Here is a 51,669-nt window from a genome sequence, read left to right as displayed (position 1 = left end):
CTGCAACATCTTCAACGACGGCGCCTTCGAGGTCCTCAAGGAGCCCGGCACCCGGGACGAGGCGCTGATCCGGCTGGAGCACGGGCAGCCGATCCTGGCCGGCGCGGACCACCACGTGGTGCGGGACGCGGACGGCGAACTGCGCACCGCGCCGCGCGGCGAGGGCAGCGCGCTGGTCCACGACGCGCACACCGCCAGCCCGCTCACCGCCTTCGCGCTGACCCGCCTCGCGGACGCCGACACCCTGCACCACACCCCGATCGGGGTGCTCCGGGACGTCCGGCGGCCGGTGTACGACACCCTCATGGCCGACCAACTGGCCCGGGCCGCCGCCGAGAAGGGCCCCGGCGACCTCGCCGCGCTGCTCGCCGGCACCGACACCTGGACCGTGGCCTGACCCTGCGCCTCGGCCTCGGCCCGGGCCCCCGGCCCTGGTTCAGGATCCGCCGCGCCCTTCGGACCCCCGCCACGCCCTTCGGACCCCGGTCGCCCGACCCGGCGACCTTCTCGCAGAGGAGTCATCATGTCCGTGAACGCCCCCGAGGCCGCCGCCCCCTGGGAATCCGTCCGTGCCGACGTGTGCGTGATCGGTTCGGGCATGGTGGGCCTGATCAACGCGATCGCGTACGCGAAGCGCGGGCTGTCGGTGGTCTGCATCGACCAGCCGACCGAGAAGCAGCTGGCCAGCTACAAGGTCGGTGAGTCGCTGCTGATCTACTCCAACTCCTTCCTGCGCGTGCTGGGCGAGTTGGACGAGTCGTTCCAGAAGTCCTTCCACAAGGCGGGCTTCTGGATGGCCCACGGGATGGAGGGGCGGACCGAGTTCGACGAGTCCGTCTCCGAGTGGGGCTTCGAGAGCGGGCTGCCGCAGCACTGGATCGACAAGGCCGTCAACCCGCTGTTCCCGCGCGTGATGTTCGAGGACTCGCAGATCGTCCGCCCCGAGATCGAGGCCGAACTGCGGGAGAAGGCACGGAAGATGGAGGGCATCACCTTCCTGGACCGCGGTCTCGTCCGCGAGGTGGACCTCTCCCCGGAAGGCGGCGACCACCTCGTCACCTGGCAGTCCCGCAACCGCAAGGAGAAGGGCCGGATCGACGCCCGCTGGATCGTCGACTGCTCCGGCCGCACCCGGCTGCTGGCGCGGCGCTTCGGCCACGACCTGCCGCTGGACTCCGGCTTCGAGACCACCGCGGCCTGGGGCCAGTTCTCCCACTGCACCGACGACCTGTTCGACGAGCGCTGGACGTACCACTTCCCGGACGGCGACACCGCCCGCCGCGACCGCAACACCCTCCACCTGTGGGGCGCGGGCTACTGGATCTGGATCATCCGCCTGAACGGCGACCGGGTCAGCGTCGGCGTGACGTACGACCGCAACCGGCCGCCGGAGGAGGGCAACGCCCGCGAGGTGTTCTGGAAGATCCTGCGCCGGTACCCCGTCCTGGACTGGCTGGACGAGAAGAACCTGCTGGAGTTCAGCGCCTACAAGGACGTCCAGCACTGCACCGACACCTTCGTCTCCCCGCAGCGGTACGCCATGGTCGGCGACGCCTCGTCGATCATCGACGCGTACTACAGCCAGGGCCTGTCGCTCTCCATGACCACGTCCTGGCACATCGCCAACATCGCCGAACAGGACATCCGCGACGGCGGGTTGGACATCGACTACCTCAACCACGTCAACCGCGCGGTCACCGCCGACTGGCGGATCATGCGGTCCATGGTGCGGTCCAAGTACAGCGAGGCGATCGCGGACAGCCGGTTCTTCATCCTCGACCACCTGCTCGACCTGACCGTCTTCGGCGCCGCGATGCTGGGCCGCTTCCGGGCCACCCGCTGGCTGATCGAGACCGAGGGGCGCACCGCCGACGAGACCCCGGAGCACGTGCGGCTGCGGACCGGACTGAGCCGGCGCATGTACCTCTCGCAGTCCGCGCCCTGGCACCACCTCGACCCGCAGCGGGTCGCCGACCTGGTCGAGGCGTGGCACCGCGGGCTGGAGCGGCGCGCCAAGTGGCGCCTGGAGAACGGCGTCGACCTCCCCGCCACCAAGGCCGCCATGCGCGCCTACGCCGCTCTGCCGGGCATCTGGCGCCTGCCGTTCATCGACCGGATGCCGAAGGCGGACCTCACCCTCAAGGCGGTCAAGGAGCCCGGCTTCACCTCCGTCACCGGCACCGAGTACCGCCCGCCGGTGATGGCCGTCTCCGGCAGCCTGGTGCTCGCCCTGGCCGGCCTGGGGACGCTGTTCGACATCGCCGACACCAACGCCCGCAAGCTCCGCAAGCTCGTCCGAAGCCTCCGCCGCCGCCGGTAGGGCCGTACTCCAGGTGACGGGGCTGTCGGCCGTGCCGGAGACCGGCCCCGTCCACGGTTGCAGGCAGTACCTGCGGTGGGACTCGCGCTCGTCGAATCCTGCCGCTGCTACGCGTTGAGGTAGCTCCCCAGTTCGGCGTACATCTCGGTCGCTGCCTTGTTCACCGCCTGGGACTTGGTATCGAAGCTGATGAAGCCGTGGATCAGGCCGGGGTACATGTGCTTGTGCACCGGCACCCCGGCGGCGGCCAGGGCGTCGGCGTACGCCAGGCCCTCGTCGCGCAGCGGGTCGCACTCCCCGCAGCCGATGATCGCCGGGGCCAGGCCGGCAAGGTTGTCGGCCAGCAGCGGCGAGGCCGGGGCGCGCTCGGCGGCGGACGGGTCGGCGGTGAAGTAGGGCCGCATGTCGTTCTCCACCTCGGCGGTGGTCAGCAGGAACCCGGTCGCGTTCTCCACCCTGGACGGATACCGGTCCCCGGGCCGCAGGTCGGTGGCCGGGTAGGCGAGCAGCTGCGCGGCCAGCGGGCGTCCCTCGTCGCGGAAGGCCAGTGCCACCCCGGCGGCCAGGTTCGCCCCCGCGCTGTCGCCGGCCACCGCGAGCTTGCCGCCGCCGAACTCGCCGATGTGGTCGGACACGTACGTGGACACCGCGATGCAGTCGTCGTACCCGGCCGGGAACGGGAACTCCGGGGCGAGCCGGTAGCCCACGCTGACCACGACCGCGCCCAGGTCGTGGCACAGTCGGCGGCACACCCCGTCGTGGGTGTCCAGATCCCCGACGATGAACCCGCCGCCGTGGAAGAACAGGATCGCCGGCACGGTGCCCCCGCCCTCGGGCCGGTAGATGCGCACCGGGACTCCGACCACGGACCTCTTGGCGAGGACGGCCTGGCTTGGTGCCGGGTCGTCGAGGGCGGATGAGTGCGGCATCGACGACCACGCGTGCCCGGGGTGCCGACCACCGTCATTGGTCGGCACCCCGGGCGTCGCTGCGTCAGGTCGGGGTCAGGGCAGGCGCCAGATCTGGTTGGCGGCGGCGGAGCAGTCCCACAGGATCAGCCCGGTGCCGGCGGGGCCGGCGCCCGAGTCGTCCAGGCACTTGTTGCTCTGCGGGTTCTTGAGGGTGCCGTCGGCCTGGGGCTGCCAGACCTGGTTTCCGGCGCCGCTCACGCAGCCGTACAGCTGGATGGGGGTGTTGTTGCCGGGGTTGGTGCCGGGGGCGGTCATGCATTTGCCGAGGGTGCGCAGGGTGCCGTCGGTGCCGACGGTCCACTGCTGGTTGGCGGCGGTGCCGCTGCAGGCCCAGACGACGATCGGGTTGCCGTCGGCGGTGCCGGCTCCGGAGTCGTCGACGCACAGGCCGTTGATGCCGGTGATGTGGCCGGTGCCGGTGGTCCTGTCCAGGCCGATCTGGACGGTGCCCAGGTGGCTGGCCGCTGTCGCCGGTGTGCCGGAGAGCCGGCTGAACGTCATGCCGGAGACCGGGGCCGACACCTGCTGGACCAGGTAGGACTTGCCGGCCGTGGTCGGGATGGTGAACTGTCCGGCCCTGGTGGGGCGGACGATGACGGTCGACCGGTCGGTGCCGTCGACGACCGACACGCTCTGGCCGGGCCAGGGGTTGCGGATGTTGATGGTGCCGGTGGAGCCGGCGTGGATGCCGACGGTGCCGATGACGCCGCCGTGGACCTGGACGGAGACGGTGCTGCCGCCGTGGATGTACTGGGTGCCGTCGGCGTCCCAGCCCCGGGGCAGGGCCGGGGCGATCCGCAGCAGGCCGTCGTAGTCCTGGACCAGCGACTCGTTGATCGCGAGCGCGACGTTGGCGGCCTGCTCGATGTAGGGCTCGGTGCCGCCGGACTGGCCCCACAGGTTGGCCAGGCCGGTGGGATAGGTCTGGTACTTCTGGGTCAGGGCGGTCAGGTCGGCGGCGACCCGCGTGCCGAGGCCGAGGCGGGCGGCGTGGACGGCGTCGAAGCTCCAGTCGTTCTGCTGGACGTTGACCCGGCTGTTGTAGGTGCGCTGCGCCAGGGACAGCACCGGCGAGTTGTCGCCGATCAGGCCGTAGGGCCAGACGGCTTCGAGGTCGTCGTTCTCGGTGTTGTGGACCGGCGCGGTGGGCTGCGAGGACTGGCCGAGCACGTCGGTGCCGGAGGCGTCGGCGGCGGCGGTGAGGCTCTGCCGGTGGGTCGCGGCGTCGGTGCGCGGGTAGTCGGGGATCTGCGGGATCGCGGCGCGCAGTTGGGAGATCAGCGAGGCGTCGGTGTTCAGGATCTCGGCGGCGGAGATCGTGGCGGGGAAGAGGCCCTTCATCGCGTCGATCATGTTGACCGGGTCCTGCACGTTCCACTGGTTCTCGTGGACGTTGGCCACCGCGTGCCGCTTGCCGTCGGCGCCGACCGTGGTGAAGGCCAGCAGGAACTGGGCGGACTGCTGCAGGAGCGGGTAGTTCGCCGCCAGGAAGGCCTTGTCACCGGTGGTCAGGTACTGCTGCCAGACCCAGAGTCCGATTTCGGCGCCGGTGGAGACCGTGGCACCGTTCCAGGTGGTCAGCGCCTGGTCGCAGGAGGCGTCGCCGAACGGGTCGCCGTCGTTCTGGAAGCCGTTGCCGTTGAAGCGCATGGTCTCCGGCACGCAGATCCCGGGCCGGTTGCCCATGTGGGTCCTGGTCCAGGCCTGGATGTCGGCCAGGTTGGAGGTGTAGAGGTTGTAGAGGCCGGTGTTGAGCTCGAAGGCGCCGGCGCCGAGGTTGGCGGCCACCTGTCCGCGGATGTTCCAGAACCAGTAGCCGGCCGGGTACCAGTTCTGGGTGTCCTGGGAGAAGTTGAAGAGGTCGGCGACTCCGGCCTGGGAGCCGGGCAGCGGCCCGCGGGACTCCTCGGCGGTGTAGAAGTAGTACAGGGTGCGCAGCTTCTCCAGGTAGGCGGCGGCGCCGTCCGCCGAGGAGAGCTTCACCAGGCCGAGCCTGCCCCAGTAGTCGTGCCACCAGGCCAGGTGTGGTGCCTGCAGGGCGTCGGAGCTCGCGGTCGCGTCCGAACCCAGCAGCGAGGCGGCGGTGGCGGCGGCGTTGCCGCCGGTCCAGCTCGGGCTGCCGACCAGGATCCGGAAGCTGCCGTCGGCGTTGGGGGTGAGGTTCACCTGCACGGTCTGTGCGTCGGCGACCGTGGCGGTGACGTTGCGCCCGCCGGCGGTGAGCGCGGCCAGCGAGCCGAAGGTCCGGCCGGAGCCGGTGGTGGCGTTGCTGTCGACCCAGGTCTCGGCGAGCGTCGCGACGCCGCCGGAGGCCGCCGCGGCCGGGGTGCGCCCGGACCACAGGTTGACGGTGGCGGACTGGGCGGTGTTCGGGTCGGCGCCGGTCACGTCCACGACCAGCTCGTCCTTGTCGGCGCGGACGTAGATCGTCGCGCTCATCCCGTTGCCGGACTCGCGCAGCACGCCGTCGTACGGGTCGACGGTGGCGGTGAAGTCGGCGGCGTTGGTGATCCGCGACAGGCCGGGGATCTGCAGCCGGCCGGGGGACTTGCGGCCGGGCAGGGTGTCGGCGCGGTTGAGCTGGGCGGTGAAGCCGTTGGCGGCCCAGACCGCGGTGCCGAGGGTGCCGTTGCCCAGCGGCATCGACTGGGTCGCCGCGGTGTTCGGGCTGCCCAGGACGATGTTCGCCTCGCGGACGAGGTTCGCGGTGTCGACGGAGAACGCGCCGTTGGACCAGGCGGTGGTCGTGGTCGAGGAGGAGGCGGTCGCCGTGGTGGGTGACCAGGCGGCGGCGGTGGTACCAAGGGTCAGGGCGACTATCGCCCTGACCACCGGTGCACTTCGCATGGTGCGGCCCTTCGGTGGGGGTGGGTGGGGGAGCCATCAGTGGTCGTGCACAGACCGGAGTCCCGTCGTCCCGTTCTCGCGGTGGCTGCCGGTCAGTCATCGGATGTCCTGTGGGTCACGAGGACCATACGAGCCTGACATCTGACTGACAAGAGGGAGCCCCGGGTCATTCCCAACCGTGACGTCAGGTTTCCGCTCCACATCACGGGCGGCGCGTGATATCCGGTCTGAGCCGCGCAATTGATGACTCGTCGGAGGGTGCGCGATCCGATGTGGCCGACAGTCGTCGGAGGACTTCTTGCGGCGGTTCGACCGAGGCTCGTATGGTCGGGCTTCGCAGATTCATCCGATGTGTTTGGCCGGGCTACACCGACGGCAGGAGCGCCAGCGCCTCCTTCGCGTTGTACTCGGCGATCTCCTGCATGAACGCCCGGTCGGGGAAGTCCCCATCGAGGAGACGCAGCGGACCGGCCACCAGCGACAGGCGCATCGCGAGCATGTAGAGGTCGAGCCGCCGCGGATCGAGACCGGGCCGGGCCAGTGCGACGTACCGCTCTCCGAAGCGGATCCGGAGGAACACGTGCTCCCACTCGACGTCGAAGTACATCAGCCCCTCGATGTCGATCAGGACGGGGCGCCCGTCGGCATCAACCAGGACGTGGTCGGGTCCGAGTTCTCCGTGGATCAGCCCGTATGCGGTGCGAGGACTCACCTGATCGGCCAGCTCCTGCAGACGGTCGCGCAGTGCGGCGTCGGCCGCCGCGATGCGACCGTCGCGCCCCGCCGCCTCCTCAAGGTCCCGCAGGGCACGGTCGAGGACCCGTCGCTCGCACGAGACCTCGGACACGGATCCGCCCCGCTCCAGCAGGTCCACCCTGCCGTAGCGCTCGTCCTGGTGTCGGTGCATCACCTCAAGCAGCTCGGCGAGGTCGCCCAGGGTTGCCGCAGCGCGCGTCGGATCGGTTTCGAAGAGTGCTTCGAGCGTGCCGCCGGAGACGTCCTCGACCACGGCGACGTCCGCCGGATAGTGGCGCCGGCTGTCATCCGCCAGGAGTACTTGCGGAACCCGTGCCCCGAGGCTGTCCAAGCTCCGCTGCGCGGTAAGGAACGGGACCAGTCCGGAGGCGGGCGCGAACGGGTCAGCCGGATCGGCCTCTCGCGCGCCTGGCCAGAAGTTCTCGGCATCGGCCCAGCTGTAGACGATCACACTCGCCGTGCGGGTTCCGTCAAGGCGGACCCGGTACACCCCTTTCTTGCTCCCCCCGCGCAACCGGTCCACCGCGACGACGCGGCATCCCGATCCGAGCGCGTCACGCACAAGCCCCGACAGGTCTTCGATCTCCGCGAATTGCCGCATCCGCGGAACCTACTGGAGGCGGCGCCGCGCGTGCCACGGGATATCTCCCGCACCTCCGACTGCCGACGAACGAACGACGCACGTCCAAGCTGCCGCCCAACCGCACCGAGGCGATAACGCCTGCCCTCGACGCACGACTTGCACGGACGGTCTCCGGAGCCCGGAAGTCCACGTCGGCGTTGGGGAGGCGCTGGCCCCGGTCGGCCGGATCGGGTGGTGGTGCCCGATCCGGCGGCCGGCGGTTCCACTGCGGAGTCAGCCGGTCAGGAGTGGGCGAGCACGTCGAGGAACCGGGACAGCGGATCGATGTGCACGGCCCTGCCTCGTCAGGCGTTGAGCGTGGTGATGTTCCACCAGCGTTCGTCACCGAGGTCGAGTGTGATCGGCGTGGGGGCCGCCTTGCCGCGGTGGAGCATGGCCGGGTAGCTGCCGTCGGGCAGCGGCCTGGTGGTCCACGGCTGGCCGTCGTGCCCGTTGTCGGGCACCGAGGGGATGGTGATCTCGACGGCGTTCGCCAGATCGTCGGCCTTGACGCCGTCGGGCACCTGCCGGAGGGTGAAGATCTGCTCGAAGTGGGGGCGCTGGACCAGGCGGTGGGCGATGTGAGCCTCCTTGCCCCGGCCGTAGAGCAGGTAGGTGAGGTGCGCGGGGAAGGGCTCCTCGCTGAACCGGCGGAAGTTCAGCACCCGCTTGACCCGCGCGGTGAAGCCGCCCGAGATGGGCTCCCAGACCCGGTCCTCGCCGTTGCCGGTCTGGGTGACCCGGTCGAGCCGGGCCGGGTACTCGGTGACCGAGCCGTCGCCGATCGGGGGCAGCACCATGTCCTCGGTGTTGCGCACCGCGTGCCAGCTGGCCGGGCGGTCCGCCTGGTCCTTGAGGTAGATGTCGACGATGTCGGTGGGCAGGTCGTACTCGACCACGACCTGGTAGCGGTGCTCGGCCATGCCGAACATGGCCAGGTGGTAGCCGAAGACCGTGTCCCGGCCGGACAGGATGAAGGAGTGGACCGAAGGGTCCTCGTGATCGTGGTCGTGACGGGTGGTCATGCGAGCTCCTTCTGGACGCTGTGCTGTGGTGCGGAGGGATGCGGTAGGGACGTGTGCCGGCGCTGCCAGAAGACCCGGTCGCTCCAGCGGCCTTCCAGGCTGTACACCGCGTGGTGGTTGCGCCGGTAGGCGGTGAGGATCGCGGCGACCTGGGCGCGGTAGGACTCCAGCGCCCGGTCGTCGCCGTCGAGGTGGGCGGCCAGGGCCGAGGCTCCGGTCAAACCGGTGTGCAGGGCGGTGAGGATGCCCTGGGAGGAGATCGGGTCGAAGGCGGCGGCGGCGTCACCGACGGCGATCCAGCCGTCGCCGGTGGGAGTGTCGAGGTGCGAGGAGTGGGCGGGGGCCCGCCGAGGAGTCGCGTCGGTGGGCAGCGGGTGGGCGCCGGCCCGGACCGCGACGTGCCGGGTCTGCCGCAGCAGCCGGGCGAAGTCCGAGCGGGTGCGCGGTGCGGGCGGGGCGAGGTCGGCGTCGGTGAAGTAGGCCACCAGGCGGCGGCCGGTGGGCAGCAGCGCGGTGTACCACCAGCCGTCCTGGGCGGATTCGACCAGCGAGCAGGTCTCGCCCGCTCGTCCCGTGGGGTCGGGTGCCAGGTCCAGGCAGGTGGCGACCAGGCCGTCCATGCGGTGAGCGGCGGCCCGGCCGACGGAGGCTACCGCCCGACGGCGGCCGCTGGCGTCCACCAGCCAGGTGCACCGGACCATCCGCTGCTCGCTTGGTCCGCGCAGTGCGACTGCCCAACTTCCTTCTGCGGAACGGGACCTCGGGCGCGCTGTGGTGCGCTCCGCCACTTCGGCGCCGGCCGAGCCGGCCGCTTCGCGCAGGCACCGGTCGAATCGAGCCCGGTCCAGGTGCCAGCCGGGACCGTTCGGGTCGTTGATGAAGTCCGTGCGACGCAGGGCGGTCGATCCCCAGGCGGAGAGGTTGGCGTAGCAGGTCAGGTGGCCGGCCAGGACGGGCCGTTGACCGGCGCCCAGGTCGCCGAGCAGGACCTTGGCCACCGAGGGCAGGGCCTCGCCGAGCTTGGGCGGGCCGTTCCCGGCGTCCGTGAGCAGGACGGTCCGGCCCGCGAGCGCCAGGGTCAGGGCGGCGGCGGCGCCCGCCGGGCCGCCGCCGGCGACCACCACGTCGTAGTGGTCGCCCACGGCGGTGCGCCGACCGGTCATCAGGCGTTGTCGCGGAAGGGCGCGACCTTGTCGATGAAGCCGGCCGTCACCTCTTCGGCGGTGTAACCGCTGACCGAGATCGCCTGGTTGACCGCCACCGACGCGAGGGCCGGGTCTGCGGCCTGGGGCACGTGCAGCGTCACCAGGTTCTGGGTGAGCGGAACGCCTTCGAGGTCGATGGAGGGCTTGGACTCCACCTGGATCCGGTCGGGGAAGTCCTTGGCGCCCTCGCGCACTTCGACGATGCCGAGCCGGTACCAGTCGTCGATCATCTGGTTGAGCTGCTCGGTGTTCTGCCCGCGCAGCCCACGCAGCCACACGGCCCGCCGCTCGAACGCCTCGGTGCGTTCGGCCAGCGGCCGGGTCTCGTCCACGACCACCTGGTAGTCGTCCTCGGTGAGGACGTGGTTGGGGACCCGGGCCGGCCAGAACGTCGGCAGGTACGGGTCGTGGCGCGGACCGAGGGACAGCTCGTAGCCGGAACGGCAGCTGGCGGTGTCGCTCTGCCACGGGACGGCCATCCACCGGGAGAGGTCACCCGGCGCCTGGGTGTACAGCGGTCCGTTCACCGACAGCGCGGTCTCGGGAGTGAGGACCGTGCCGTACGAGGGCTCGGGCTGGTCGGCCGGGCGGTGGCGGATCCGGAACGCCGCCGTGTACATCGAGGGGTGCCGGATCGGCCAGGTGACCTCGCAGCCGGGGTGGAAGGCGTCGGCGAGGCAGAAGTCCAGTGCGGCTCGGTCGAGCGCGGCCGGCTGCTCGGCGAGGCGCACCTCGGCAAGTGTCCGGGGCGGCGGAGTGGCCCCGAGGGTGCCCCAGTCGTCCTCGAAGTCACCGTCGGCCCAGTACTGGAACATCCGGTACTGGGTCGGGGAGAACGCCATGTGGTGCAGCGGCGAGCGCGGCGGGATGGCCATCGCATCCCCGTACAGCCAGGGCCAGGGGACGGGCGAGGCGTCGTCGCGCCCGAAGTCGCGCAGCGCGTTGAACACCTGCCGGCGCAGCGCGCGCCGGGTGGGGGCGTTGCTGCTGAGCCGGGCCAGCATCTGCGGGGTGGTGAACTGGCCGAGACCGTCGTGCCCGTAGTACCCGGCGAAGCCGTGGTTGACCCACTGATGATCGGTGAAGCGCTGGAGCACCGGCGCGATGTGGCGGGTGAAGGAGACCCTGTCCGGGAACGGCAGCGATCCGGCGGAGACGAACACGTCGTACAGCAGGTCGTAGAGGGTGCGGATGCCCTTCAGCGCGGGGGCGTAGTTGGGCGGGGCGACCAGGACCCAGGCGGGGTCGACCGGCAGAACGCGGCCGCCGACGGTGACGGTCGCCGTGACCGGGCCGTCGCCGATGTCGTCGTGCCAGCCGTCGTTGTTGGCGTAGGTGGTGATCGGCTTGCCGTTGTAGGAGGCTGACTGGCCGAAGCCGCCGAGCACCAGCAGGTGCCCGTCCTCGTCGGTGCGCAGTTCCCCGAGATAGACCTCCTTCCCCATGAACTTGCCCTCGCGGAAGTGGAAGTCGGGGCCTGAGAGGTTTCTCCCGCTGATGCTGATCGGGCCCGGGTCGATGATCAGGTCTTTTCGGAGGTCGCCGGTGATCTCCTTGTTGCGCAGCTCGGACGCTTTGGCGCTCGCCGCGTCGGGAATGTCGAGAGCGAGCTGGAACTGGTACCAGGCGGCCTTCTTGTTCGCCAGGTGCGCGCTCCAGCGGATGTCGGCGTTGTCCGCCGTCAGCTCGGTCACCACCTCGCCCAGGGCGTTGTACCCGTAGACCCGAAAGCGCGCCGCCTCGCGTTTGATCGCGCCGGCGGAGTCCTTGTAGAAGCCCGGGTCCTGCGGCGCGGGGTCGGGTACCTCGGGTGCGATGTAGTACTCATCGAGTGAGTTTCCGACTCTGGCGATTCCGATGGCGGGGTGAATCGCAGCACGGACGATCTCGTCGGTCATCTGGCTCGGTGCCTCCAATTCCGGGGATGCGGCTACGAGCTGACAGTTCGTTTGCAGAACACTATGGGGGGAGGCTCTGCTCCGATTGGAGGGACACGCATGGCCACTCGGGAGGGTGAGGCGGGAATCCGGTGCCGTCCGGAAACCGGTCGCTAGGCGGGTTGCCCTCGCGGAGGCTCCGGGCGGGCGGGGCGACGGTCAGCGGGAACAGGCCGACAGCAATACCGGAATCCCCGGACGACCCGCCGCCCCGAAGGCCCGTTCAGAGCAGCGTGGGCGCGTGGAAGGCGCCGAGGGCGCCGGAGGCGAGGTCCCGGTCCAGCCAGTAGCGGCGCGGTTCGGCGAGCATCACGTAGACGCTGACCGCGAGGATGCCCGGGATCTCGGCGAGCTCCTCGTCGATGAAGGCCGCCAGGGCGGAGCGGTCGGTGACCAGGCCGGTGCACAGGACGGACAGGTCGCTGGCGACGTGGACGGCGAGGCGGGTCTGGGGCAGCTGGTCGAGGCGCCGCATGACCTCGGGGGTCCCGCCGGGGGCGACCCGCAGGCGGAGCATGAACGGGGTCCGGAAGCCGAGCCGTTCCGACACGATCTCCAGGCGCGGTTTGACCCAGCGCTCGTCCAGGACCCGGCGCACCACCCGGTGTGCGGTGGAGGTGGGCAGGGCGGCGGCGCGGGCGATGCTCGCGGCGGAGGCCCGGCCGTCCTGGATCAGTTGCGTGACGACGCTGCGCTCGGCATCACTGAGGGGCTTGGCGGGCGGGTTGGCCGTCGCGGTGCCCTCCGGGCCGACCCCGGCGAGTTCCAGCAGGCCGGCGCGCTCGGCGTCGGTGAGGAACTGTGGGTCCCAGCTGGCGCCCCGGCGCAGGGTGCTGAGCGCGGGCAGGGCGTTGACGCGGCGGACACCGGGGATCGAGAAGAGCCGGTCGATCGCCTCGCTGGTGGCCGCCTCGGACGGGGCGTGGATCACGGCGTAGAGCGGGTAGTCGCCGGAGATCTGCGCCAGCCGCTGGACGTGGGGAAGGTCACGCAGCCGCTCCAGGACCGCCAGCGGGGTCTCGCCGGTGGTGTCCAGGAAGACGTGGACCGGCATCGCGGTGGAGTGCAGGCCCCAGTCCGCCTGCCCGACCACGCGCACCGTGCGGGCCTTGTGCAGCCGGTCGTAGCGGCGTTTGAGGGTGCCCGCGTCGGCGGACAGGATCGCGCCGATGTCGTCCCAGGTGGCCCGGGGGGCTACGTGCAGCGCCCCGATCAGGCGCCGGTCGAGCTCGTCGAGGAGAGGCCCAGTCATGTTTCCGTACCTTAGACTGCCAGTTGATCCCATCGTGACATGGAAGATCTAGAAAATCTCTCACTTGGATGCCATTGTGTGCGAAAACATCCCTCAGTAGTGCCGAAAGGGTAGCCATGAGTGCCACCACGACCGAGTCGCGGGAGACCGAGCCCGGCTCGAGATCCATGCGCGCCATGAACCGCGCGATGGCGGCGATCGAGAAGGCCGGCAACCGGCTGCCCGACCCGTTCTGGCTGTTCTGGGGCCTCGCGGCCCTCGTCGCCGTACTCAGCGCCGTACTGGCCGCCGAGCACGTCAGCGCCGTGCTCCCGGGGACGCAGAAGACCATCGAGGTGCAGAGCCTGCTCAGCACGGACGGGTTCAACCTCGTCGTCGGACACGCCGTCGAGAACTTCGCGAGCTTCCCGCCGCTGTCGACGGTCCTCATCGTGATGTTCGGCATCGTCGTCGCCGAGAAGAGCGGTCTGTTCGAGACACTTCTACGGCGCCTGGTCGCGCGGGCCTCGGGCCGTTACCTGACCTTCGCGCTGGCGCTGACCGCGATGGTCAGCCACGTCGCCGGCGACGCCGCGTACGTGACCCTGATCCCGCTCGGCGCGGCGCTCTACCGGGCCGCCGGCCGCAGTCCGGTCCTCGGCTGCGTCGTCGCGTACGTGTCGGTCTCCGCGGGCTTCAACGCCTCCCCGGTCCTCACCACGACCGATGTGCTGCTGTCGTCGATGTCCACGGCCGCCACCCACGTCATCGACCCGCACGCGGTGGTGACCCCGGTGTCGAACTACTGGTTCGGGCTCGCGTCGTCGGTCCTCATGGCGTTCGTGATCACGGTCGTCGTCGAGACGGTCCTCGTGCGGCGCTCGGACCTGGAGCCCGACGAGCCGGTGGCCGCCGCGCCGATCGCCGAGAAGGCGGAGGCGCAGCAGATCGAGGCGACCGCGCGGCAGCGCAGCGCGCTGCGCGGGGCCGGAGTGGTCGCGTTGGGCCTCGCCGCGCTCCTGGTCGCGGCGATGATCCCGACGCACTCGCCGCTGCGCGGCGACCACGGCGGCATCCTCAACTCGCCGGTGTTCAGCGGCATGGCGGTGGTCCTCGGGGTGTTCTTCGCCGTGATCGGCTGGATCTACGGCCGACTCGCCGGCACCTTCCGCGGCGCCCCCGACGTGATGGCCGCGATGGCCGACGGTACCAAGTCGATGGCACCGACCATCGTCCTGTTCTTCGCGATGTCCCAGTTCCTCGCCTACTTCAAGTGGACGAAGCTGGGCGACATCCTCGCCGTCAAGGGCGCCGAGACCCTGCGCGACCTGCATCTCAGCGGCTGGCTCGTGCTGCTCGGTGTGGCCGTGCTGATCGCGGTGATGAACCTGCTGGTCACCAGCGGCTCCGCCCTGTGGGCGCTGGTCGCTCCGGTCCTGGTGCCGATGCTGATGCTGGTCGGCGTCCACCCGGAGGCCACCCAGGCCATGTACCGGGTCGCCGACTCGGTCACCAAGTGCATCACGCCGATGAGCCCGTTCTTCATGATGGCCGTCGCCTACCTGCGGCAGTACCGCAAGGACGCCGGCATCGGCACCCTCGCCTCCTTCACCCTCCCGGTGGCCGCCGTCGCCTGGGTCGCCTGGGTCGCCTTCTTCCTCGCCTGGTACCTGCTCGGCATCCCCTTCGGCATCGGCTGAGCCGCCCGTCCACCGTTTCGACCCGATCCGTCCGCACGAGAAAGTCGATCATGAACCCCGCCACAGTCACCCTCACCGACCGCGCCCATGAGGTCTCCTCGGAGATCGTCACCGACATCATGACCCTCGTCGGCCAGGAGACCAGCAGCTACGACCTGGCAGGCCTGGCGGCAGGTCGGGACCTCCTGCACGATCTGGCCGTCCACCGGCTCGGGCAGCCCGGCGAGGAGCACCGCCACCGCGGTGGCGAGCGTGGTGACACCCTCACCCTGACCTACCCCGGCACCGGCCCCGGGCACGTCGCACTGGTCGGCCACTACGACACCGTGTGGCCCACCGGCACCCTCGCCGGCTGGGCGCCGTCCGAGTCGGACGGCCGGGAGAGGCTCAGCGGACCGGGCATCTTCGACATGAAGACCGGCCTGGCCCAGGGCATCTGGGCCCTCAAGCTCGCCCGGGAGTACGGCCTCCCGGTGCCCACGGTCACCTTCGTCTTCAACGGCGACGAGGAGGTCGGCTCCCGGTCCTCGCGCCCGGTGATCGAGGAGATCGCGCACCACGCCGACGCGACACTGGTACTGGAACCGAGTGCGCACGGCGGCGCGGTCAAGACCGCCCGCAAGGGCAACGGCACCTTCCGCGTCACCGCCAGCGGCGTCGAGGCGCACGCCGGGCTCGCCCCCGAGGACGGGGCCAGCGCCATCACCGCGCTGTCCGAGTTCGTGGTCGCCGCCGCAGCCGTCGCCGCCCCCGAGTTGGGCACCACGATCAACCCCGGGCTCATCACCGGCGGTTCCGCCGCCAACGTCGTCGCCGGGCAGGCCACCGCGAGCGTCGACATCCGGGTCAGCAGCGAGGCCGAACGGGAGCGCGTGGACACGGAGCTGGAGGCCATCAAGGTCAGTGACCCGCGCGTCCGGATCGACATCGACCACGCCTGGAACCGGCCCCCGATGACCCTCAACGCCGCCTCCGCCCCGCTCCTCGGCCTCGCCCGCGAAGTCGCCCGCGAGCAGGGCCGCGACGGACTGCCCGCCGCCGCCGTCGGCGGCGCCAGCGACGCCAACTTCGTCGCCGCCCTCGGCCTGCCGGTGCTGTGCGGCATGGGCGCGGTCGGCGACGGCGCCCACGCCCAGGGCGAGTTCATCTACCCCGACACCGTCCCCGCGCAGACCGCCCTGGTCGCGGGCCTGCTCGGACGACTGGCCGAACCCCTGCACGGTCAGTCGGTGACTTCGCACGTGGGGTTCTAGGTCTCCAGCCAGCGGGGTCGGGTTTCGTCGATGCCGAGGAGTTCGAGCAGGTGTGATCCTGGCCGGCGCTGCTTCAACTCCTCGGCCGATGAGGACGGTGGGTGGGCCGGTGGCGGTGCCGTACGGGAGCAGCGCCAGCTCGCGGGCTCAGTGCGGGTCGGAAGGTTCAGGCGACGGGGTCGAGCAGGTCCTCGAAGGCGTCCGGCATGGCTTTCCAACCGGGCTCTCCGGCCGCGAGTTCGGCGTCGGTGAGCAGGCAGGAGTCGAGCAGTTCGGTGATTCCGTCCACGTCCAACCCCTCGGCGGTGAAGCTCACTTGCTGGATCCGGTCGCCGTGGACGTAGTCCCAGTCCAGGGCGGCGGCGGCCCGGCGCGCGGGCGGGTAGAGCTCCCACACCGCGTCCGGCAGCGAGACCAGCCACGGCCCGCACTCCTCCACGGCGAGGTTGGCCCCGGCCGCGTCCCAGCCGAGCATCAGGTCGGGGCGGTTGGCGAGCCAGAACCGGCCCCGGCTGCGCTGCGCGGCCGGGACGAGCTGCTCCAGCGCCTCGTGCAACCGGGCCGGATGCAGCGGCCGGCGCCGCTCCCACACCAGCGTGGCCACCCCGGCTTCGTCGGCCTCCTGCGGCAGCAGGGCCAGCGCCGGGTTGACCCGGTCACGCGCGGCGGCCACGTCGAAGCCCGCGAGCGCCGCGCGGACGAGTGCGCCGGTGCCCAGCCGTACGGCGCGGGCGGTCGGGTGGAGCTGGCGCAGCATCGCGATGCCGGCGTGCAACTCGGGCGTCCCGGCGGCCCGGGCGGCGTGGGAGACGGCCAGCACGTCGGCGTACTCGATCTGGTGGGCGAGCGCCTCGGCGACCGTGCGGTCGTCGTCGGCGCAGGTGTGCAGGTGGTGCTCGGAGAGTTCGTCCGAGACAGAGAGTTCCGGGACGACCCTGAGCGGGTCCACGGCGGTGACCACGCCGACGATCTCCACCGCATCGTGCATGCAGCGGTCGCCGACCTCGCCGCCCGCGATGACCTCGACCAGCGGGTGCGGCTCGCTGCCGCCCCACAGCTCCACCACGGCGAGCCGGTGACGTCCGGCATCGGCGATCCTCAGCAGTTCGGGCAGCAGGTCCTCGCGCAGCGCGCAGCACGGACAGTTGTTGGTGAGCGGAAGCTGGGCCTCGCCGAGCGGCCCGGAGGTGTCCCGGACCCGTCGGCGCACGCGACCGTCCCCGGCCTCGGTCAGGTCGTGGTGCAGGACCACTGCGTCCTGGCAGCCGTCGAGCAGTTCCAGGACGGCCTGGCGGCGCGCGGCCTCGTGGAGTCCTCCGACCACCACGACGGGCAGCAGCTTGGATCGGGACACCGGTTTCTTCCTCCTGGGGGCTTCGCGCCGGAGTGGTCCGGGCGGGACGAACGTGGGGCGGAGGTCGCGTCCCGGGTCGTGTGGACCGGGAGGACTGGTACGACGCGGGACGCGACCGGCTTGTGCGGGTTGCTACCAGCTGGCCTTGCGGACACCTGGCAGGAACCCGGCGTGCGCCTGCTGGCGTACGCCGATCCGGGAGAGGCCGAAGGCGCGCAGGTAGCCGCGCGGCCGGCCGTCGACGGCGTCGCGGTTGCGGACCCGGGTGGCGCTGGCGTCGCGCGGCTGGCGCTGCAGCTCGGCCTGCGCGGCCAGGCGGTCCTCGGGCGAAGTCGCGGGGCTCGCGGGGTCGAAGCGGCGCCGGGTGCGGCGGTGCGAGCGCGAGATGGCATTGCCGAAGCCGGGCCTGCGGCCGGTGAGTTGGCAGTGAGCGGACATGGCGACTCCGAGTAACGGGAGAGGAGCGGCTACCGACGGGGACCGCGGCACGGGAATGCCCGCGGCACCGTGCTGGTCGACCTGACACTACCCTAAATGAAAACGAAAACCATTAAGCTATGGTGGTTGGCCGGTGCACACAGGAGAGGTGAGATGACCCCGCAGGGCAAACCGCAGCCGCTGCCCGTCACCGTGCTCGGCGGCCCCGCCGCCGGCGTACGCGACTGCGTCGCCGACCTGGCCCGCATCGAGCTCCCGGGCGTGGCGGTGCTCGCCGTGCGGGTCAGTTCGGACGGCCGGACAGTCTGCTGGCAGCTGTCCGACCGCTCCGGACCGGTGGACGGCGACGTACTGACACCGTCGCGTCCCTGCTTTCCTCACCTGCTGCCGCCGGGCGTGCTCGCCGTCCTGCTTCGCCTGGCACGCGCCGGCCACTACCGGCACCTGCTGTTGGCCCTCCCGCCGGGCATGGCGGCCGACCTGGTCGCCCTCGATGTCGCGCACGGCCACGTCTGCGGGCAGTCGCTCGCCGACCACCTGCGGATCGACACGGTCGCCATCGCCGTGAACCTCTCCCGCCTGGAGGACGATCTCGGCTGTGGCGACCGGCTCCTGGACCACGGGCTGGCCGTCGGCCCCGACGACCGGCGAACCGTCGCCGAGACCACCGCCCGGCATCTGGAAGGCGCCGACGTGGTGGTGACCTCGAACACGAACGACCCCGGCCCCGCCGCCTCCGCGCGCGCCGTCGCGCTGGCGCTCCATCTCTGCGACGGCCACGAGCTGACCCACATCTGCCACGATCGGCTGACCGGCGGCTTCTGGATGCCCAATCCTTCGACACTGGTGGGTGGGAACCACTTCGACGCCGACGAAGTGCGGGAACGGCACGGGCCCCTACCGTTCCCCAGGCAGCCGCGCGCAGCGGAATTCGGCGTCACCACCACGCTCTGGTCCTCCCGCCGGCCGCTCCACGCGCAGCGTCTGCACGACGCGCTCGGGCAGATCTGCGCCGGAATCGTCCGCGGCCGCGGCCACCTGTGGCTGGCCAACCGGCCCCACTCCATCCACCGATGGGACTTCGCCGGCGAGCACCTCGCCATCCAGAACACCGGCTCCTGGCTCCCCGAGCACGACGGCAAGGCATGGCACGCCGCCTCGTCACAGCGCCGCACCCTCGCCTCGCTGCTCTGGGACCCCTACTACGGCGAGCGCCGCTGCGAGTTGACGTTCACCGGCATCGACCTCGACGTCCCAGAACTGCACCGGCAATTGAACGAGTGCCTGCTCACCGACGCCGAACTCTCCCTCGGCGCGGAACACTGGGGGCTGTCCGACGACCCCTTCGCCACCACCCTCGGCGCCGATCCGCCGCCACACTGACATCGCCGCGCCTCGCCGAGGGGAGGCCGAGCAAGGGTGTCCAGGTTCGTCCTCACAGACTAACCAGCGGGCACCCTTCGTCATGGTCGCGGCCGGCCCAGCAATCGGCCTCATTCATCTGGACCCGCGGTGCGGGCGGTGCGGTGGAGAGAGGCTTGCCCACCCTATCGAGATTCGATAGATTCCCATCGCAACTCGATGGAAGGATGAGTCTTGGGGAAGCTGACAGTGCGCGCGCTGCGCGCCGTGCTCGCGGTGGTGCTCACCGGCAGCGTGCTCGTACAGGGCTTGATGGTGTGGGCGCTGGTCAGCGGGAAGGACCAGGAGGGCGGCACGCTCCCGCTGACCGCGCTGCGCGTGATCACGATCCTGGGCATCGGCACCGTCCAGGTCGCCATGGGCTGCGTCTGGCGGCTGGTGACGATGGTGCGACGCGGAACCGTGTTCTCCCACGCCGCCTTCCGCTACGTGGACGGCATCATCGGCGCCGTCGTCGCGGCCGCGCTCGCCTGGTTCGCGGTCACCGCCGTGAACGCGCCCGGCCAGCGCGACGACCCGGGCGTCACCGGCATCATGGCCGGGATCGGCCTGGCCATCCTGGGCGTCGCGCTCATCGTGCTGGTGCTGCGCACCCTGCTCGCCCAGGCCGTCGCCCGCGACGGCGAGGCGAACCGGATGCAGGCCGAGCTGGACGAGGTGATCTGATGCCGATCGCCGTCGACATCGACGTGATGCTGGCCCGGCGGAAGATGTCGGTGGGCGAACTCGCCGACCGGGTGGGGATCACTCCCGCCAACCTCGCGGTGCTCAAGAACGGCCGCGCCAAGGCGGTGCGCTTCACGACGCTCGCCGCGCTGTGCGAGGTGCTGGACTGCCAACCCGGCGACCTGCTGCGCTGGGAGGCCGAGGACACCGCGGGCGCATGAACCGCGGCTGCCGACAGGTCATCGCCGACCCCGCTCGACGGTACCCTGGTTGTCCAGTGGCCGGGACGTGAACCGCGGTGGTTCGAGCTGCCGCCGGATGCGGTCCCCGAGGTTCGGATCAGTCACCCCGACCACCTGTGGTTCGAACGGCTGGGCCTGCGCTGGCACGCCTTTCCCACCATCTCCGACCAGGTGCTGGAACTGGGCGGGCTCCGCTATCCGCTCGCCCCATCCTGCGCCTTGGCCCGCCGGCGCCGCCGAGGATGGTCCCGTTTGCGGGCTATCGCCGGAGTTGTTCGACCAAGGACGTGAAGAGCTGGAGGTTCGGGAACATCCGAACCGGGTCGCCGGACAGCCCCGCTCCCTTCCCGGCGACCTCGATGCGGACGAGTCCCTGCCTGCTCGCGCCGACGCCTGCCACCTGCGACCAGGGGACCCGTCCGCGACCCGCTTCCACGCCGGTCAGGTCCACCCGGAAACGGCCGAACGTGAGGGTTTCTCCTGACCGGACGGCGGCGATCGTGCCCGGCAGTTGCGCGTCGGCCACGGCCTGCTGGATGCGTCGGCCCCATTCCTCGGGGTGGGGGAACCCTTCGCGGATGGTGAGCCATCGGCCTCCATGGTCGTGCAGCGTGTAGGCGTGCTTGAGACGATTGCTCCGGCCGAAAGTGTGGTACCGGCCGATGTTCTGGTACACCGTCATCGCGTCCCAGCGCAGCACGCGCAGTTCGCCGTGCCGGACGACGACCAGGCCGTGCTCGTAGAGGTGGAGACCGACGTCCGTCCTGGATCTCCTGACGCGACTCTCGCGTAGGAACCGGTAGATCAGGAGGAGCGGGATCGGCACCGTGCAGAAGGCAGCCAGGGGCGGGACATGGGGGCCAGCGCGACGCCGGCGGAGACCATGACGGCAAGGATGACGGACACGACGACGATCTCCGACCGCTGGAAAACCGGTGGGAGCGGCGCCGGAACGTAGCTCGCACGACGGCCGCCCAGATGGTGCCGCGCGGCCGTCTCCGGGACCTGCTTCGACAGCGGGCCGTCCTCAGGCCCGGTGATGTGGCCCATCTGAACCTCCGGCTTGGGTCGGGCAAGTACCTGTTGCGGGACGAACCAGGCAGTGCACCGCGGTCGAGTGCGCGCCTCTTCGAGGTGGACGCGGTCCAAGTCGGCCACGGGGCAGGTAGTCGACGGCGGTCGTTGACGCGGGCTTGGCGGCGTCCGGCGCGGTTCTGACGCCTTCTTGGCGCGGAGGTGAGCGCGGGTCGGCCCGGCGTCCGGCTGTGCGGACGGCGGCCGCGGGGCCGAGGCCCTGACCCACGGCGACAATGCCTCGTCAAGATGACCGTCGAGGACATCAAGGACCCGTCAAGGCGGGCGGACGGGTGTTCGATGACACCTAGCGTGAGCTGCGAGGAAACGGTTCGCCGCCCGGGCGTGGGGCCTGACGGCGGACCGTTTGCCGAACCCCGACCCTCGGCGGGTTCCTCCGGGGAAGGTTCGGCGGCCAGTGAAAGACAGGGGGAGGGGGCGCGCGGCGATGCCAACGGGTACGTCGGGTGGTACGGCGGTCGAGGGTGGAACGGTCGCGCCGGAGACGGCGAGACAGGAGACAGCCGTACCACCTCCCGGGCCGCGCGCCTCCCATCACTGGTTCGGCCGTTCCTGGCGCAGTCGGGCGTGGTGGAACACCCCGCGCCTGGTGCGCGGCCTCACCGGGCTGTGCCTGGTGGCCCTGCTGGCCGCCGGCACGGCGACCGGCACCGTCCTGGGCGGAGCCCGGGACGGCACGGACGTGATCGGCCACCAGGCCGCCCCGCAGGTGGTCCGCTCGGCCGACCTCTACTTCGCGCTCAACGACATGGACGCCCAGGCGGCCAACCTGCTGCTGTTCGGCGCCGACCCGGACTACACGAAGCTGCGCCAGCAGACCCTGGACACCTACGAGCAGCGCCGCGCCCAGGCCGACAGTGACCTGCAGCGCGTCACCGAGGCGGTGGCCGGTGACACGGCCGGGCAGCGGGCCGTGCAGACCGTCATCGGTGAACTCGGCCAGTACGAGGCCCTGGTGGCCCGCGCCCAGCTGCTGGAGGACCAGGCCCACGCCCAGGCCGGCCGCCCCTCGGCGGACGCCCTGGCGGCCTACCGGCAGGCCACCGACCTGCTGCGCCAGCGCCTGCTGCCGGCTGTCAACGAGGTGACCAAGGCCAACGCGGCCGTCGTGGAGCGCAACTACACCGACCAGCGCGCCGCCCTGGCCGGCGGTTGGTGGGAGATCCTGATCGCCGGCCTGGTGGCCCTGGCCGCCCTCGGAGTGCTGCAGCGACTGCTCGCGGTGCGCTTCCGGCGGCTGGTGAACGTGCCGCTGGCCATCGCGACCCTGCTCGCCCTCGCCGGGCTGGTCACCGCGCTGACGCTGGCCTCCCGGGCGGACCACCAGCTGGTGGTAGCCAAGAGCAACTCCTTCGACTCGGTGATCGCGCTCAGCCGGGCGCGCGCGGTGGCGTACGACCTCAACGCGGACGAGAGCCGGTACCTGACCGACCCCGCCCGGGCGGCCGCGTACGAGCAGAGCTTCCTCGACAAGACGCAGTCCTTCGCCCGGGTCGACGGTGCCACCCTCGCCTCGTACAACGACAAGCTCGCCGCGCTGGCCGACCGGCACCGGGCCGACCACGGCCAGGTGGGCTTCGGCGGATACCTCGGCGACGAACTGCGCAACATCACCTTCGACGGTGAACAGGAGGCCGCGGAACGGGTGTTGAACGCGTTCCAGCAGTACCAGCGCGACGACCGGAAGATCCGCGAGCTCAACGCCCAGGGCAAGCTCAAGGAGGCCGTCACGTTCGACACCGGCACCACCGCGGGCCAGTCCAACGCCGACTTCGACGCGCTCAGCGCCGCCATCGACGACAACCAGGCGATCAACCAGCGCGCCTTCGACGGAGCCGTGGCCGTCACCGACGACGACCTCGACGCCGCCACGGCCGGGCTGGGTACAGCGGCCCTGGCGGCGGCGCTCGCCCTGACCGCGGTGGGAGTACGGCCCCGCCTGCGCGAGTTCGCATGAGCAGGAGCGCCGCTGCGGCCCACGTCGCGCAGGCCGTCGAGCCAGCCGCGCCCCGCCGGACGGCGCGCGAGCGGGGGCGGATCAGTACCCACCGCGCTCATCCACACGGCGTTCGCCGGCGGGGAGACCGACACCACGAAGCTCGCCATCCCGGTGGACAACGCGGAGAGTTCGGGTGGCGCGATCGCCGGGATCCTCAACGAGGCGCGTGCGGACGCGGTGTTCAAGGACCACGCCGCCTCGGACAAGGCCTACAACGACGCGGTGGTCAACGGGGCATCGTGGGCCCGGGGTGCGTTCGACACCGTGGTCTACCAGGCCACCGCGGTGGTCCCGGGCACGGGCGCGGCCGGGGACTTCGTCTTCGGCCAGATACTGCAGAGCATCGTGGACAGCACGCACCAGGACACCCTCGCGGCGGCGCAGGACGAGGCGGGCCAGAAGGCGGACGAGGGCCGCAACGCGAGCGGCATCAGCACGGCCCAGGCCGTTCGGGACGCGGCAGTCGGGAGCGGCCTGAGCATGGACCAGATCAATCAGCTCGCCACCCATGCCGGGCATCAGGCCGCCCAGGGCGGTGCGGTGGGTGCCGTGGCGAACAGCACCGTCAACGGGAAGGGGTGACGGGCATGCGGAGGTACCAGGCGGCGCTGCTCGCCGGGGGACTGGTGGTGGCGTTCACGGCGACCGGTGTCGTCGGCTACCTGGACTGGCGGGCGCACGAACCGCACGGAGACCGGAGCGGGGCGACGACCTTGTGCGGACTGCCCACCAGGCCCGGGTGTACTTGTCGATGAGCCGGTTCAGCGTGTCGGCCGACAGGTTGCGTTCCTTGGCGACCCGGTCGACCTGCTCCTTGGCGTAGGCCACCGAGATGTGCGGGTCGAGGCCGGAGCCGGAGGCGGTCAGCGCATCCGCCGGGACGCTCGCCGGGTCGACGCCGTCGAACTCGGCGACGGCCTTGCGGCGGTCGTCGACCGCCTTGAGCAGGTCGTCGCTGTTCGGGCCGAGGTTGCTGGCGCCGGAGCTGTCGCCGGCGTAGTTGTTGGCGGAGGGCCGGGGCTGGAACCACTTCGGGTCCGGCACCGGCTCCTCCTTGGGGTCGTCGGGGAGACCAACGGTTGTCCGAAACGTTTCCTGCCGGTGGCCCGTCTCGGCCGGAAAGGTCGTGGTCAACGCTTTCTGCGAGACCGGCGGCTGGGCAGGAACCGGCCATGCGCGGCTTCGGAGTGGGTGACGACGTAGACGTCGATGTCGTCGCCGGAGCCCTCGATGATCGCCTCGCCGGTGCCGTGGCGGAAGAGGTTCTTGAGGCGGCTACGGCGGGTGGCGCCGATGACGATCTGGGTGGCGTTGACCTGCCGGGCGAAGGCCAGCACCGCCTGTGCCGGGTCGTCTCCGTTCACCGCCTGCCAGCTGCCGCCGAGGCTCTCCACCAGGGCGCGCTGGTGGGCCAGCAGTTGCGGGGACGCGCCGGCCAGCCCGTCGTCGCGGGCGACGTGGACGGCCAGGAACTCGCCGCCGGCGCCGCGGGAGGCCGTGCGCTTGGCCCGCCTGATCAGCGTGTCGCCCTCGGGGCCGCCGGACAGCGCGACCAGGACCCGCTCGCGGGTTCCCCACGGCTGCTGGATGCCGTGGTCGTGGCGGTAGCGCAGCAGCGCCTCCTCGACCCGGTCGGCCGCCCACAGCAGGGCGATCTCCCGCAGCGCGGTCAGGTTGCCGGCCCGGAAGAAGCCCGTCAGCGCCGCGTCGATCCTCTCCGGCGGGTAGACGTTGCCGTGGACCATCCGCCTGCGCAGGGCCTCGGCGGACATGTCGACCAGCTCGATCTGGTCGGCACGGCGCACCACGTCGTCCGGAACGGTCTCGCGCTGCCGGACGCCGGTGATCTGCGCTACGACGTCGTTCAGCGACTCCAGGTGTTGGATGTTGACCGTGGAGATGACGTCGATCCCGGCCTCCAGCAGCTCCTCGACGTCCTGCCAGCGCTTCTCGTGCCGGCATCCCGGGACGTTGGTGTGCGCCAGCTCGTCGACCAGGGCCACCTGGGGGCGGCGGGCCAGCACGGCGTCCAGGTCCATCTCGGTGAAGGTGCAGCCCCGGTAGGTCATGGTCCGGCGGGCCACGGTCTCCAGGCCCTCGGCCATCCGGCGGGTCAGCAGGCGGCCGTAGTCCTCCATGAAGGCGACGACCACGTCCGTCCCTCGCGAGGCACGGCGCTGCCCCTCGGCGAGCATGTCGTACGTCTTGCCGACCCCGGGAGCGGCCCCGAGGTAGACCCGCAACCGGCCGCGAGGCACCACCGCCGTCCTTCCCAGCCGCCCGACGAAACCCGGTACGGCTCGACGGACTCCACCAGGGGTGGGCACCACGGGGGAGTGGGCCACCTCCATCTCCATGGTCGTCCCCGTACCCACAGAGCCGCACCGGGAGACCGGCTGAGGCGGTTGCGCCCTGTGTGCGCCGAGCGTGCTCCCGGTGAGGTGCGAATATGCCCTGCCACTCCCCCGCTAATGTCCCGATAAAATTACCGCAGGTGTGCCGGGAAGCCTGGTCGGCTCAGGGGATGCCGCTGGCCGCCGCTCTCTCGATTCCACTGGTCACCGACGACGGCAGCAAGCTGGCCGGACGCCCGCTCGTCCTGGTGCTCACCACCACCGCCGTCGTCGTCTTCACCCTCGTCGTCCAGGGCCTCACCCTCGCCGCCGTGGTCAACCGCTCCGGCCTCGCCCTCGAACCCGAACACACCGCCCGGGAGGAGGACGACGCCCGCGACGCCCTCAACCGCGCCGCCCTCGACCACGTCGACCACATCGCCACCCTGGAAGCGATGCCCGACACCGCCGTCGACCGCGTCCGCCGCGGCCTCACCGCCCGCCTCGACCGCACTGCCGAGACTCCGGACGGCACCACTGCCGACGCCGCCTACCGCCAGCTGCGCCACGAGGTCATCGCCGTCCAGAGCACCGAACTCCACCGCCTCTACGACGAACACCGCATCAGCGACATCACCCGCCGCCGCCTCCAGCTGAGCAGGACGAACTGGGCCCCGCCCGGCGACTCGTCGACCGGGCCAGCATCCGCTCCAGGGGGCCGTCCATCGTGCGGATCCGGGCACCTCTTGCGTTCAGCTCGGCCAGATACTCCGCTGTTTGCGTGTCGTCCAGAGCATCCGTCCGCATGATGGTCCGCATCACCAGACCGCGGCGCAGCGCCCGTTCATCGGCTTCCTTCGCGCCTTCGATGGCGGCGGCGGACAGCGGGCCGTTCGGCTGGACGGACAGCAGCTCGTGGTGGGCGAAGAAGGCCAGCTCGTCGATGCGGGCCCGAACGTGGTCGGCGCCCTCGACTCGCTCCACCTCGTCCGGCGCGGACTGTCGACGGCCTTTCCGCTGATCATCGAGAAGGACGTTGACCACGTGTCGCGACGCGATGACACGTTGGATCTCCGACTGGAGCGAGGCGAGTCTGGACTCGACAAGCCGTTCCGTGACCACGAACGGGTCCATCGCCGTGATGCCCTGGCCATCGGTCACGGTAACCATCCCGGACGCTTCGAGCCGCTCCAGGACCGCTCGCAGCTCGCCGACGCCCATCCCGACCGCCAGCGCGAGAGCCTCGACACCCAGGCCCGGCGAACACAGCGCGGATCGGTAGACGAGTTCCTCGTCCTCCGCGACCCCGAGGTGTGACAGCTCAGCCTCTGACACATGCCTCGTCCCCCATGGCGCTCGACACCAACCGGAACTTGTTCGTAACCGATTGTTATGTGACTGACGAGAGATCGTAACGCCGAACGGCGACATGACCTCCGTGAAGAGAGGACGGGCGGGCCGAGGTCGGGGCGTCGCTTCGAAAGAGGGCGCCGCGTCACTTCGCTTGCGACAGAGCACGTTGCGAAGGGCTGAGGCTGGTCCAGCGAAGGGCGATGGGGCCGCAAAGTGGCGGTGCGCGAGCGCGGAACGCGATCCCGCGCGGATGAAGGGGTGGGCGTTCGACAGGGTGGGGTGCTCAAACCCTGACGGGATCTTGACACTGGACCGCCAGCCCGGGCCGGCGGCCGGGAGCGTGCCGGTCACCCCCGTTCCTGGGGCCCCTTGTGCCCGGACGGGCGGTCGGCATGCTCATTCTCCGGCGCGTGGGCGACGGTCCTCTGGCGTTCTGACCGGGCGTTTCGTCCCTGAGTCTGGGGTCTGGGTTCCGCGCCAGCCGGGGGTGCTCTCGCCGGTGAGGCGGCGGGTCATGGGGTTGATCATCGCGACGTGGACCATGGCTTTGGACCCCTCCGGGGACGGGTACGCAGCGCGTGCCCGGCAGGGGGCATCGTGGCCGGCCGGAACCGCTGGTCGTCCAGGTCGCGGAACCGCGGGCTGAAGCGACGAGTGAATGGACGACGGGCTCGCGGAGTACCTCGCGCACTACGAGCGGGTCTGACCCGCGGCGTGCCCGGGTAGGCGTTCGGGCTTCGGGGCGGGCTACGGACGGTGGTGCCGTGGTGCCGTGAGGGCCACCAGGATGTCCCGCAGTTCGTCGAGCGCTGCCCGGCGGCCGTACGCGGTGGCGACCCCGGTCACATTGAGAACGACCTCGTCCACTCCCGCACGTTCGAACCCGGCCAGCTGGTCGGCGAGTTCCGCACCGCTCCCGTACAGGAAGCCGCCGCCCCGGACCAGTGCCGCCGCGGCGGCGGAGGGATCGCCCGGTTCTGCCGGGAGCGCGACGCCCGCGCGGCGGAGCATGGCGGTGTAGTGCGGGGCGCGCAGGTGGTGGCCGTTGCCCGCGAGGGCGAGGTCGGCGGCGCGGCGGCCGGGACGCTCCAGCGCGAGCGGGACGATCGCGGTGAGCCGGGGCGCGGGGCGTCCGGCCGCGGCGGCACCGGCCCGCAGGGCGGGCACGATCGTCCCGGCGAGGTAGGCCGCCGGGGTCATCCAGGTGACCGCCACGTCGGCGACGGCTCCGGCCAGTTCCGCCATGGCCGGGCGCAGCACACCGAGGCCGAGTTCGACCGGCGGGCCGGGGACCGGGGCGAGTTCGGCGTCGCAGGCGAAGTACTCGCCGTGCAGGTCGGCGCTGCCCCGGTGGAGGAGGTCCCGGACGATGGTCAGGTATTCGCGGGCGGCGGTCAGCGGGCTCGCGTACGGGGCGCCGAGCATGCGGCGCTGCAGGGCGCGGGAGCCGGGTCCGAAGCAGGCGGTGACGGGGTGACCGGTGGTGAGGGCGAGGGTGCGGGCCTGGAGGGCGGCGTCGAAGGGGTGCCGGGAGGGCATCAGGGCGACGCCGGTGCCGCAGGGCGTGCGGAAGCCGTGGGCCGCGGCGACGGCGAACATCTGGTACGGGTCGCCGCCGCTGCCCTGTCCCTGCCACAGGCGGTGCGCGGTGCTCCACTGGGTGAGGGCGGCGAAGGGCAGGATCTGATCGCCGCGCTGGGGGTCGAAGGGGACGAAGACGGAGTATTCGGTCATGGTGGCGGTCACCACTCCCCGGCCGGGGAGGACGGCAGCGCGGGGGAGGGCAGCAGCCAGGGCGCCGGGGTGCCGTAGCGGTGGCGCAGCAGGTGGGCGAGGAGGCCCGGCACGCCCGCGGCGAAGTCGTGCTTGTCTCCGAGAGTCAGGGCTCCCCGCTCGTCGAGTCCGGCGTGTGACCCGATCAGCGCGGTGCACAGGTCGGCCGCGCGGTCCGCGCCCGCGTCGAGCAGGAACTGGCCGTCCCCGGCCAGGCCCCAGAAGGCGCCGAGGGGGGCTCGGGCGGCGGAGTGCGCGACCGCGACGGCTGCGGCGCGGGCGGTGTCGGCGTGGCTCTGTTCGCCCGTGCGTCGGCCGAGTTCCAGGAGGAAGGCGCCGATTCCGGCCGGGCCGGCCCACCAGCCGTGGCGCCGGGGGCCTCCGTCCGGCCCTTCGGGCCACCAGGCGGCGAGGGCAGGGGCGTCGGACGGGTCGCCCGGCACCGCGCGGGTGAGCGCCGCGGCGACGAGTCCGTCGCCGACCCGGCGGGCGACGGCCGTCAGCTCCGGCTCCCCGAGGGCGTCGGCGGCTGTCAGCAGGAACCAGCCGATCCCGGCCGTGCCGACGGCGAAGCCGTGGTACGCGGTGGGTCCGCCGGTGCCACCCGGCCAGTGGAGGCCGCCGGAGCCGTCGGGCAGCGCGGTCTCGGCCAGGTGCAGGGCGCATTCCCGGGCGCGGTCGCGCAGGGCGGTCTCGCCGGTGGAGCGCCACAGGTGCAGCAGGGTGGCCCCGGTGCCCGCGACGCCGTGGGCGATGGTCGGGACGTGCCAGCGGGTGGGGAGTTGTTCGCTGAGGTCCAGCGCGTGCCGGAGGGTGATGGGGTCGTCGGTGGCGAGGGCGGCGTCGGCGGCGGCCCAGCAGGCCCCGGCGAAGCCGTTGTACAGACCGGGCAGCAGGCGGCGGCCGGGGGCGCCGAGATTGCGGTCCCACCAGCGGTCGACCTGGACCAGCGCGTCGTCCAGCGGGCCGGCGAGGGCCTCGGCCCGGTCCGGCGGCATCCGGGGCAGGGCGCGCCGGGCCTGGAGCAGGACGCCGGTGACCCCGGCCGCTCCGGCCTGGACGGAGCGCGGGTCGTAGCGGCCGTTGGAGCCGCGCGGTTCGGTCAGGGCCGCCTCCCGGGGCCGCAGGGCGTTCAGCACGGAGAGCAGGGCGTCGTGGACGAGCCGGTCCCCGTCGAGGCCGGGGGGCGCGCCGGAGGGCCCGGGGGCGTCGGCGGGGACTGCGCGAGCGCCGGTGCCGGCTGCCGGGCGCAGGCACCGTAGGGCGCGCTCCCAGCTCCACCGCCGTGCAGGATCGGCCGCGGTCAGCCCCCGGACCGCCGGGGCGAGCCGCCGCGCCGCCCGGGAGCGGCCGGCCAGCAGGTCCAGCGCGCTCGGCGCGCCCGTGGGCCGCTCGCCCGTGCCCGCGGCCCGGGGCCGCTGGAGGCCGAGCGATTCCAGGATGGCGCCGGCGGCGTAGCGGTCCATCGCCTCGTCGGCGAGGAGGACGGCCCGGGGGTCGGCGGTGAGCTTCTCCGGCGGCGCGTAGCCCTTGGTGGTGAGGCGGGCGATGGGTGTCCCGGTCTCGGCGGCGCCTTCCAGGTCGATCAGCCGGAGCCGGCCGTCGGGGGCGAGGAGGAAGTTGTCGGGCGTGACGTCGCCGATGACGACGCCGTGGCGATGGGCGGCCCGCAGGAGTTCGATCAGCTGTACGGCGAGCTCGACGACCGATTCCTCGGCGAGCGGTTCGGCGTCGTCCTCGGCCGGGAAGAGCAGTTCGCGCAGTGGGCGGCCGGGCAGTTCGCTCTCCACCAGGAAGAGGTTGTCGCCCAGTTCGAGGAGGTCGACGAGTTCGGGCACGGGGACGGCTCCGGCGAGGCGGGCCAGCATCGCGGCCTCGTGCCGCATCAGGTCGCGGGTGTCGGTGCCGTCGGGCTGCGGCTCGACCCAGGCCCGGCAGTGTTTGATCACCACCGGACGGCCGGTGCGGGTGTCCACCGCACGGTGGACGCCGCCCCGGTTGGTGTGGCGGATGGTGGCGGTCACCCGGTACCGGCCTCCGATCGTGGCCTCGTCGGTGCCGGTCGGCTGGTGGGCCATCGCCTCGTCCGTCGTGTCCGCCTGCTGGGCCTGCTGCACTTGCTGCGCCTGCTGGCCCGGTGCCTCCGCCGGCGGTGCGTCCTCGGGGCGGCGGGCCACCGGGTCGCGGGCCCATGCGGGCGGGGTGTACCAGCCCCGCCGCAGATCGGGTGTCAGGGAGCCGTCCGGCGCGAGGATCAGCTCCTGGCGCACCCCGTGGTCGTCGAGTCGGCTGTGGCCGGTGAACGCGCCGTACCGGTAGTGCACGAGCCCGCCCCGGTACTGCCGGTCGGAGAGGATGCGGGGGCCGCGCAGTCCGGCGAGCAGGCTGTGCAGCTCGTCCAGCAGCCGGGTGAACTGCTCGTCGGTGGCCGGGTAGACGGTGAGGAACTTGCCGCTCGCCGACGGGTCGTTCTGCCGCCCCAGTGACGCGCGCAGCAGTTCGGCCGTGCCGACGTACTTGAACGGGACGGACCGGGCGATCAGTGCGCCGCCCGTCCTGCGCAGGACCTCCTCGGCGTCAGCGGGCACCGCGGAGACGTGGATCTTCCAGCCCTGGGCCCGGGTGTGAGAGCGGGAGGGGCTGACCCGGCACCAGTAGTCGCCCGGCACGAGCTGCCAGCAGCCCGCCGGGTCGGTCGCCAGGAGGCCCCGCACCAGGTCGTCGTAGTCCATCTCAGCGGCTCCCGGCCCGGGTGAGCGGGCTGAACGCCAGCGGCAGGACGGACATCCCCCGCCCCATCATGCTGGGCCGCCACGTGGGGTGTTCGATCTCCAGGGAGAGATCGGGGAACCTCTCCAGCAGGGCTCGGATCGCCACCGCGCCCTCCAGCCGGGCCAGGGGCGTACCGAGGCAGTGGTGGATGCCGTGGCCGAAGGCGAGGTGTGCCCGGGGCGGGCGGTTGATGTCGAAGCGGTCCGGATCGGGGAACTGCTCCGGGTCCCGGCTGGCGGAGCCCAGCGCGACCAGGACTCTGGCGCCCCGGCCGGGGATGACGGTCTCCCCCACCCGGTAGGGCTCGGTGGTGAACCGGTTGGTCGCGAAGGTCAACGAGCCCTCCCAGCGCAGCACCTCGTCCACGGCCTGGTCGATCAGCGACCAGTCCGCGCGCAGGGCCGCGAGTTCGGCGGGGTGGCTCAGCAGCGCGTACACGCCGTTGGCGATCAGGTTGAGGGTGGTCTCGTGACCGGCGAGCAGGAGGAGGAAGGCGGTGGCCCTCAGCTCCTCGTGGCCGAGCCGGTCGTGGTCCTCGTCCATGGTGCGGATCAGCGCGCTCAGCAGGTCCTCGCCGGGCTGTCGGCGCTTGGTCTCGATCAGTTGGTCGAGGTAGGCGGTGATCTCCTCCAGCACCTGCCCCTCGCGGGCGGGGTCCTCGGGCGGGACGATGATGTCGGCGGTCCAGGCGCGGAAGGCCTCGCGGTCGAGGAACGGCACACCGAGGAGGTCGGTGATCACGCCGAGGGAGAGCGGCATGGCGAAGTCCTCGACGAGTTCGACCGATCCGGCGTGCTGGAAGCCGTCGATCAGCTCGGCGGCGGCGGCCTCGACGTGCGGGCGCAGCGACTCGATGCGCCGGGCCGAGAACTCTCGCGAGACCAGCCGGCGCAGCCGGGTGTGGTCCGGCGGGTCGGCGGTGAGCATGTTGGTTCCGATGACGTTCGGACCGAGCTGTCCGGTCGCCCGGTACCAGTTCTTGCTCAGGGTCGGGTCCTTGAGGGCGGCCAGCACCTCCTGGTAGCCGACGATCAGCCAGGTCACGCTGCCGTCGGGCAGCCGGACCCGGTGGACCGGCCCCTGGGCGCGCAGCTCCTCGAGGACCGCGTACGGGTCGGTGGCGAGGGTGCGGCGCCGGGGGCCCAGGTCGACGACGGGGTGCTGGTCGGTTCCGGTGGACATGCGGGTGGGGCCTTCCTTCTGGGCTGAGCCGGTCGGCTGGTCAGGGCGGCAGGTCATGGCGGCGGGTCAGGGCGTGGCGGTGGCCGGGGCCGGTCCTCAGACGTGGCGGCGCAGGACCCCGCGGTCGACCCGCCACAGGGCGAGGCCTTCGGGGGCGGGCGGAGCCTGCCGGGCGGGCGGGGCCGGGGACGCAGGCCCGTCGGGGGCTTCCCCCAGCAGGGCGGCGGCGGCACCGAGCGGGGTCCGCGCCGCGTGGGCGTCCTCCTGCCGACGGCGCAGCGAGGCCCTGGCCAGGGCCTCAGGGGCGGTGGCGGCGGCCCGGTACGCGGGGGCCCCGGCGGCCAGGCTGTCGGCGAGCCGGTCCGCGTCCGCTCCGGCCCTCCAGCAGAGGACGTGGACGGCCACGGCCCGCCCGGACGGGCTGCGACCGGTGAGGGAGGTGCGGCCCAGCACCGGGTGGCCGTGCCGCAGGGCCGCCGCCGGGGCGGTGCCCTCGGGGCCGAGCAGGGCGGTGAGGTGGTCGGTGGCGGCGGCGTCGCAGGTCAGGGAGAGGAGGACCAGTCCGTCCAGTTCGGGGGAGAGCGCGAGAGGGTGTCCGCCCCGCCGCCCCCGGTCCTCGGACGGTCCGTCGGCCGCGTCGGCCGCGTCGGCCGCGTCGGATTCGGCGTAGGCCTCGTAGGCCCCCTGGGCCGCCGGCGGCGACGGGCGGGCCGCCGCGTCGATCGCCGCCAGGATCCGGTCCGGGTCCAGCGATGGCCCGGTCAGGGCGAGGCCGGCCACGGCCCGCCGGTAGTGCCGGTCCGTGAAGGCGGCCGTGTCAGCCGGGGTGAGCCGGGCGAGCGCGTCCGCGTCGGCCCACCGGGTGGCGGCCAGGCCGTGGCCGGGGAGGGCGGCGTCGGCGACGGCGGGACCGAGGGCGAGCAGGGGGTTGGCGGCCGCCTGGCGGTGTTCCACCAGGACGGCCTGCCGCTCGGCCTCGAAGACGGTGTCGGCCAGGTCGGAGGTGCCCAGCAGGCCGGCGAGGCGGGCCGCGAGCGCAGCGGCGTCCTCGGGCAGGCTGACGGCGCTGAACCGGGTGGTGGTGTTGTCGGTGACTCCGCGCACCGGCGGCATCGAAGCCGGCCCCGGCGGCCCGGCGGCGATGCGGAGGTGCTCCGCCAGGTGTGCGGCGCCGAGGGCCGCCGGGCGGTCGTCGGCCGAGCCGGCGCGCACCAGCAGGACCGCGCCGGTGGTCCGTGCTCCCGGCCGTTCCAGCAGGCGGACGCGCAGTCCGCCGAGGTCCACCGAGGTCATGCCCATGTCCCACTCTCCAGGAAGTCCTCCGGTACCGCGCCGAGTGCCACCGTCGCCGGTGTCAGCCCTGCCGCCACGGACGGGAGCAGACCGTCGAGAGCCCGTTCCCCCACCGCCGCCGCGAGCGCGGTCAGTTCGGGCTCGCCGCGCAGTCGGCGGCGCCGTTCGTCCACGGCGCCGAACGGCTGGTCGACCTGGGACAGCAGGGCGGTGCGCAGCCGTGCGGAGGCGTCCCGCCGTTCGGCCTCCGGGACGGGTCCGGAGAGCACCGAGTGGACGGTCTCCCGCAGCAGGTGCAGCGCCTCGCGCGCGTGCTCGGGCGCGACCTGGGCCTGGACGGCGAGCGCCGCGGTGCCCCGGCCGTCCGGTCCGCCGAGCCGGAAGGCGCCGAGCCCGTAGGCCAGCGGGCGTTCGCCGCGCAGCGCGCGGGCGAGGCGTCCGCCGAGGCCGTGGCTGCCGAGGAGTTCCACGGCCAGCTCGAGCGCGCCGGGCGCGGGCGGGTCCACCGGCAGCGCGAGGGCGACCCGGACGACGGCGCCGGGCAGCGGGACCGTGCGCCGGCCGCCGTGCCAGTGCCGCGGTCGCGGCTGTCGCACGGCCCCTGGCGCGGGCGCGGGCGCGTCGTCGCCCGCGCTGCGGTGGGTCACGGCCCGGTCGCCGCAGTTGGCGGCGAGGTACGCCCGCACGTCCTGCGGTCCGATCGCGGCCAGGCTCTGCTCCGTCCCGAGCGCGGGCCGGTCGGGGGCGCCCGTGGCGGTGGCCTCCAGGAGGTCCAGCAGCCGGGTGTACGGGTCGTCGCGGTACGCGGTCGCCAGGCGCAGCTGGGCGGCGACGAGTTCGCGGAGGCGGTCGGCCCCGGGCGGCGCAGCCAGGGCGAATGCCGTCCCGACCTCCGCGAGGTCGTCGTCCACGCCGGACCAGAAGGCGAACGAGGAGCAGTGCGGGGCCAGTTGGTGGCGGGTGTGCCAGACCCTCGCGCGGGCCAGGGTGCCGGGACCGCCCGCCCGGGGGTCCATCAGGTGGCGTGCCGCGAGCGCCGCCAGGCCCGCGCGGTCCTGCGGGTCGTCGGCCGGGCCGTGCGGCAGGTCGACGATCACCGCTCGGCCCGTGTCGGGGGCGGCGCTCACGAGCGGTGCTCCGGGGCCGTGCCGGGCCCGGGGGCGAGGTCCTGGACCGTCAAGCGGCCCGGGTTCGCGGCCAGGGCGGCGAGCTGCCCCTTGGTGAGCCGTTCCCGGCGGCCGCCGAGGAGCCCGTCCAGTCCGGCGGCCAGTTCGTCCAGCAGGGCGAGCACGTCCGGTGTGGAGTCGTTGACCTCCACTTCCAGGCACGCGTACCGGCCCAGCGGGGCGACGCCGTCCTGCGGGGAGCGGAACTCCACCAGGTCGACGCTGTAGGCCAGCCAGGCCGGGATCTCCCGGAAGGCGCCGGTGCGCTTGTGCCGCACCTGGGTCAGCACGCCGACGGGGGCGAGGCGCCCTCGGGCCATGCCGTACCGGCGCAGGTGGCCGACGGGCAGTACGGCGGGGTCGTTCAGCAGGGCGCCGACCCGGGCGGGGTCGACCTTCTCGCTGACCTCCAGGCAGTCCCGGCGCCCGTCCCACAGGACGGTCTGCTTCAGGCGCAGCCAGGCGACCGAGGAGGCCCGGCCCGAGTTGACCACGCAGCCCAGGGAGTGCCCGGCGCGGGTCAGGCCGAAGTCGGCGTCGTCGGCGTACATGGTCGACTGGGTGACCGTCACCGGCGGTGAGCAGGAGGTCAGGTGGCGGTCGAAGAGGCCGTCCGTCAGGAGGTCCAGGGGCGCGGACCGTGCCTCGGCGGGGTCCAGGCGCCATTTGAACTCGTACTCGGTGCCGACGGACCGCCGGACGGCGGGCGGCACGCGAGTCACGGCGGCGGTGCCGCTGGTCGCCTCGGTCACTGGCTGTCTCCTCTGCCGGTCGTCGGGTCCTCGGGCGGTGCAGGCCGTCGGCTCATCGGTTGGTGTCGGCCGAGGTGAAGAGGGTGAAGACGTCGATGTCCCGGTCGGCGAGGCCGAGCACCGAGCGGCACACCTCGCGCATCACCGCCGCCGATTGCGGCGGCGGGCGGAAGTGCCCGGATTTGGTGTTCGCCACGACCATCTCCACCCGGTCGCGGCCGAGGAGGAGGACCTCTCCGGCCGCGCGGACCCGCAGCCGTTCCGGGACGAGCATCGGGTGGGCGACCGGCACGCCGTCCACGGTGGCGCGGTTGCGGCCGAAGGCGAGGTCGTGCAGTTCGAACGCCCGGTTCCAGACGCGGAGTTCGCCCTCGTCGGTGACGGCGAACATGAAGCAGGTCCGAGGGGCGAGGCGCTCGAAGGCCTGCCGCGCGCCGGTCACCGTCACGGTGTCCGCCATGACCCGTCCGGACACCGCCCGGTAACGGCTGTCGAAATGGGCCCGGCTGTATTCCACCACGGGCGGCGATTCGCTCACCAGGGTTCTCCAGGGAGTTTCCACGGAATTCGACGGCGCGCTCGCGGTATAGAGTTCCTGCACCAGGGTGCGCAATTCGTCGAGCCGGGATTCGAGGACCGGGTCGCCACGCCGTGACAACAGCATCGAGCGGACGGTGAGCAGTTCCTCGTAACGGACGAACACCACCGCTTGCGATCTGGCTCCGTAACGGTCGCCCATGGCCGCGGCCAGGTCCCGGTAACGGCGGAGGATGGCACCGCAGTCGAGGGGGGCGCTTCCGCCTGCCGCGCCGGTTCCGGGCCGTCGGCCGGCTTCGGTCCGTTCGCTGGTTCCGGCACTCATGGCGCTCGCTTTCGACACTCCGGGAGCTGGACGACGGTCGGGGCGGGGCCGCGACGACCCCGCCGTGACCGGGCCGGTCCTGACGAACCGGCCCGGTCACGGCGTCAGGAGCGGTCTCAGATGGTGGTGCGCATCGAGGTGCCGCCGTCGGGCCAGGTGGCGCCCGCCTGCGCCGCGGCGAGGCTCTCCTCGCCGTCCACGGTGGCGTCGATGGCCCGGAGGCTGTCGACGATGGCGTCCACGCGGAGGTTCTCGTTCTGCAGATCCTTGTCCATGCTCATTTCTCCGTTCAGAAGGGTGAGATGACGTACTGCGGTGTGTGGCCGAGATTCCGATTCCGATTCCCGGCCGCGACTAGATCGTGTCCTCGGGGCAGCTCCGAAAACAAGTCTCATGGTGTGTGACCAACTTCTCCGGGGCGTATTGAACCCGGTGGCGGTACGTGCCCGTTGAAACGAATAGAGAGGGGGGAACTCACCTGGTCCGGACGGCGGTTCCGGGGATCCCCCCGTCGTCCGCCGGATACCGGCCACGAATGAGGAGTGCGTCATGCTGCTCAGGCTCCTGCGCACCCGTGTGCGCCTGCACCTACGGCCGGTCGGACTCCTGCTGCTGCTCCAGCTCGTCCAGACCGCAGCGGCCGTGGCGCTGCCCCGGTTGAACGCCGCGATCGTCGACCAGGGCGTCGCCTCCGGCGGCACCGGCGCGATCCTGCGCTCCGGTGGGGCCATGCTCGGGCTGAGCGCCGTTCAGGTCGCCTGCACCGGCGGCGTCCTGCTGATCGGCAGCAGGGTCGCGGCCGCGATCGCGCACGACCTGCGGGCCTCGGTGTTCCGGCACGTGCGGTCGCTCGGCCCGCGGGAGGTCGCCCGCTTCGGCGCCGCCTCGCTCGTCACCAGGACCGTCGGCGACGTCCAGCAGGTCCAGGCCCTGGTGCTGCTGGTCCTGGTGGTCACCGTCGCCGCACCGCTGACCCTGGTGTGCGGGGTGGTCCTCGCGTACGGCCAGGACCCCGCGCTGACCGCGCTGCTGGTGCTGGTGGTCCCCGCGCTCGGAGTGCCGACGGCATTCGCGGTGCGGCGGATGCGCCCCCTTCTGCGCGGCGGCCGGACGGCGCTGGACGAGGCAGCACGGGTGCTGCGCGAGCAGATCGGCGGTCAGCGGGTGGTGCGCTCCTTCTCCCGCGAGGAGGACGAGGCACGCCGCTTCGCGGTCCACAACGGCGAGCTGCTGTCCCTGTCCCTGCGCACGGGTCGGCTGATGGCCCTGATGTCGCCGCTGTCGGGCCTGGTCCTGAACTGTGCCGGGGTGGCCGTGCTGTGGATCGGAGGCCACCGGATCACCGGGGGAGGGCTGAGCGCCGGCGCGTTGATCGCCTTCCTCGGCTACCTCTCCCAGGTGCTGAGCGCCGTCGCCCTCACCGCCTATCTGTTCGTGGCGCTGCCGAGGGCGGAGGTGAGCGCGGAACGGATCCTCGAAGTCCTGGACACCGCGGCCTCCGTCCCGCAGCCCCGGAAGCCGGTGCGCGCGCCCCTGCGCGGCGGACGCCTGGAGATCCGCGACGCGGGCTTCCGCCACCCCGACGCCGAGGACCCGGTGCTGACCGGGGTCGGCCTCACCGCCGCGCCCGGCGAGACGGTCGGCGTGGTCGGCCCCACCGGAAGCGGCAAGTCCACCCTGCTGAACCTGGTCCTGCGGCTGCACGACACCACCACCGGGACCGTCCGGATCGACGGCGTCGACATCCGCGACCTCGCCCCGGCCGCCCTCACCGGGACCGTCTCCGTCGTGCCCCAACGGCCCACGCTCTTCTCCGGCACGATCGCCGACAACCTGCGGCTCGGCCGCCCCGGCGCGACCGAGGACGAGCTGTGGCGGGCCCTGGAGACCGCACAGGCCCGCGCGTTCGTCGAGGACCTGGACGGCGCCCTGCTGGCGCCGGTCCGGCAGAGCGGCGCCAACCTGTCCGGCGGGCAGCGCCAGCGGCTGGCGATCGCCCGCGCCCTGGTCGCGGACCCCGCCGTCCTGCTCCTGGACGACCCGGCCTCCGCTCTGGACCAGGCCACCGCCGCCGCCCTGCTGGCCGCGCTGGCACGGGCGAACACGGCCCGCACCGTTCTGCTGACCGGCCGACGGGCCGACGCCGTTCGCGACGCCGACCGCATCGTGGTGCTGGAGGCCGGGCGGGTGGTGGGCACCGGCACGCACGCCCAGCTGCTCGCCGGCAATGCCACCTACCGGGCACTGGCGCGCAGTCGACCGTCCGTCGACGGCGACGCGCCGCCACCCGACGCCGCCGCCGACCGCACCGCGCCCGTCGGAGGCCGCGCATGACCGCCGTCCGGAGGCTGGCCGCCCTCTTCCACGAGGAGCGCCTGACCCTCGCCGCCGCGCTCGCCGTCTGCGCCACCGGGGCCGCCCTCGCGGTGTCGGGCCCGCTGCTGCTCGGCAGGGCGACGGACCTGCTCCTCGCCGACACCCCCGGCCCCTTCGACTTCACCGCCCTCGGCCGCCTCCTGCTGCTGGTCCTCGCCGTTCACGCCGCCGCCGCGCTGCTCAACCTGCTCGGCGTCCGGCTCGCGGTCCTGGCCGTCGAACGTGCCGTCGCCCGGCTGCGCGAACGGCTCCAGACCAAGATCGCCCGGCTCCCGTTCGGCTTCCTCGACGCCCAACCGCGCGGGGAGGTGCTCAGCCGGGCCACCAACGACCTCGACACCGTCGCCCAGACCGCGCACCAGGTCGTCGGACAGACCGTCAACTCGCTGGTGACCATCACCGGCGTCCTCGTGATGACGTGCCTGCTCTCCCCCGAACTGACCCTGCTCACCCTCGCCCTCGTCCCGGTCACGGCCCTCGCCACCCGGGCGATCACCCGACGGGCGCGGCGGCGCTTCACCGCCCAGGCGACGGCGGCCGGGGCTCTCACCGCCCACGTCGAGGAGATGTACACCGGCCACGCCGAACTCCGGGCCTTCGGCCGGGGACAGTCCGCCACCCGGGACTTCGACCGCCACAACGCCGATCTGCGCGACGCCGCCGCCGGTGCCCAGCTGCTCGCCGGTTCCGTCGAACCGGTGACGGTGTTCCTCGGCGGCCTCGGCTACGTCCTGGTCGCCGTGGTCGGCGGCCTGAGGATCGCCTCCGGGAGCATGACCGTCGGCGAGGTGCAGGCGTTCGTCCAGTACGTCCGCCAGTTCAACCAGCCGATGGCCCAGCTCGCGGGGCTCACCGCCCTGGTCCAGGCCGGAATCGCGGCCGGGACGCGGATCGTCGACCTCCTCGACACCGAGGAGCAGCCGCCCGACCCGCCCCGGCCCGAACGGCCCGCCGCGTCGCGCGGCGCCGTCGCGTTCGAGCGGGTCTGCTTCTCCTACGCCCCGGACCGCCCGCTGATCGAGGAGCTGTCGCTGGAGGTGCGGCCCGGGCGGACGGTGGCCGTGGTCGGCCCCACCGGCGCCGGGAAGAGCACCCTGGCGGACCTGCTGCTGCGCTTCCACGAGCCGAGCGCGGGCCGCATCCTCCTGGACGGCGTGGACACCGCGGCGATGACCCGCGCAGACCTGCGCTCCCGGGTCGGCCTGGTGCTCCAGGACCCGTGGCTGTTCCACGGCACGATCGAGGAGAACATCGCCTACGGTCGCCCCGGCGCCAGCCCGGCCCAGGTGGAGGCGGCGGCCCGTACCGCCCGAGCCGACCACTTCGTGCGCACCCTGCCCCTCGGCTACCGGACGGTGATCGGCGGGGACGACGGGGAGCCGGGCCTCAGCGCCGGTGAACGGCAGCTGATCACCATCGCCCGCGCCTTCCTCGCCGACCCGGCCGTCCTCGTGCTGGACGAGGCCACCAGCGCGCTGGACGCCCGGACCGAGGAACTCGTCCGCGAGGCCCTGACGGCACTGCGGAGCGGGCGGACCACCTTCGTGATCGCCCACCGCCTCGGCTCCGTCCGTGACGCCGACACCATCCTCGTCCTGCGGAACGGGAGCATCGCGGAACAGGGCACCCATGAGGAACTCCTCGCCGTCGACGGCGCCTACGCCCGTCTCCACCTCGCCCACCCGTCGCCGTGACCGGCCCGGCCCGCCGCTCTCGCCGGTCAGTACCTCGGAGAAGCCCTCGACGGCGAATTTCGCGCTGCAGCCGGCGGGGCGGGCGCTCGGGGCCGGCCGCGGAGAGCGGCCGGAGGTGGGGAGATGCTGTGGCGCCCGGGGGAGGCCGGGCGCCACGGGGGTCAGCCGGTGACCGGCAGGAAGCTCCAGTGGAGCTTGGGTGCGGTGGACGCGGGGCTGCTGATCGTCGCCACGTCGGAGGACGCGCTCCGGGTGAGGTTCAGCTGCTCCACGGGGGTGGTGTGGTTGGTCAGGAGGGTCCCGTTCGAGCCGTCGGGTGTCGCGCACCACAGGTAGCCGTCGTCGTTGGGGCGGAAGCCGCCCATGGTGACGGCGCTGCCGTCCAGCGGCTGCCCCGGATGGGCCGCCGTCGAGTTGACGTACTGCCCCTGGTTGACCAGGTAGAAGCAGGCGTCCGAGCCGATCCGACCCGCGGAGACCGTACCGAACCGCTGGTTGCCGTTGTGCCCGTTCGGGGCGAAGAACAGCGGGTGGGGCGCGGTCTCCAGATCGTCCACCGTGAGCGCCGAGGGCTGGGACCCGTTGTCCCCCGAGACGATCTCGTTGAGGCCCGCGGCCTCGCGGGGGTCCTGGAGGAACCAGCGCTGGGCGGCCGAGCCGTCGTAGTCGCGGCCGGCCAGCGCCTGGCCGCTGCCGACGTCGGTGAGGAACTGCCGGGTGACGTAGTTCTGCAGGGTCCAGGTGCCGTCGAGCTGGTCGACCGGCGCCCAGAGCTGGTCCAGTGCCGCGTTCGGCCACAGCACCGTCCGCGCGTTTCGGGCGCCGCCCTCCTGCCCCAGGTAGCGGCCGCTGAAGGGAACGTTCGCGTGGAACAGGCGGTAGTAGCCGGGGTACTCGGGGTCGGGCGTCAGGCTGAACACCTGCGACGGGAGGTTCGCCTGGTCGATCGGCTGATCGGCGACCACGTGGCTGGTGCCGGAGGGGCCGGCCACGTTGGTGGTGGCGGCGCTGCGCACCACGACCTGGGCGGGCACGGCCTGCGCGGCCTGCTGCTGCGCCGGCGCCTGCTGGGCGGGCAGGTTGGCGAGGGTGAAGACGACGGGGTAGTGGTCCGAGGTGGTCAGGTTGACCCGCACGGCTCCGGTGACGCTGGGCTGCGCCTGGACCGTGGGAACGACCGCGTAGTCGATGGTCGAGGGAGCCGCGGTGGTGGTGACCAGCGGCGTCGGGCGCGTGGGCAGTTGCTGGGAGTGGATGGTGAAGTCCGGGGCGATCGCGGCCTGCAGGCTGTCCACGGCGCGGTTGTAGTCGCCCATTGCGATCCAGGGCAGGTCGGTGCCCCTCAACTGCTCCCGGATGTTGTGCAGGAGCTGGGGGTCGTCGCTGCCGCTGCCCGAGGATCCGTGCACCGAGAAGTAGACGACGCCGCCGACGTTGATGCCGAGCGCGGGCCGGGAGTCCGTGCCGTCGGTGATCCTGCCCTCCCGGGTGGTGTACACGCCGTTGCGGTCGACCCGGGTGCGGCTGAAGACGGCCATGTTCACCCGCCCGACCGTTCCCGGCCTGGGGCTGGTGTCCGTGTGCAGCCAGTACAGGAACCCCGTGGGCCGGGCGGCGCTGCCGATCCGGTATTCCTGGACCGGAACGGTGAATCCACCGTTGTCGAACCACTGGGTGTTGGCGGTCGCGATGTCCCCCAGGAACGTGGCGCCGCGGGGCGGAGCGCCGGCCTCCTGCAGGGCGATGACGTCGGCTCCGGCCTGCCCGAAGCCGTTCCCGTACAGCTGCGGCAGGTCGTTGGCGTACTTGTTGCCGTTGGCGTCGGGGGTGTCGGCGCCCTGCATGTTCCAGGTGGCGACCTTGCGCGTGTTGTCGTCGCGCGGTTCGAGTCCGCCGGTGCTCGCCAGGAACAGCGACGGCCGCTTGCCCGTGTCGAGGGGCACGACACCCTTGTTCGTGTAGTCGAGGGTCTCCCGGCCGCCCCAGTCCGGGATCGCCTGGCCGTCCTGGCTCAGCGGCTGGAACCGGTCGGGGGCGCCGGTGGCGGAGCCGAACTGGAAGGCCGTGCCGGACTGCGTGCCGTAGGGCGCGTAGGGCTCGTACGCCCCGCCCGGTGTGGTCTGCTTGACCATCGTGTTGTCGTGGAAGACGTTCTGCGGGCCCGAGGAACCGGACCACTTGACCGCCTTGGGGCCGGCCGCCCACCAGATCGGGTACCAGGTGCCTTCGTCGACCTCGCCGCCCTCGCCACCGCAGTTGGTCTGGCAGCTGCCCGAGCGGTGCTCGTACGGGACCCTCAGTTTGTTCTGCTCGAAGAGGTTGTCGTGTTCCCAGCCGCCGTGCAGGTTCAGGTCCGAGTCGAGGTCGTTGCGGAAGGCGACGTTGCCGCTGGCCGACCACTGGAAGGTGAAGTGGCGCAGGTTGCGGCTGAGGTTGTAGGCGTACAGCGAGTCCCAGACGCGGCTGCCGCGCAGGTAGCCGTTGCCGCCCTTGCCCTTGTTCCAGGCACCGTCGAAGCTGTTGCGCTCGATCTGGAGGTTACGGGCGTCCTCGGTGACGATCGGGTGCGAGCCGGTCATCTCGGCCTTCAGACCGCGTACCCAGTCGTTGGCGGCCCACTTGAGGACGATGCCGTGCATCGCGTACTCGGGGGCCATGTTGCCGTAGTTGTGCACGGCTTGGTCGGGGGTCAGCTGGTAGGTGCCGCCGCCGAGCTCGGGCAGGCCGTTCATGTCCTGGGTGAAGGCGAAGTCCTCGAAGCCGACGCCCTGGACGACCTTGAGCGGGGTGACCTTGCTGGCGTACGGCTTGTCGCCGAGGGCGGGGGAGCCGTCGGAGGTGGAGTCGACGGGCAGGTCCCACTCCAGCGGGCGGTCCAGAGTGACGGTCTTGGCCGCCGCGTCCAGGGAGTTGACCCGGAACATCTGCTGGCGCATGTGCAGGTTGTCCATCTGGCTGCGGTCGGACACGCCCTGCTGCTCGTAGAACTTGACGCTGTTGGCCGCTCCGACCCAGACGTAGCCGCCCGGGGAGAACTTCTTCATGTCCGCCTTGGCGTCCAGCTGCACGGTGCTCTGGCCCTGGCGGGCCGCGTAGCCGGGGTCGGCGGCCGGGGCGGCGACCTTGATGCCGGAGGCCCAGTGCTGGTTGACGCTGCCTTCGAAGATGTCCTTGCGGTTGGTGGGGGCGGCCGCCCAGTCGTCCTGGTAGCGGTCGGCGATGTCGCGGGTCTGCACCCGGAACAGGCCGCGGCCGGGCCAGATCCAGCCGCCGGTGCCGACGTCGCTGCCGCTGCCGGCCTTCATGCTGTCCTGGTCCCAGCGGCCGTTGACCAGGGTGTCGTAGCGGGTGTTGACGTCCGGCCGGAACACCAGCCGGGTGCCGCCGTCGCCGGAGCCCTGCCCGCGCAGGACCAGGTAGTCGGCGTCGACGTAGATCTGCCGGGACACGTCGATCCGCCCGGCCGGCAGGGAGATGAGCGAGAGCCGGTTGAAGTTGGCGTTCGGCGAGCAGTTGGCCTTGACCTCGTCGATGGCCTTCTGCAGCCCGGCGGTGTCGTCAGCACCGTCGTTCGCGCGCACGCCGTATCGGGCGGCGAGCACGTCCGGGGTGATGCGGCAACCGGGATCGTCGGTCAGGTCACCGTCACTGGGCAGCTGCTGGCCGCCCCGGAAGCCCACGCGGGACCAGTCCGGCATCCCGGGTGGCGGCGACGTGCGGTTGGCGAAGCTCAGGTCCGGGCCGTCGGCCCCGGGGCCGGCCGTCACCGCGGTGGCGGGGGCTGCCGCTTCGAGGACGGGCGCAGCCGAGGCGAGCGCGGGGACGGTGAGGGAGAGCAGCAGGCCGGACAACAGCGCGGCCGCTGGTCGAAGACGTTTGATGGGAGTTCCTTCCGTGTCATCGGATGGTTCCGGGGGCGGGTTCCGGGGGCAGTGGCGAGCGGGGCGGATCCGTCAGGCACCGCTCCCGGACCGGGCTCTGCTGCTATGGGCACCAGAACTGGAGGGAGGAGATCCGGTCGTTGACGTAGTACTTGGAGCTTCCGGTGCCGTAGTCGGCCGTCGCACCCCAGTGCCACGTCTCGGTGTAGTCCAGGTCGGAGGGGTGGAGCTCGCCGTACGGGTCGTCCATGAACTTGACCGAGCACTGCGAGTTGTTGATCCAGGACGACACCTGGTTGTCGGCGATCTCCCCGTTCAGGAAGTGGACCTGCGTGAGGCGCACGATCGCCGCGTTGCCGCCGGCCGGGGGAGGCGTGACGATCGCCTTCGAACCCGTCCCGCCCTCGTGCTGGTAGAGGCAGAGCGCCCACGCGGGGCAGCCGTCGTAGGGCGGGTTCGCCGCGGACGCCGGAGCCGCCGTGGCGATCAGCGCCGCGCCGGCGAGGGCGGTCGCGACGGCGGCGGACTTCAGCCGGAGGGATGTGCGGGCCATGGTGGAACTCGCTTTCGGGGGTCGGTCTGTAGAGCCGATACAGGCTGGGTGACATTGCTTACGCGCGGCCATCGAGCGGTACGTTCGGGCAGGGGGGGCACGACGCATCGAGCGGAACCGCTGGCCAACCGTGCTTCACCGCCGCGCGTCGGCACATCAGTCATCTGACTGCGAGAGCCGACTGGTTGATCGCGTCGGTGGCACGTCGGGCGGTGAGCCACGGCCGGGGGGTGAGCGGGCCTGGTTCGGGCTTGACGGAGCGGAAGTACCGTCAAATAACCGATGTCGAACGGTGGTGCGGAACCGACGACGGAGAACGCACGCCCGCCCCGAAGGGACGCACCGTGTCCGTACCTCCCGCGCCACCGGCCCGGGGACGGCCGGGGACGACCGGACCCGTGCGGCTCGGCCGGCGCCGCTCTTCGTAGGATGGGTGTAGCTCCTCCGGGAGGAACCCGTACCGGAGGAGCCATGCCGCAGCGCGCGAAACACCAGCTGCTCGGGCGCGCCCGGGAGTTGGACGTGCTGGCCAGTCTGCTGCGCGAGGTGGGCGACGGGCGCAGCCGGGTGTTGGTGCTGCGGGGTGAGGCCGGCGTCGGCAAGTCGGCGCTGCTCGACCATCTGGCCGGTCAGGCGGGGCAGTGGCAGGTCGTGCGTGCGGCCGGCGTTGAGGCCGAGGCCGAGTTCGCGTACTCGGCTCTGCAACAGCTGTGCGCCCCGCTGTTGTCGCACCTCGACCGGCTGCCGGAGGTACAGCAGGACGCGCTGCGGGTCGCGTTCGGCCTGAGCGCGGGGAACCCGCCCGAGATGCTGCTGGTCGGGATGGCGGTCCTCGGCCTGTTCGCCGAGGCGGCGGCCCGGTCTCCGCTGGTGTGCCTGGTCGACGACGCGCAGTGGCTGGACCTGATGTCCCGGCGGATCCTGGCGTTCGTCGGTCGCCGGCTGGACGCGGAATCGGTGGCGTTGGTGTTCGCCGAGCGGATCACTGACGGGAAGGCAGAGGACGAGGGCCTTTCCGGTCTGCCGGACCTTCCTCTGGGCGGGCTGGCCGACGCCGACGCCCGGGCGCTGCTGGACGGCGTGCTGCCGGGGCCGGTGGACGCCCGGGTGCGGGACCGGATCGTCGCCGAGACCAGCGGGAATCCGCTCGCCCTGCTGGAGTTGACCCGGGGCCTGTCGCCGGCGGAGTTGGCGTTCGGCTTCGGCGGGCCCGGCGCCGGCCCGTTGGCGACCCGACTCGAGGACGGCTTCCGTCGGCGCGTGGACGCGCTGCCGGGCGACACCCGCGCCCTGCTGCTGGTCGCGGCGGTCGAACCGGTCGGCGACGGGCCGCTGTTGTGGCAGGCTCTGCGCCTGCTGGGAGTCGGTCCGGAGGCAGCGGCGGCAGCCGAGGCCGCGGACCTGATCACGCTGGGAGCCTCGGTGCGGTTCCGGCACCCGCTGGTGCGCTCCGCCGTCTGGCGGGGCGCGGAGCCCGCCGAGCTGCGGGAGGCGCACCGCGCCCTGGCCGAGGCCACCGACACCGAGCGCGACCCCGACCGGCGGGCCTGGCACCGGGCCCATGCCGCGGTCGGGCCGGACGAGCAGGTCGCCACCGCACTGGAGGGCTCCGCCGATCGGGCCCTGGCGCGCGGTGGCCGGGCGGCCGCCGCCTCCTTCCTGGAACGGGCCGCCGCGCTCACCCCCGACCGGAAGGAGCGGGCGCGGCGCGCACTGGCGGCCGCAGCGGCCAACGTCGCCGCCGGCCTGCCGACCGGGGTGCCCGACCTGCTCGCCGCCGCGGAGCTGGGGCCGCTGGACCGGTTGCAGCAGGCCCATGCAGGCCGGCTGCGGGCCAAGGCGTCGTCCATGACCGACTCGGGGAAGGGCGCGGTGCAGCCGCTGCTCGACGCGGCGTGCCAGTTCAGGGACCTCGACCCGGCTGTCGCGCGGGAGACCTGCCTCGCGGCGTTCGACGCGGCCATCTGGGCCTGGCCGCACGACGAAGGCGGAATACGGCGAGCGGCCGAGGTCGCTCGTGGCCTGACACCCGGCGACGAGCCGGCCGGAATCTTCCTCCGTGCCCTGGTCGCATGGACCACACACGGGCAGGCCGCCGCCTTCCCGCTACTGGCGCGGGCGCTGCGCTCCCTCACCGACGAGGAGGAGCCGTCCGTCCTGTGGGCGGCCACGAACGCCGCCGCGGAGCTGGGCGATCTCCAGGCATGGCTGGACGTCACCGATCGGGCGGTCCGTTTCGCCCGGACGACGGGCACGCTGTCGGTCCTCTCGACGGCGTTGCCCTACCGGGCGGGCGCGCTGGGCCATGCGGGGCGTCTCTCCGAAGCCGAAGACCTGCTGGCCGAGGCCGCAGCCATGGAGACGGCCACCGGCGTGGCGATGCGCACGGCCACGGCGGCCTTGATCGGCGCGTACCGGGGACGGGAGCGAGAGGCCCTGGAACTGCTGGAGGCCATGGAACGGGACGGCGAGCAGCGTGGCCTGGGCCGGCTGATCCGCGTAGCCGCGTGCGAGAGGGCCGTGCTCCACAACGGCCTGGGCAACTATCCGCTCGCCATGGAAGCGGCGCTGCGCGGGGGAGGGCACAAGGACCTCGTGGTGCACTTCTGGACGTGCAGCGAGCTGGTCGAGGCCGCGACCAGGGCCGGCGAGCCGGCCGTGGCGGCCGAGGCGCGCGAGCGGCTCGCCGACTGGAGCCGGGCCGGCACGCCCTGGGCCCTGGGCGCGCATGCGGTCGCCGACGCCCTGACCGGAGCACCCGAGCGGGCCGAAGACCGCTACCGCGAGGCCGTCGACCACTTCGGCCGCGGCGGGCTCGGCGTGTTCGAGACCCGGGCCCGACTGCTGTACGGGGAGTGGCTGCGCCGCCGGAACCGGCGCGCGCAGGCCCGTACCGAGCTGCGGGCGGCGTACGAGGCGGCCGCGCGCATGGGCATGGAGGCGTTCGCCGAGCGGGCCCGGCGTGAGCTGCTCGCCACCGGTGAGACGGTGCGCAAGCGGACCGTCGGCGCGCCGGTCCTGACCCCGCAGGAGGCGCAGATCGCCCGCCTCGCGGCCGCAGGGCACCCGAACGTGGAGATCGGCGCACATTTGTTCCTCAGCCCTCGTACGGTCGAGTGGCACCTGCGCAAGGTCTTCGCCAAGCTGGGGATCTCCTCCCGTCGAGAGATCGACGGCGCCTTGTCGGAGCGGTGACCGCCATGCGGTGATCGCCGATGCCCACGGGTCTTTTGGCAGCCGAACACACGACGGCCCCCATCGCAGGCCGCCCGAGCCTACGGCTCCAGTTCCAGCCCCAGCAACGGCAAGGACTCAGACAACGGCGGAACATCAACGGCGGCGACGGTGATCCGCGTGGCCGGTGCTCCCAGCCAGCTGTCGCGGGAGGGGCATGACCCAAAAGGCAGCCGACGTCAGATGACTGAGGTGCCGCTGCAGCGCCCAGGGGCACAGTGGACGGGAAAGCCCGGCCGCCCGGTGGCAGGACCTTCCGCGGGGGCGGGCAGGGCATCTGGAAAGCCGTGGCCAGGGGTGGCCGAGGCCCTCCCGGCGCGAGCACAACGACAAGGCAACCCGCTTCCGGAAACCGCAGGCAGCCCTCGACTGGCGAGGGAATGCAAGCACCCCCGACTGACAGGAGAATCCGCCCAATGCCCAGGACGGACGTCCGCTTCGACAGCGCCGGCATCGGAGTCGCCGCACACCTGTACATCCCCGACAACGCTGCCCAGGGTCCGCTCCCTGCGCTGGTGGTCGGTCACCCTGGAACAGGAGTGAAGGAGCAGACCTCCGGCACTTACGCGCGACAGCTTGCGGAGCGTGGATTCGTCACCCTCGCCTTCGACGCGGCCTACCAGGGCGAGTCCGGCGGCCTTCCGCGAGGGCTGGAGGACCCGGCCCAGCGGGTGGAGGACTTCAAGGCCGCGGTGTCGTACCTGCTCACCCGTGAGGAGGTCGATGCAGAGCGGATCGGACTGCTCGGTATCTGTGCCTCGGGCGGGTATTCACTGGCTGCCGCGAGCGGTGACAGTCGGGTGCGGGCGGTGGCCACAGTGAGCACCGCCGACCCCTCACGCCAGTTCCGGTTGGGGGCCGACGGCAGCCAGGACCCGGCTGTATTCCGGACTCTGCTGGTGGAAGCCGCCCGGGCCCGTACCGCTGCTGCCCGCGGGGAGGAGCCCGGCGTGATGACGATGTTCCCGCAGACCGCCGAGCAAGCACGCGCCCTGGGCGGTGAGCACGGGGTCGAGGGGTTCGAGTACTACTGCACCACGCGTGGCGCGCACGAGCGGTCCGCCAAATTCCTGGCCTGGGAGAGCGTCGACCGGCTTGCCGGCTACGACCCGTTCTTCGCCATCCCGCTGATCGGCCCCCGCCCAATCCTCCAGATCATCGGGGAGCGAGCAGTCACCGCCTGGATGGCCATCGAGGCACACCAGCGTGCCACGGGCCTCAAGGAGATCCACTGGATCAGCGGAGCCAGCCACGTCGACCTCTACGACAAGGCCGAGTACATCGACCCCGCTGTCGGCAAACTCACCGCGTACTTCGCTCGCCATCTGGCCGGCGTCACCGACTGACGGTTTCCCCACGTGGGTGACTCGTCACAGCGCGATCAGTCGCCCCGGCCGGCTGCTCATCGCTGCGGCGTTGCGGCGCGAGCAGGCCACGCGCGGCGTCGGCGACAACGGCGATCACAGCCGCGGGACGCGCCGCGACACCGACGCCGACGACCACTTGCGCGCCGGCTGCTGCCGTGCGCGGCTCGCCGAGCGGCCGGCCTGACATGCCCGCAGGCGGCGGTCAGCGCTGGTTGAGCCAGCCGCAGACGAAGTAGTTCTGGTTCGCGTCCCGCTCGACGATCCACTGGTAGTTGACGTCGCCCGCCGGGCGCCCGGTGTTCGGGTCCTGTTGGGTGACCGTCGCCTCGACGCTGAGCTGGTCCGTCCCGACGGGTATGTCGTACGGCTGGAGCTGCCAGCGCGCGACGTAGTAGCCGTTGAGCGCGAACCCGAGCAGCGTCGAGCGCAGCCGGGGGCAGGTCCCGCTGCGCAGGGCCGTCATGTCGTGGTTGGCCAGGCCGTTCATGTACACCTGGAAGACCCGGTCGACGGCCGCACGGTCGAGCGTCGGGACGGCGGGCTTCGGCGTGTAGGTCGGCGTGCGCACCGGGGTCGGGGTCGGCGTCCGAGTCGGCGCGGGCGCGGTGCTGGAGCTGGTGCCGGCACTGCTGACGGTCGTGGTGGGCGCACTGGTGGCCGCAGTCCTCCCGGCGTCGGATGCCGCTTCCGGCCACAGCTTCCACGTCGCAACGGCGACGGCAGCCGCCAGGACAACTGCGAGGAGCGCGCGGCGGGTTCGCGTGTGCCGTTCCACCGGTGGCGCCAGGCGCATGGTGCCCGGCGTCGGGTGCGAGGCGGCGGGCGGCGCCCAGTCCCGTGGGAGGCGCTTGGTGTCGAGGGCGCGTCCGGAGAGCAGCTCGTGGGCGGCCTCGGCCGTCAGGCGGTCCGCGGGCGCCTTGCGGAGCAGGCCCGTCAGGAGCGGTGCGAGCGCCCCGGCGTGGGCGGCCGGTTTCGGCTCCTCCGTGACGATGGCCAGGAACACGGCCCCGGCGCCCGCACCGGCGAACGGCGGACGGCCCTCCAGGGCGGTGTAGAGCGTCGCGCCCAGGGCCCACAGGTCGGACTCGGCCGTCGCCGGGAGCCCACGGACCTGCTCGGGGGCCATGTAGGCCGGCGTGCCGAGGAGCGCGCCCGAGCGGGTCAGCGTCAGGTCGCCCTCGACGGCGGCGATCCCGAAGTCGGTCAGGACGACGCGCTCGCCCTCCAGCAGCACGTTGGAGGGCTTGATGTCCCGGTGGGTGATGCCCGCCGCATGAGCGGCCCGCAGTGCCTCCAGGACCTGCAGACCGATGCGCGCGACCCGCTCGGGCGGCAGCGAGCCCTCCTCCTGGAGGAGGTCGTCCAGCGAGCGCCCGCGGACCAGTTCCATGACGATCCACGGCAGCCCGTCCTCCCCCGCCACCCGGTCGTGGACGGTGATGACCCCGGGGTGCTTGAGCCTCGCGGCGGCACGGGCCTCGCGGTCCAGCCGCCCGATCCACGACTCCCGCTCGGCGGGCTCCATGCCCTCGGGCAGCCGCAGTTCCTTGACGGCCACCTCCCGGTCCAGTTGCTCGTCGTGGGCCCGCCAGACCGTCCCCATGCCGCCCCGGCCGAGCACGTCGCGCAGCCGGTACCGCCCGGCCAGCAGGCGCCCGAAGTTGTCAGTCACGACACGGAACCTAACGCATCACCGGCGGCCGTCGAACGGAAACGAACGATCAGGGGCCGGAGTCGGTCAGCAGGGAGTGAGGAGGCAGAACTCGTACTCCTGCGGGTCGGCGAGCACGGTCCAGGAGATCGCGGACCGGCCGGCGCTCCCTGACGGGTCCCTCTCCACCTGGCGGGGCCGGTGAGCGGGCGGGGGGGGGGGGGGGAAGGGACGAGCCCGACCCCCCCCCCGCCGCCGTTGTCGCGGCTGCGGGAGGCGTCGACCCGGTAGAAGCGGTCGAAGACCCGCTGGGCCTGCTCCTCGGTGAGGCCCGGCCCGGCGTC

General features: G+C 72.4%; 39 protein-coding genes and 3 pseudogenes. 17 read left to right on the top strand and 25 right to left on the bottom strand.

Translation table 11 applies throughout. The annotated features are described in order from the left end of the window. Positions 1–397 (top strand): annotated as a pseudogene (locus ACZ4W5_RS29465) (2-oxoacid:ferredoxin oxidoreductase subunit beta); the annotation flags it as partial. A gap of 126 nt (positions 398–523) precedes the next feature. Beyond that, a complete protein-coding gene (locus ACZ4W5_RS29460) occupies positions 524–2,320 on the top strand; it encodes an NAD(P)/FAD-dependent oxidoreductase (RefSeq protein WP_402483944.1) in 1,797 nt (598 codons plus the stop codon). A 107-nt stretch (positions 2,321–2,427) separates the two neighbouring features. Here the strand turns inward: ACZ4W5_RS29460 and ACZ4W5_RS29455 are convergent, their stop codons facing one another. The 7 genes from ACZ4W5_RS29455 to ACZ4W5_RS29425 all read right to left on the bottom strand — a co-directional run bounded on the left by ACZ4W5_RS29455 (position 2,428) and on the right by ACZ4W5_RS29425 (position 12,935). Then, complete coding sequence (locus ACZ4W5_RS29455; RefSeq protein WP_465657920.1) at positions 2,428–3,249, bottom strand: alpha/beta hydrolase; 822 nt, start codon at positions 3,247–3,249, stop codon at positions 2,428–2,430. A 75-nt stretch (positions 3,250–3,324) separates the two neighbouring features. After that, positions 3,325–6,138, bottom strand: a complete 2,814-nt coding sequence (locus ACZ4W5_RS29450; protein WP_465657919.1) for a ricin-type beta-trefoil lectin domain protein — start codon at positions 6,136–6,138, stop codon at positions 3,325–3,327. Positions 6,139–6,502: 364 nt separating this feature from the next. Then, entirely contained in the window at positions 6,503–7,495 is a 993-nt protein-coding gene (locus tag ACZ4W5_RS29445; RefSeq protein ID WP_465657917.1) for a phosphotransferase family protein, read from the bottom strand. 326 nt (positions 7,496–7,821) lie between these two features. Further along, a complete protein-coding gene (locus ACZ4W5_RS29440; protein ID WP_465657916.1) occupies positions 7,822–8,541 on the bottom strand; it encodes a hypothetical protein in 720 nt (239 codons plus the stop codon). Then, positions 8,538–9,704, bottom strand: coding sequence for an NAD(P)/FAD-dependent oxidoreductase (locus tag ACZ4W5_RS29435; RefSeq protein ID WP_465657915.1), 1,167 nt, complete (start codon positions 9,702–9,704; stop codon positions 8,538–8,540). The genes ACZ4W5_RS29440 and ACZ4W5_RS29435 overlap by 4 nt, the downstream gene beginning before the upstream one ends. Then, on the bottom strand, positions 9,704–11,644 hold the full coding sequence (locus tag ACZ4W5_RS29430) for a LodA/GoxA family CTQ-dependent oxidase (protein WP_465657913.1): 1,941 nt from the start codon (positions 11,642–11,644) through the stop codon (positions 9,704–9,706). Before ACZ4W5_RS29430 ends, ACZ4W5_RS29435 begins: the two co-directional genes overlap by 1 nt. Positions 11,645–11,906: 262 nt before the next feature. Further along, on the bottom strand, positions 11,907–12,935 hold the full coding sequence (locus ACZ4W5_RS29425) for an Lrp/AsnC ligand binding domain-containing protein (protein ID WP_465657912.1): 1,029 nt from the start codon (positions 12,933–12,935) through the stop codon (positions 11,907–11,909). 116 nt (positions 12,936–13,051) lie between these two features. Here ACZ4W5_RS29425 and ACZ4W5_RS29420 point away from each other — a divergent pair, with 116 nt between their 5' ends. After that, on the top strand, positions 13,052–14,614 hold the full coding sequence (locus ACZ4W5_RS29420; protein ID WP_465657911.1) for an AbgT family transporter: 1,563 nt from the start codon (positions 13,052–13,054) through the stop codon (positions 14,612–14,614). 50 nt (positions 14,615–14,664) lie between these two features. Continuing rightward, positions 14,665–15,867, top strand: coding sequence for a M20 family metallopeptidase (locus ACZ4W5_RS29415; RefSeq protein WP_465657909.1), 1,203 nt, complete (start codon positions 14,665–14,667; stop codon positions 15,865–15,867). Between the two features lie 166 nt (positions 15,868–16,033). On the opposite strand, the gene ACZ4W5_RS29410 is transcribed toward ACZ4W5_RS29415, so the two are convergent. The 3 genes and pseudogenes from ACZ4W5_RS29410 to rpmB form a co-directional block, all read right to left on the bottom strand. Next, complete coding sequence (locus tag ACZ4W5_RS29410; RefSeq protein WP_465657908.1) at positions 16,034–17,221, bottom strand: CobW family GTP-binding protein; 1,188 nt, start codon at positions 17,219–17,221, stop codon at positions 16,034–16,036. A gap of 132 nt (positions 17,222–17,353) precedes the next feature. Then, positions 17,354–17,554 (bottom strand): annotated as a pseudogene (rpsN, locus tag ACZ4W5_RS29405) (30S ribosomal protein S14); the annotation flags it as partial. Positions 17,555–17,566: 12 nt separating this feature from the next. After that, a pseudogene (gene rpmB, locus ACZ4W5_RS29400) lies at positions 17,567–17,659 on the bottom strand (50S ribosomal protein L28); the annotation flags it as partial. A 153-nt stretch (positions 17,660–17,812) separates the two neighbouring features. Between rpmB and ACZ4W5_RS29395 the strand changes: the two are divergent. From ACZ4W5_RS29395 to ACZ4W5_RS29380, 4 genes are all read left to right on the top strand, one after another. After that, positions 17,813–19,042 (top strand): GTP-binding protein, encoded by a 1,230-nt coding sequence (locus ACZ4W5_RS29395; protein ID WP_465657907.1) that lies wholly within the window; start codon positions 17,813–17,815, stop codon positions 19,040–19,042. Positions 19,043–19,255: 213 nt separating this feature from the next. Continuing rightward, positions 19,256–19,747: a DUF2975 domain-containing protein gene (locus tag ACZ4W5_RS29390; RefSeq protein ID WP_360239959.1), complete on the top strand. Its 492-nt coding sequence runs from the start codon at positions 19,256–19,258 to the stop codon at positions 19,745–19,747. After that, positions 19,747–19,968 carry a helix-turn-helix domain-containing protein gene (locus tag ACZ4W5_RS29385; protein ID WP_360239962.1) on the top strand — a complete coding sequence of 74 codons (222 nt, stop codon included), beginning with the start codon at positions 19,747–19,749 and terminating at the stop codon, positions 19,966–19,968. The genes ACZ4W5_RS29390 and ACZ4W5_RS29385 overlap by 1 nt, the downstream gene beginning before the upstream one ends. Positions 19,969–20,013: 45 nt before the next feature. Continuing rightward, complete coding sequence (locus ACZ4W5_RS29380) at positions 20,014–20,280, top strand: nitric oxide synthase oxygenase (protein WP_465657922.1); 267 nt, start codon at positions 20,014–20,016, stop codon at positions 20,278–20,280. Here the strand turns inward: ACZ4W5_RS29380 and ACZ4W5_RS29375 are convergent. Both ACZ4W5_RS29375 and ACZ4W5_RS29370 read right to left on the bottom strand, forming a co-directional pair. Beyond that, entirely contained in the window at positions 20,249–20,815 is a 567-nt protein-coding gene (locus tag ACZ4W5_RS29375) for a DUF6585 family protein (RefSeq protein WP_465657906.1), read from the bottom strand. The genes ACZ4W5_RS29380 and ACZ4W5_RS29375 overlap by 32 nt on opposite strands. Then, the gene (locus ACZ4W5_RS29370) at positions 20,794–21,039 is read right to left on the bottom strand and encodes a hypothetical protein (RefSeq protein WP_465657905.1); all 246 of its coding nucleotides are present in this window, start codon (positions 21,037–21,039) and stop codon (positions 20,794–20,796) included. Before ACZ4W5_RS29370 ends, ACZ4W5_RS29375 begins: the two co-directional genes overlap by 22 nt. Positions 21,040–21,673: 634 nt before the next feature. On the opposite strand from ACZ4W5_RS29370, the gene ACZ4W5_RS29365 reads away from it, so the two are divergent. Beyond that, positions 21,674–23,041 carry a hypothetical protein gene (locus ACZ4W5_RS29365; RefSeq protein ID WP_465657904.1) on the top strand — a complete coding sequence of 456 codons (1,368 nt, stop codon included), beginning with the start codon at positions 21,674–21,676 and terminating at the stop codon, positions 23,039–23,041. Between the two features lie 153 nt (positions 23,042–23,194). After that, on the top strand, positions 23,195–23,665 hold the full coding sequence (locus ACZ4W5_RS29360; protein ID WP_465657902.1) for a hypothetical protein: 471 nt from the start codon (positions 23,195–23,197) through the stop codon (positions 23,663–23,665). Positions 23,666–23,719: 54 nt separating this feature from the next. On the opposite strand, the gene ACZ4W5_RS29355 is transcribed toward ACZ4W5_RS29360, so the two are convergent. Both ACZ4W5_RS29355 and ACZ4W5_RS29350 read right to left on the bottom strand, forming a co-directional pair. After that, a complete protein-coding gene (locus ACZ4W5_RS29355; RefSeq protein WP_360239974.1) occupies positions 23,720–24,127 on the bottom strand; it encodes a potassium-transporting ATPase subunit C in 408 nt (135 codons plus the stop codon). A gap of 86 nt (positions 24,128–24,213) precedes the next feature. After that, positions 24,214–25,341 (bottom strand): pressure sensor protein, encoded by a 1,128-nt coding sequence (locus ACZ4W5_RS29350; RefSeq protein ID WP_465657901.1) that lies wholly within the window; start codon positions 25,339–25,341, stop codon positions 24,214–24,216. A 236-nt stretch (positions 25,342–25,577) separates the two neighbouring features. Here ACZ4W5_RS29350 and ACZ4W5_RS29345 point away from each other — a divergent pair, with 236 nt between their 5' ends. Together ACZ4W5_RS29345 and ACZ4W5_RS29340 are read left to right on the top strand one after the other, a co-directional pair. After that, complete coding sequence (locus tag ACZ4W5_RS29345; RefSeq protein ID WP_465657900.1) at positions 25,578–26,225, top strand: hypothetical protein; 648 nt, start codon at positions 25,578–25,580, stop codon at positions 26,223–26,225. After that, positions 26,194–26,733 (top strand): hypothetical protein, encoded by a 540-nt coding sequence (locus ACZ4W5_RS29340; protein ID WP_465657899.1) that lies wholly within the window; start codon positions 26,194–26,196, stop codon positions 26,731–26,733. The genes ACZ4W5_RS29345 and ACZ4W5_RS29340 overlap by 32 nt, the downstream gene beginning before the upstream one ends. 783 nt (positions 26,734–27,516) lie before the next feature. Here the strand turns inward: ACZ4W5_RS29340 and ACZ4W5_RS29335 are convergent. The 8 genes from ACZ4W5_RS29335 to ACZ4W5_RS29300 all read right to left on the bottom strand — a co-directional run bounded on the left by ACZ4W5_RS29335 (position 27,517) and on the right by ACZ4W5_RS29300 (position 36,844). Further along, complete coding sequence (locus tag ACZ4W5_RS29335; RefSeq protein WP_465657897.1) at positions 27,517–28,503, bottom strand: LLM class flavin-dependent oxidoreductase; 987 nt, start codon at positions 28,501–28,503, stop codon at positions 27,517–27,519. A gap of 8 nt (positions 28,504–28,511) precedes the next feature. Further along, positions 28,512–31,274 (bottom strand): class IV lanthionine synthetase LanL, encoded by a 2,763-nt coding sequence (lanL, locus tag ACZ4W5_RS29330; RefSeq protein WP_465657895.1) that lies wholly within the window; start codon positions 31,272–31,274, stop codon positions 28,512–28,514. A 1-nt stretch (position 31,275) separates the two neighbouring features. Beyond that, positions 31,276–32,496, bottom strand: coding sequence for a cytochrome P450 family protein (locus tag ACZ4W5_RS29325; RefSeq protein WP_465657893.1), 1,221 nt, complete (start codon positions 32,494–32,496; stop codon positions 31,276–31,278). A 96-nt stretch (positions 32,497–32,592) separates the two neighbouring features. Next, positions 32,593–33,795, bottom strand: a complete 1,203-nt coding sequence (locus tag ACZ4W5_RS29320) for a peptidase M16 family protein (protein ID WP_465657892.1) — start codon at positions 33,793–33,795, stop codon at positions 32,593–32,595. Then, positions 33,786–34,916 (bottom strand): insulinase family protein, encoded by a 1,131-nt coding sequence (locus ACZ4W5_RS29315; protein WP_465657890.1) that lies wholly within the window; start codon positions 34,914–34,916, stop codon positions 33,786–33,788. Before ACZ4W5_RS29315 ends, ACZ4W5_RS29320 begins: the two co-directional genes overlap by 10 nt. Further along, positions 34,913–35,707 (bottom strand): hypothetical protein, encoded by a 795-nt coding sequence (locus ACZ4W5_RS29310; RefSeq protein WP_360240001.1) that lies wholly within the window; start codon positions 35,705–35,707, stop codon positions 34,913–34,915. The genes ACZ4W5_RS29315 and ACZ4W5_RS29310 overlap by 4 nt, the downstream gene beginning before the upstream one ends. A 52-nt stretch (positions 35,708–35,759) precedes the next feature. After that, the gene (locus ACZ4W5_RS29305) at positions 35,760–36,569 is read right to left on the bottom strand and encodes a hypothetical protein (RefSeq protein ID WP_465657888.1); all 810 of its coding nucleotides are present in this window, start codon (positions 36,567–36,569) and stop codon (positions 35,760–35,762) included. A 116-nt stretch (positions 36,570–36,685) separates the two neighbouring features. After that, entirely contained in the window at positions 36,686–36,844 is a 159-nt protein-coding gene (locus ACZ4W5_RS29300) for a hypothetical protein (RefSeq protein WP_360240007.1), read from the bottom strand. A 274-nt stretch (positions 36,845–37,118) separates the two neighbouring features. On the opposite strand from ACZ4W5_RS29300, the gene ACZ4W5_RS29295 reads away from it, so the two are divergent. Both ACZ4W5_RS29295 and ACZ4W5_RS29290 read left to right on the top strand, forming a co-directional pair. Further along, positions 37,119–38,903 carry an ABC transporter ATP-binding protein gene (locus ACZ4W5_RS29295; RefSeq protein ID WP_465657886.1) on the top strand — a complete coding sequence of 595 codons (1,785 nt, stop codon included), beginning with the start codon at positions 37,119–37,121 and terminating at the stop codon, positions 38,901–38,903. Beyond that, entirely contained in the window at positions 38,900–40,639 is a 1,740-nt protein-coding gene (locus ACZ4W5_RS29290; RefSeq protein ID WP_360240013.1) for an ABC transporter ATP-binding protein, read from the top strand. Before ACZ4W5_RS29295 ends, ACZ4W5_RS29290 begins: the two co-directional genes overlap by 4 nt. 161 nt (positions 40,640–40,800) lie before the next feature. On the opposite strand, the gene ACZ4W5_RS29285 is transcribed toward ACZ4W5_RS29290, so the two are convergent. Beyond that, positions 40,801–44,490: a hypothetical protein gene (locus tag ACZ4W5_RS29285; RefSeq protein ID WP_465657884.1), complete on the bottom strand. Its 3,690-nt coding sequence runs from the start codon at positions 44,488–44,490 to the stop codon at positions 40,801–40,803. Between the two features lie 133 nt (positions 44,491–44,623). Beyond that, on the bottom strand, positions 44,624–45,073 hold the full coding sequence (locus tag ACZ4W5_RS29280; protein WP_465657882.1) for a peptidase inhibitor family I36 protein: 450 nt from the start codon (positions 45,071–45,073) through the stop codon (positions 44,624–44,626). 471 nt (positions 45,074–45,544) lie between these two features. Between ACZ4W5_RS29280 and ACZ4W5_RS29275 the strand changes: the two genes are divergently transcribed. From ACZ4W5_RS29275 to ACZ4W5_RS29265, 3 genes are all read left to right on the top strand, one after another. Further along, positions 45,545–48,268: an ATP-binding protein gene (locus ACZ4W5_RS29275; RefSeq protein WP_465657880.1), complete on the top strand. Its 2,724-nt coding sequence runs from the start codon at positions 45,545–45,547 to the stop codon at positions 48,266–48,268. Positions 48,269–48,723: 455 nt separating this feature from the next. Continuing rightward, on the top strand, positions 48,724–49,653 hold the full coding sequence (locus ACZ4W5_RS29270) for an alpha/beta hydrolase (protein WP_465657879.1): 930 nt from the start codon (positions 48,724–48,726) through the stop codon (positions 49,651–49,653). Positions 49,654–49,669: 16 nt separating this feature from the next. Beyond that, positions 49,670–49,858: a hypothetical protein gene (locus ACZ4W5_RS29265; protein ID WP_465657878.1), complete on the top strand. Its 189-nt coding sequence runs from the start codon at positions 49,670–49,672 to the stop codon at positions 49,856–49,858. An 18-nt stretch (positions 49,859–49,876) separates the two neighbouring features. Here ACZ4W5_RS29265 and ACZ4W5_RS29260 read toward each other — a convergent pair whose 3' ends face one another. Continuing rightward, a complete protein-coding gene (locus tag ACZ4W5_RS29260) occupies positions 49,877–51,346 on the bottom strand; it encodes a serine/threonine-protein kinase (RefSeq protein WP_465657877.1) in 1,470 nt (489 codons plus the stop codon). Between the last annotated feature and the right edge of the window lie 323 nt (positions 51,347–51,669).

Source organism: Kitasatospora sp. NPDC029367, from assembly GCF_055569135.1.
Note: the sequence above shows the minus strand (reverse complement) of the source record. Positions and strands in the feature narration are given on the sequence as shown.

Bases quoted from the DNA above. Each gene is read 5' to 3' on its own strand.
- ACZ4W5_RS29275 (WP_465657880.1), top strand. From the start codon at position 45,545: ATGCCGCAGCGCGCGAAACACCAGCTGCTCGGGCGCGCCCGGGAGTTG.
- ACZ4W5_RS29385 (WP_360239962.1), top strand. From the start codon at position 19,747: ATGCCGATCGCCGTCGACATCGACGTGATGCTGGCCCGGCGGAAGATG.
- ACZ4W5_RS29450 (WP_465657919.1), bottom strand. From the start codon at position 6,138: ATGCGAAGTGCACCGGTGGTCAGGGCGATAGTCGCCCTGACCCTTGGT.
- ACZ4W5_RS29460 (WP_402483944.1), top strand. From the start codon at position 524: ATGTCCGTGAACGCCCCCGAGGCCGCCGCCCCCTGGGAATCCGTCCGT.
- ACZ4W5_RS29300 (WP_360240007.1), bottom strand. From the start codon at position 36,844: ATGGACAAGGATCTGCAGAACGAGAACCTCCGCGTGGACGCCATCGTC.
- ACZ4W5_RS29395 (WP_465657907.1), top strand. From the start codon at position 17,813: ATGACCCCGCAGGGCAAACCGCAGCCGCTGCCCGTCACCGTGCTCGGC.
- ACZ4W5_RS29415 (WP_465657909.1), top strand. From the start codon at position 14,665: ATGAACCCCGCCACAGTCACCCTCACCGACCGCGCCCATGAGGTCTCC.
- ACZ4W5_RS29305 (WP_465657888.1), bottom strand. From the start codon at position 36,569: ATGAGTGCCGGAACCAGCGAACGGACCGAAGCCGGCCGACGGCCCGGA.
- ACZ4W5_RS29435 (WP_465657915.1), bottom strand. From the start codon at position 9,704: ATGACCGGTCGGCGCACCGCCGTGGGCGACCACTACGACGTGGTGGTC.
- ACZ4W5_RS29325 (WP_465657893.1), bottom strand. From the start codon at position 32,496: ATGTCCACCGGAACCGACCAGCACCCCGTCGTCGACCTGGGCCCCCGG.
- ACZ4W5_RS29425 (WP_465657912.1), bottom strand. From the start codon at position 12,935: ATGACTGGGCCTCTCCTCGACGAGCTCGACCGGCGCCTGATCGGGGCG.
- ACZ4W5_RS29370 (WP_465657905.1), bottom strand. From the start codon at position 21,039: ATGGGCCACATCACCGGGCCTGAGGACGGCCCGCTGTCGAAGCAGGTC.
- ACZ4W5_RS29445 (WP_465657917.1), bottom strand. From the start codon at position 7,495: ATGCGGCAATTCGCGGAGATCGAAGACCTGTCGGGGCTTGTGCGTGAC.
- ACZ4W5_RS29270 (WP_465657879.1), top strand. From the start codon at position 48,724: ATGCCCAGGACGGACGTCCGCTTCGACAGCGCCGGCATCGGAGTCGCC.
- ACZ4W5_RS29430 (WP_465657913.1), bottom strand. From the start codon at position 11,644: ATGACCGACGAGATCGTCCGTGCTGCGATTCACCCCGCCATCGGAATC.
- ACZ4W5_RS29440 (WP_465657916.1), bottom strand. From the start codon at position 8,541: ATGACCACCCGTCACGACCACGATCACGAGGACCCTTCGGTCCACTCC.
- ACZ4W5_RS29320 (WP_465657892.1), bottom strand. From the start codon at position 33,795: ATGGGCATGACCTCGGTGGACCTCGGCGGACTGCGCGTCCGCCTGCTG.
- ACZ4W5_RS29295 (WP_465657886.1), top strand. From the start codon at position 37,119: ATGCTGCTCAGGCTCCTGCGCACCCGTGTGCGCCTGCACCTACGGCCG.
- ACZ4W5_RS29280 (WP_465657882.1), bottom strand. From the start codon at position 45,073: ATGGCCCGCACATCCCTCCGGCTGAAGTCCGCCGCCGTCGCGACCGCC.
- lanL (WP_465657895.1), bottom strand. From the start codon at position 31,274: ATGGACTACGACGACCTGGTGCGGGGCCTCCTGGCGACCGACCCGGCG.
- ACZ4W5_RS29420 (WP_465657911.1), top strand. From the start codon at position 13,052: ATGAGTGCCACCACGACCGAGTCGCGGGAGACCGAGCCCGGCTCGAGA.
- ACZ4W5_RS29290 (WP_360240013.1), top strand. From the start codon at position 38,900: ATGACCGCCGTCCGGAGGCTGGCCGCCCTCTTCCACGAGGAGCGCCTG.
- ACZ4W5_RS29335 (WP_465657897.1), bottom strand. From the start codon at position 28,503: ATGACCGAATACTCCGTCTTCGTCCCCTTCGACCCCCAGCGCGGCGAT.
- ACZ4W5_RS29455 (WP_465657920.1), bottom strand. From the start codon at position 3,249: ATGCCGCACTCATCCGCCCTCGACGACCCGGCACCAAGCCAGGCCGTC.